Below are 57,671 nucleotides of genomic sequence, written 5' to 3' on the forward strand. Positions count from 1 at the left end.
ACCGCGACAAGGCTGACATCCTCGGGTCGCTCGTCGACCGTGACGGCAAGACGCTCGTCTTCGCCCGCACCCGTGCGTACGCCGAGATGCTGTCGGAGCAGTTCGACGACGCAGGCATCCCCGCCCTCGCGCTGCACGGCGACCTCAACCAGGCCAAGCGCACCCGCAACCTCGAGAAGCTCACCTCGGGTCGTGTCCGGGTGCTCGTCGCCACCGACGTGGCCGCTCGCGGCATCCATGTCGACGACATCGACCTGGTCGTGCAGGCTGACCCGCCGGACGAGTACAAGACCTACCTGCACCGCTCCGGCCGCACCGGCCGCGCCGGCCGTTCGGGCACCGTCGTGACGCTCATCACACGTCAGCGCCGCCGCCGGATGACCGAGATGCTGGACCGCGCCGAGATCGAGGCGCCTTTCGACGAGGTCCGTCCCGGCGACGACCTCATCGAAGAGCTCAGCGGACGCCAGGTCGACCCGACGGTCTGATCGTGAGGGTCTACTCGCGCGGGGCGCCGTCCGAGTAGACCCTCACGCGGGAGCCGTCGAGGACGAACTGCAGCGACGTCCCCACCCGGAATCGGTCGCGCAGTTCGCTCGGCGTCGATCCGGTCACCGTGAGCGCGCCCGCGGCGGGGAACTCCCCGGCGGCGCAGCCGCCGGTGGACACGGTCCCCTGCGATGACGACGGCGCCAGCACATAGAGGCACGGGGCCGACTCGGTCGAGCCCCAGCCCGGCACCGAGACGACGATGAGCCCGGCGAAGTCGTCGAAGCGCTGAGCCCCCGGCGGCTTCTCGCCGAACAGGTCGTCCGGCCAGTCGTCGTCCTCGTTCACGCTGAGAAGCGCGACCTGCGGGGCGCCCGTGCTCGTGATCGCCAGCGTCACGCCCGAGGCGACCAGTGCCGTCGCGATGAGCGACACCGCCCACAACAGACCCAGCCGCTTGGCGGTGAGGGAGCGCACCCCGCGGCGTCGCGCCGAGCTCGCCGCGCCGGCGTGATCCGCGGGCTGGGACTCGGGGTTGCGGTCTGCGTTCGCGCTGCGTGTCGGGTCGGCTTCGTCCGCCGTCCCCCCGGTCTCGGGATCGGTGTCGGGATGGCGGGGCCCGACAGCGGCGATCTCGGAAACCGCGTGAACGGGAGTCGAGGACCGGGCGTCGGGCGACGTGGCGGTGTGACCCTCGCCGAGAAGCGGCGCGAAGGCGGCGAGCGGATCCTCGGGCGTGGCGGTCGGCGACGTCGCCGCCGTCGCTCCTGCAGCAGGCGGTGCGTCGGTCACCCGCGGGCGGGCCATGAGGCGCGCTTCGTCCTCGAGTTCGTGGAGGCGGGCGAGGGCGGCCTCGTCGTCATGGATGTCGGCGTTCGGCCCGTAGGCGCGGGCACGCAGCATCCTCAGTTCATCGACGCCGGAGTCTGCCACTCCGCCATCCTGACATCTCAGAACAGCGCGATCGCCGATTCGGATGCCGTTGCGCGGCCTCGCGACGTCGTGATCACGGGACCCGGCGACGACGCCCGCGCGGGGCCGCGAGGGTTCTCGTCCTCTTCGCGTCCGTCGAGGCGGTGCACGCGCAGGAGGGGTCTCACCCGCTTCGCCAGCCACGCGCGGTACGGCTTCGGCGCGTTGGCCGAGGCTCCCGGGTAGAGCCCGCGGTAGGCGGGGACGAGGTCGGGACGGTGCTGCTGAAGCCACGTGAAGTACCACTGCTTCGCACCCGGGCGCAGGTGCAGCGCTCCGTAGATGACGCGGACCGCCCCCGCCTCGCGGATGCGACCCAGCGCATGGTCGATCGCGGCGACCGAATCGGTCAGGTGCGGAAGGATCGGCATGAGGAACACCGTGACGCGGAAGCCCGCCTCGGTCGCCGCCCGCACCGTCTCGAGCCGTGCGGACGCGCTCGGCGTCCCGGGTTCGACGAGCTTCTGCAGCTCGTCGTCGAACACCGCGATCGACATCGCCAGCGAGACGGGCACGGATGCCGCGGCGTCGCGGAGCAGCGGCAGATCCCTTCGCAGCAGCGTGCCCTTGGTGAGGATCGAGAACGGCGTCCCCGATTCGGTGAGCGCGCCCACGATGCCCGGCATGAGCCGGTACCGTCCTTCGGCCCGCTGGTACGGGTCGGTGTTGGTGCCGAGCGCGACGGACTCGTGCTGCCACGCGCCGCGGGCCAGTTCTCTGCGGAGCACCTCTTCGACGTTGATCTTCACGATCACCTGGGTGTCGAAGTCACGACCGGCGTTGAGCTCGAGGTACTCGTGCGTTCCCCGAGCGAAGCAGTAACTGCAGGCATGACTGCATCCCCGGTACGGGTTGACGGTCCAGTTGAAGGGCATCGCCGACGACGACGGCACGTGGTTGAGTGCGGACTTGCAGAGCACCTCGTGGAACGTGACGTCTGCGAAGTCGGGGGTGGTGACCGATCGCACCAGAGAGTTGAGCTTTTCGAGGCCCGGCAACGCCGCGGCATCCGTCTGCCCCAACTGCTGTCCCTGCCACCGCATGTCCTCAGTCGAACATATGAACGAATCGGAGTCAAGAACGGCGCCGACGTGATCGAAACCCGCGGGCCGGGCGCGGCATCCGTGTTGTCGTCCTCCGCTCGCGGCCTCCGCGGGAGGAGCCGTGGCCGTGGGGAGGACGGGAAAGGCGTGAATGCTCCTCCGGTGGGCCGATCGTCCTCCGCTCGTCGCGACTCGCGCGGGGCGGGCGGCCACCGTGACCGAGCGACGAGGTCCAGTGAAACTGCGTACCATGGGAAGTGGGATCTGATGCCAGCGGCCGGGGATCTGCGACGGCTCGACGACGAGAGGAACACGCGAATGGAACGCGACATCTACGACGAGGACCACGAGGCGTTCCGAGACGTCGTGAAGGAGTTCTGCAAGCGCTACGTCACGAACGAGAAGCGCGAGCAGTGGGATGCGGCCGGCGAGATCGACCGGCAGACGATGCGTGCCGCGGGGGACGCCGGCATCATCGGCCTCTCGGTCCCCGAGGAGTTCGGCGGTGCGGGGATGCTGCAGGACTACCGCTTCCGCACCGTTGTCATGGAAGAGGTCATCGCCGCCGGCGCCGGGTCGCTCGCCGGGGCGTTCGGCATCCAGGACGACCTCGCCGTGCCCTACATCGTGCACATGGGCACTCAGGAGCAGAAGCAGAAGTGGCTGCCCGGCATGGCCACCGGCGAGATCCTCGGAGCGTTGGCGATGACCGAGCCCGGTGCCGGCAGCGACCTGCGAGGCATCAAGACGACCGCGAAGAAGGTCGACGGCGGGTACATCGTCAACGGCGCGAAGACCTTTATCTCGTCGGGCAAGACCGCCGACATGGTCGTGACGTTCGTCAAGACCGGCGACGGGAACCGTCCCGACGCGTTCAGCCTGCTGATCCTCGAGAGCGGCATGGCGGGCTTCGACCACGGCAAGAAGCTGCACAAGATGGGCTTCCAGGGTCACGACACCGCCGAGCTGTCCTTCAGCGACGTGTTCGTGCCCGAGGCCAACCTGATCAGCGGAAAAGAGGGCATGGGCTTCGTCCAGCTCATGATGAACCTGCCGCTCGAGCGCCTCTCGATCGGTGTCGCCGGTGCCGCGGCCGCTCAGGCCGCCCTCGACTGGACGATCGCCTACACGAAGGACCGCGAGGCCTTCGGTCAGCGGATCATCGACTTCCAGAACACCCGGTTCCAGCTCGCGGACGTCGCCGCGACCGTCGACGCGCTGTGGGCGTACACCGACCGCGCGCTCCTGGCCTACAAGGACGGCAAGCTCTCGGCCGAGGAGGCCGCGAAGGTGAAGTTCTGGGCGACCGAGCGCGAGTGGGAGATCCTCGACACCTGCGTGCAGCTGCACGGCGGCTACGGCTACATCACCGAGTATCCGATCGCCCGCGCGTTCCTCGACGCACGTGTGCACCGCATCTACGGCGGCACCAACGAGATCATGCGCGAGATCGTCGGTCGTCAGCTCGCCGGGAAGAAGTAGCGGTCAGGCCGCTCCCCACGGGAAGAGCACCCAGAAGATCGCCCCGGATGCCGCGACGAAGGCCGCGGTGAACACCCCGTCCCGGATACGCCACGGCACGAGGTGCCTCTCGGTGCGGTCGGGGTGCGCTCCGAAGGCGCGCGCGTCCATCGCGAGGGCGACCCGCTCGGCGTGACGGATCGCACCGGCCAGCAGCGGTACGAGATATCCCGACCAGCGTGCGGCCGCGGCGAGGGTTCCGCGGCCGCCGTGGGCGCCCCGGACGCGGTGGGCGTGACGGATGACCTCGAGTTCGTGTCCGAAACGCGGGACGAAACGGAAGGCGGCGAGAGCGGTGTAGCCGATGCGGTAGGGCACACGCAGCTGCTGGACCGCCGCCCGGACGAGGTCGGGTCCGGTCGTGGACAGTCCGGCGATGAGTGCGAGGGCGATGATCGCGGCGATCCGCAGGCCGGTGGCGAAGCCGACCAGCAGCGCACCGCCGTAGAGCGTCCATGACCCGACGCGCCACACCACGAGGGACTGGTCGACGCCACTCGGGTCGATCCACAGCGAGAACCCGAATCCGATCGAGACCGCGGCGGCGGGGACCAGTGCCAGCAGCACGACCAGCAGTCGCGGGGTGATGCTCACCCCGACCAGGAGCACCGCGTACGTCAGCGCCAGGAACGCCGCCGGTGTGGCGAGATCGCGCACGAACGCCAGCAGCACCATCGCGGGGAGCGGGGCCAGCAGCTTCGCGAGCGGATTGAGCCCGTAAAGGAACCGCAGCGGTGACGCGCGGACGCGTTCGGCGTACGGGTCCATTCGCGAGCGCGCGCCCTGCGACGTCAGCACCGGTCCGGTGGCGGTCACCGCGGCACCGCCGCGGTCGGCCCGTCCGGCAGATCGGCGATCCGTGCCACTTCCGCCAGGGCGGGGTGCGATGACAGATCGCGCAGCGCGCGGCGCAGCGGAGGGGGAAGCAGTCCCGATCGCTCGATGAGGTCGTCGTCGGCGAACACCACGTCGGTGTCGCCCGCGCGCAGGATGCGGCCCCCGGCCAGGACGACGGTGCGGTCGGCATGGTCGGTGACCAGCTGCATGTCGTGGGTGACCACGAGCACCGTGGTGCCCTCGTCGTGCAGCTCGCGCAGGAGCGCCAGCAGTTCGTCGGCCCGCGAGCGGTCCTGGCCGAACGTCGGCTCGTCCAGTGCGAGCACCGGGGCTCCGGTGATGAGCGCGGTCCCCACCGACAGCCGTCGCTTCTGTCCTCCCGACAGCTGGAACGGATGGACGTCGCGGTAGTCGGCCAGCCCGAACCGGTCGAGCATCGCCAGAGTGCGCGAGCGGACGTCGTGCTCCGGCATCCGACGCACGCGAAGCCCGTGCGCGAGCTCGTCGAAGGCCGTGTGCGCGATGAACTGATGCTCGGGGTTCTGGAAGACGAAGCCGATGCGATCCGACAGTCGGCGCGCATCCGTGCGGGCGACATCGCGACCGGCGACGCGAACGGTGCCGCGCGGGGGCCGGATGACCCCGGCGATCGCCTGCAGCAGCGTCGTCTTGCCGGCGCCGTTGGCTCCGACGATCGCGGTGAACTCGCCGGCGCGGACCTCCAGGTCGACGTCGTGCAGCACGGTGGTGCGTCCGCGGCGCACCGTGAGGCCGCTCACGCTGACGATCGCGGCGGCGGCGGCGGGGGCGGGGGCGGCGGCGGCGGCGGTGGCGGGCGTCGCGGCGGCGGGGTCGGGGGCGGAGGCGGGCGTCGCGGCATTCCTCGTCGGCGGCCCGGCGGCGGGTGCCCGTGGGGCGGTGCGGGCTGGTTGACCGTCGAGCGCTGCGCGCAGCTCGGCCGGGCTCAGCGGCAGCGGCTCCATCGTGTAGCCCGCACGTCGCAGCCGAAGCGCCGCCAGCGTCGACACCGGCAGCCACACTCCGAGGGAGTCGAGCTCTTCGGCACGTCCGCGCAGCACATCGCCCACTGCGCCGTCGGCGATCATCCGGCCGGCGTGGTCGAGCACGACGACGCGATCGACCAGCTCGATGGCCTGGTCGAGGTTGTGCTCGACCAGCAGGATGCCGCGCCCGCCGTCCGCGACGAGGTCGGCGAGCGCGCGGTAGACGTCGGCGATACCGCGCGGGTCGAGGTTCGCCGTGGGCTCGTCGAGCACGAGCAGCGGTGAGCCCATCGCCAGCGCGCAGGCGATGGCCAGGCGCTGCCGACCGCCGCCCGACAGTCGGTCGGGGTTCTCGCGCCGGCGATCCCACAGCCCCACACGTCGAAGCGTTGACTCCGCCCGCTCGAGCACGTCGCCCACCGGCATCCGTAGATTCTCGGGCCCGAAGGCGACCTCGTCGAGCAGGGTTCCGGTGACCAGCTGCGCGTCCGGGTCCTGGAACACCATGCCGACGTGCGTGCTGAGCTCCGCGACGGTGGTCCGGGCGGTGTCGAGTCCTTCCACGCGGATGGTGCCGGTCACGCGGGCGGGCACCGCGTGCGGCACCAGGCCGTTCATCGCGAGCGTGAGGGTGGATTTGCCCGAACCGCTCGGGCCGAGCAGCAGGACCACCTCACCGCGGGCGATGTCGAAGGATGCCGCAGCCGGCGCCGGAGCACCCGCGCCGTCGTAGGTGATCGACACGTCTCGCACGCTCAGCAGCGCGGCGGTGTCGGTCACGCGCTCCACGCTAGCCCGTCGGCGGAACGCGGAGTCAGACGCGGCGGCGGGGCACTCCCGCGCGGCGCAGGGCTGCGCCGACGCCGAGGCCCACCGCCGTCCACGCGACGGGGCCGACGACGAAGAGCGCGACGTAGACGGCCTGGCCCCAGAAAGGGAAGCGCGCGACGTCGGCGGCGAACCAGATGGCGACGGCGATGACCGCCCCGACGATGGCGGCCGAGACGAAGAAGCGCCACGGCTCCCATCGTCGGTAGCGCGCGAGCGCCGCGATGCCCTCCTGCAGGGCGCCGATCAGCAGCGCCGTGCCGACGTAGCGACCGATCCACAGGGGGACGACGGCACTGGCGACGAGGGCCGCGACCAGGTGCGTCACGAGCGCGACCCACGGGGCCCGCAGCAGTTCCTGCGCGATGACTCCCGGCAGCACGTGAATGCCGAGAACGAGGCCGTAGACGATCGGCACCGCGGCTGAGATCGGACCGCTGATCGCGCCCGCCGCTGCCTGCAGAATCCCCGTCGCGACCCCGATGGCCGCGCACGTGAGCAGAATGCTCGTTGACAGTCGGGATGGGTGGCCCACCCGCTCAATGCTACCGGCGGCTCTCATACGATTCTCACAAATCGGCCGTTCACTGAATGGACCCTGTGAGTTACGTTTGCATTCGTTGCGCGCCGAAGACGCCGCGCAACATCTCTCAGAACACCACCCTTGGGGGGCCACAAATGGGTCGATCCTCCGTCAGGGCAGCTGCGGTCGTCACACTCGCCGCACTGTTCACCGGAACAGCCACAGCAAGCTTCGGCGCGAGTTCCGAGGAGGTGAACAGACCCATTCCGATCGATGCGCCCGACGGCCACTACATCGTGCTGCTGAAGGACGCGCCGCTGGCGACGTACGAAGGCGGCACGCCCGGCATCGCGCCCACCAAGCCCGCCAAGGGCACGCAGCTGGATGCCGCGACGCCCAACTCGCAGAAGTACGTCGCGCACCTCAAGAACGAGCAGCGCAAGCTCGCCGAGAGCGTGGGCGTCGAGGCCGCCGCCAGCTACCAGATCACCCTCAACGGCTTCACCGCCGACCTGACCGGCGACGAGGTCGCCGAGCTGCGCGGCAGCAAGGACGTCCTCGGCGTGTACGCCGACGAGATCCGGCACCCGCAGGCGATCCCCTCGACCGAGTTCCTCGGTCTCGGCTCGTTCCCCGACGGCAGCGGCGGGGTCTGGGACGAGGTCGGCGGAGTGGAGTCCTCGGGCGACGGCGTCGTGGTGGGTGTCGTCGACACCGGCATCGCGGCCGACAACCCCTCGTTCGCGGGCGAGAAGCTCCTCGGAAAGCCGGGCGCGAAGCCCTACATCGACGGCAACCACGTGCTGTTCCGCAAGTCCGACGGCAACATCTTCCGCTCCAAGCGGGTCGCCGGCGAGGGCTGGAGCAAGCAGGACTACAACACCAAGCTGATCGGTGCGCAGTACTTCTCGTCGGGTGCGGCCGCCGCCGGCTTCGACTTCGGCGCCGACTACCTCTCGCCGCTCGACGGCGACGGCCACGGCTCGCACACCGCGGGCACCGCGGCGGGCAACTTCGGCGTCGAGACCGAGGTCGCCGGTATCGACTTCGGTCAGATCTCGGGTGTCGCCCCGGCCGCGAAGGTCGCCTCGTACAAGGCGTGCTGGGTCGGTCCCGACGTCCTGAGCACCGCCGATGACATCTGCGCGCTGAGCGACCTGCTCGGCGCCATCGACCAGGCCGTCGCCGACGGCGTGGACGTCATCAACTACTCCATCGGCGGCGGCTCGGCCACGAGCGTGCTGCAGCCGGACGACATCTCGTTCTTCAACGCGGCAGCCGCAGGCGTGTTCGTCTCGGTCAGCGCCGGCAACTCCGGTCCCGACGCATCGACGGCCGACCACGCTTCGCCGTGGTACATGACGGTCGCCGCCTCGACGATCCCCACCTATGAGGGCACCGTCGAGCTGCCGAACGGCTTCCAGGCCGCCGGCGCCTCGGTCACCGTGCCGTTCGGCGAGTCGATCACCGACGACGTCGTGTACTCGGGTGATGTCGCGGCAGCCGGCGCGACCGCTGCCGACGCCGAGCTGTGCCTCCTCGGCACGCTGGACGCGGCCAAGGTAGACGGCAAGATCGTCGTCTGCGACCGCGGTGTCAACGCGCGCGTCGAGAAGTCGCAGGAGGTCGCCGAGAAGGGCGGCGTCGGCATGATCCTCGTGAACGTCACGCCGGGCTCGCTCGACAACGACTTCCACTCGGTGCCGACGGTCCACATCGACCACACCCACCGTGACGCTCTGCTGGACTACGTGCAGAACACCGAGAACCCGACGGCCACGCTGGTCGGCGAGAACACCACCGGTGTCGAGACCCCGACCCCCCAGGTCGCCGGCTTCTCGAGCCGTGGCCCGATGCTCGCCGACGGCAGCGACGTGATCAAGCCGGACGTGACCGCGCCCGGTGTGGCGATCCTCGCCGCCGAGCACAACGCCCCCGACGCCGAGCCCGCCTTCGGGTTCAAGTCGGGTACGTCGATGTCGTCGCCGCACGTGGCGGGCCTCGGGGCCCTCTACCTCGGCGAGAACCCGACGGCCACGCCCGCCGAGGTGAAGTCGGCGCTCATGACGACCGCGTACAACTCGGTCAACGCCGACGGTTCGGAGAACACCGACCCGTTCGCACAGGGAGCAGGACACGTCGACCCGACGAAGTACTTCGAGCCGGGTCTGCTGTACCTGAACGACGCGCGGGACTGGGCGTCGTACCTCCAGGGTCTCGAGCTGTTCGACTTCGGGGTGGAGCCCACTGACGCGAGCGACCTCAACCTCGCCTCCATGGGCATCGGCGCGCTCTCGGGCCCGCAGACGATCACCCGCTCGGTGACGTCGACCCAGGCCGGCACGTTCACCGCCTCGGTCGACCTTCCCGGTATCGACGCCGTGGTGGAGCCCAGCTCGCTGAGCTTCGACGAGGCGGGTCAGACGAAGGAGTTCACCGTGACGTTCACGAACGCCGGTGCCGACGTCGAGGCCTGGACGACCGGCTTCCTCACGTGGGCCTCGGGTGCCACAGAGGTGCGCTCGCCGATCGCGATCTTCCCCGTCACCGCCGACGCTCCGGCGTCGGTCGAGGGCAGCGGCGCCGAAGGCTCCGTCGAGGTCGAGATCACGCCCGGTGTGACCGGCGACCTGCCCCTGAACCTCGCGGGCCTCACGCCCGAGGAGCTTCTGGTGGCCGGCGACGAGACCACCGGCGCAGCGGACGACGGCTACAGCTACTACGTGGTCGAGGTCGAAGAGGGCGCCGAGCTGGCGAAGTTCGCGATCGACTCCTCGGACGACACCGGGTCCGACATGGACCTGTTCGTCTACCGCGTGGTCGGCCCCACCGACTGGCGCTACTACGAGTCGTGGACCTCGGCGACGGCTTCCGCCGACGAGGCCGTGACCCTCACGGCGCCCACGAAGGGCACCTACCTGGTCGAGGCGCACGTGTACTCGTACAGCGCTCCGTTCACGTGGGACCTCACCTCCGCCGTCGTCAGCGGCGAGGGTGTGGGCGATTTCACCGCCACGCCGAACCCGCTCCCGGCCGAGGAGGGCGTCCCCACGTCCTACGAGCTGTCGTGGTCGGGTCTGACCTCCGGTGACTACCTGGGCGTCGTGCGCTACGGCGACTCGCAGGTGCGCACCGTGGTCTCGGTCGACGTTCCGTAACCACCGCACGCAGAGAGGGCGCTCGGGCTTCGGCCCGGGCGCCCTCTTCGCGTGGCGGAGCGGCTGCTCAGAGCCTGCGGCGACGCCGCGTCAGCCGCACGTTCGGCAGCGGCGGTGCCGGGATCCGCTCGTCGCCGTGATCGACGACCTGCCCGAAGCGATCGGATGCCGCCTCCCACGCCTCGCGCGCGGTGACGATCTCTTCGTGGCTGCGCGCGACGAAGTTCCACCACATGACGATCTCCTCGTCGAAGGGCTCGCCGCCGAGGAGGAACAGCGTCGCACCGGCGGAGCTCGCCAGCACGACCTCGTCGCGTCTGGTGCCCAGATACAGCAGATGCGTGACGTCCAGTTCGACGTCGCCCCCCGTGGCGGCGTCGACCAGCCGGGCGTCGCCGGAGATCGGCAGGACCGCGTACTCCCAGGCGGCGGTGAGTGGAACCCGCACGCGGGCGCCGGGTTCGAGGTGGATCTCGGCCCCGACGATGGGCGTGTGCATCGTGGCCGGTGACGCGACGCCGGCGAAATCGCCGACGACGACGGTGGCGTGCCCGTCCGCTCCCTCGAGCGCGCCGAGCGCGACCACCGGCAGATCTTCGTGCCGTTCGAACTCGGGTCCGCCGTGACGGCGGCCCTCGGGCAGCGCCACCCACAGCTGCAGCGCGTCCAGCGGCACGGCGCCCTCGCCCACCGAGTACTCGGAGTGGGCGATGCCGGCGCCGCTGGTCATGAGGTTCAGCACGCCTCGTCGCACGAGGACGTCGCTTCCGACCGTGTCGCGGTGGCGCACCTCGCCCTCGAACGGCCAGGTGACCGTCTGCAAACCGATGTGCGGGTGCGGCTCCACGCGCATGCGCGTCACCTGAGGGCCGAACCGGTCGAGGAAGCACCACGCCCCGACGAGCGGGAGGTCGCGCTGGGGGAGGGCGCGGCGCACCGACATCGCTCGGACGCCGCCCAGGGGCACCTCGCGCGCCTCGAGCTGGACGACGCGGGGGCCGTCGCACTCGGCCGAGGACTCCGTGGCTACCGCGTCGTCCGCGTCGAGCCGGGTCATTCCGGGTGGGGCTGGTCGGGCCAGTCGACGTCGAGTCCGTCGACCGGGTTCTCACGCAGATAGCGCGACACGAACGGGCAGTGCGGCACCACGGTGTCGCCGCGCTGGGCCGCCTCGGCCATCGCCTGTGCGACGAGTTCGGTCGCGAGGCCGCGCCCCTTGAAGGCGGGATCCACCTCGGTGTGAGGGAACAGCACACGCCCTCGGGAGTCGGTGCGGAACGAGGTGAAGCCGGCGAGGACGTCGCCGACGTGGATCTCGTAACGGCGCTGAGTCTCGTCTCGGGTGACGGTGATCTGATCGGCGGAGTGTGGCATCGGCATCCCTTCGTCGTGGACTTCAACGTACGGGGGCGGTCCGCATTCCGCCACCGCCGCCGAGGCCCTGGTGCGGGGCTCGCAGCGGGTCTATTCTCAGCACAGATCGTGGCTCTGGGGGCCGCGCGCGATGGTTCGAAGGAGAATCATGAAGCGACGCATCATCACACTCGCCACGGCTGCGGCCCTGGCGCTGGCAGCGCTCTTGGGCGGGGCGCCCGCGGCGACGGCCGAGGGACATCTCGGGGAGACCTACGTCGCCCTCGGCGACTCCGAGGCCGCCGGCACCGGGAACCTGCCGTACCTCGATCTGGAGTGCCTGCGCTCGGCGCGGGCCTACCCCGAGATCCTCGGAGCGGGGTTCGGCGGCGCCGCGTCGAGCGCGTGCGCCGGGGCGACGACCGACCACGTCCTCTACGGGCAGCTCGGCGACCTGGGTCCGGCGACGCAGCTGGTCACCCTCACGGCCGGTATCAACAACGCCGACTGGCAGGCCGTGCTCGCCGCCTGCAGCAGCCTGGGCACACCGGTGTCATGCCAGACGGAGTACGGAGAGGCGGCTCTCGCCCTTGCTGATCTGCCGCAGCGCATCGCACAGCTCGTCGGAGCCATCCGCACGTACGCCCCGAACGCCTACATCTCCGTCACCGGATACCCGCTGCTGTTCGGCGACGTCACCGGGACCTGCAGCGTCGGAGCCTTCCAGCGCACGCCTGTCAAGGTCAGTGCGCAGCAGGCGATGCTCGCCAACACCGGTGTGACGAATGTCAACGCGGCCATCGAGGGCGGCGTCGACCTCTACCAGTTCCTGACCTCCGACCCCGGCGTGGGCTACGTCGACGTGACCGCGGCCTTCGACGGGCACGGACTGTGCGACACCGGCGACCGGTGGATCAGCGGACTCGTGTCGGGGCAGGCGACGTTCGATCGCAGCTTCCACCCCAACGCCGCCGGCCAGCAGGCCTACGCGGGGGTGATCGCGGCAGCGCTCCCCTGGTAGAGCAACGGGATGCGGCGACCGCCGGCGCACCGGATCGGTGACAGAGTGGAGGGGTGCCCTCGCCGCTGATCGTCCACGTCCCGCGCGGGGCCGATGACGACACCGCCTACCTCGGGTTCGTCGAATGGGCTGCCGAGCGAGGGCTGACGCTCTATCCGGCGCAGGACGAGGCGATCATCGAGATCGTCTCGGGCGCGAACGTGATCCTCTCGACGCCGACGGGCACGGGCAAGTCGCTCGTGGCCGTCGCCGCGCACGCGGCGAGCCTCGCCCGCGGCGGCCGCACCTATTACACCGCGCCGATCAAGGCGCTGGTGAGCGAGAAGTTCTTCGCTCTGGTCGACATCTTCGGCGCCGAGAACGTCGGCATGGTCACGGGCGACTCGTCGGTCAACCCCGACGCTCCGATCGTCTGCTGCACGGCCGAGATCCTCGCCAACCTCGCGCTCCGCCAGGGTGCGGATGCTCACGTGGATCAGGTCGTCATGGACGAGTTCCACTACTACGGCGACCCGGACCGCGGATGGGCGTGGCAGGTGCCGCTCCTGTTGCTGCCGCGCGCCCAGTTCATCCTCATGTCGGCCACCCTCGGCGACGTCACCGCGATCGCCGACGACCTCTCGCGGCGCACCGGCCGCGCCACCGCCCGGATCACGGGCGTCGACCGCCCCGTGCCGCTGCACTTCTCGTATGCGCGCACGGCCGTGCACGAGACGGTCGGCGAGCTGCTCGACACCAGACAGGCCCCCGTCTACATCGTCCACTTCTCGCAGGCTGCGGCGATGGAGCGGGCTCAGGCGCTTTCCAGCATCCGCATCGTCTCTCGCGAGCAGCGCGACGAGATCGCCGAGGCGATCGGGGGCTTCCGCTTCACCACCGCCTTCGGCAGAACCCTGTCGCGGTACGTGCGCGCCGGCATCGGCGTGCATCACGCCGGGATGCTGCCGCGGTACCGCCGCCTCGTCGAGACGCTCGCCCAGCGCGGACTGCTGCGCGTCATCTGCGGCACCGACACGCTCGGCGTCGGGATCAACGTGCCCATCCGAACGGTGCTCATCACCGCCCTGGCGAAATACGACGGGCAGCGGATGCGACAGCTCAGCGCGCGGGAGTTCCATCAGATCGCCGGTCGGGCGGGCCGTGCCGGCTACGACACCGCCGGCACCGTGGTCGTGATGGCGCCCGATCACGAGATCGAGAACTCCGCCGCCGTCGCCAAGGCCGGAGACGACCCGAAGAAGCTCAAGAAGGTCGTGCGCAAGAAGGCGCCGCAGGGCTTCGTCAACTGGGGCGAGGCCAGCTTCGAGCGGCTCGTCGCCGCTGAGCCCGAGCCGCTCGTGCCCCAGCTGCAGCTGACGGCGGCGATGCTCATCAACGTCATCGCCCGCGGCGGCGACGTGTTCTCGAACGTGCGCTCGCTCGTCTTCGACAACCACGAGCCGCGCCCCCGCCAGTACGAGCTCGCGCGGCGCGCCCTGGCGATCTACCGCACGCTGGTGACGGCCGGCGTCGTGACCCGCGACGGCGGCGACGTGCGCCTGACCGTCGACCTGCAGCCGAACTTCGCCCTCAACCAGCCGCTGTCGCCGTTCGCGCTCGCCGCGATCGAGCTGCTGTCGCCCGACGACGGCGAGACCGGCCCTTCGTCCGAGCTCGGGACCGGCACGGGTCACTACGCGCTCGATGTGGTGAGCGTCATCGAGGCCACCCTCGACGATCCGCGGCCGGTGCTGTCGCAGCAGCAGTTCCTCGCGCGGGGCGAGGCCGTCGCGGCCATGAAGCGCGAGGGCATCGAGTACGACGAGCGCATGGAGCTGCTCGAGGGCATCACCCACCCGAAACCCCTCGAAGACCTGCTGATGCAGTCGTACGAGGTGTTCGCCTCGAGCCAGCCGTGGGTGCGCGACTTCGAGCTGTCGCCGAAGTCGGTGGTGCGCGACATGTTCGAGCGGGCGTTCTCGTTCGCCGAGCTGATCAACCACTACCAGCTGGCCCGCAGCGAGGGTCTCGTGCTGCGCTACCTGAGCGACGCGTACCGGGCGATCCGCCAGACCGTGCCGACCGATGCGCAGACCCCCGAGCTCGTCGACCTCATCGAGTGGCTCGGCGAGCTCGTGCGGCAGGTGGACTCCAGCCTCGTCGACGAGTGGGCGTCGCTGGTGAACCCCGTCACCGACCCCGACGCCCCGGTCGTCCCGCCCGCACCGCCGTCGGTGCTCACCAACCGGCGCGCGTTCGTGGTGCTCGTGCGCAACGAGCTGTTCCGGCGCGTGCAGCTGGCCGCGCTGCAGCGCGACGAGGACCTCGAGGCCCTCGACCCCGATGTCGACTGGCCCGCGGCGCTCGACGCCTACTTCGAAGACCACGACGAGATCCTCACCGGGGGCCCGGCGCGGTCGCCGCGCCTGGTCGAGATCGACGAGACGGATGCCGCGTCCACGGGCCTGTGGCGCGTGGAGCAGATCCTCGACGACCCGGACGGCGACCACGACTGGCGCATCCGCGGCGTCGTCGACCTCGCGGCATCCGAAGAGGACGGCACCGCCGTCGTCCGCGTCACCGAGGTCATCCGGCTCTGACCGCGGAGGCACTCCGCCGTCGTCCGCGCGCGGCGTCCCTCCTTGCGCCGCGCCGAGGGGAGGACATGTCGCCGAGATGCGGCCGGATCCGGCTCTCCCGACCTCCGCTCGGCGACATCTCCTCCGCTCGCGGCCGGCGGGGGAGGAGCCCGCGCGACGAGCAGGGCAGCGGACCTGAGTCGGCGCGGCGAGGAGCCCGCCGGTCGGCGCGGTGAAGAGCCCGCGCGCGGCGGCCCGGGCTGTGGACGGCCCCGAGCGGTGTCGGCGGGGCGGGTTACCCTTGAGCCGATGAGCACGCCCCCCGCAGACCCGTACGCCGACCTCGCGTGGGCTGTGGACGACGCGCCCCCGCCCGACGCCTACGACGACGGCTGGGCGCCCCCGCCCGAGTCCGACGGGTGGATGCCGCCCCCCGAGGATCCCGGGATCGCGGTGCCCGTGGCGTCCCAACTGCCCGCCCGGCGGCACCTGGTCGGCGCCGACCCCCGCGCGGTGCTGCACGAGGTGTACGGCTACGACGCGTTCCGGGGCGATCAGGCCGACATCGTCGCGCACGTCGCCGGGGGTGGCGACGCCGTCGTGCTCATGCCGACCGGCGGTGGCAAGAGCGTCTGCTACCAGGTGCCCGCGCTGGTGCGGGAGGGCACGGGACTGGTCGTCAGTCCGCTGATCGCCCTCATGCACGACCAGGTCGACGCGCTCGTGGCCAACGGCGTGCGCGCCGCGTACCTGAACTCCACGCAGGCCCCGGCCGAGCGGCAGGCCGTCGAGCGCGCCTATGTCGCCGGCGAACTCGATCTGCTCTACGTCGCCCCCGAGCGACTGAACACCGAGTCGGCGATGCGGCTGCTCTCGCAGGGGCGCCTGAGCGTCATCGCCATCGACGAGGCGCACTGCGTGTCGCAGTGGGGTCACGACTTCCGGCCGGACTACCTCGGGCTCGGCGACCTCGCCGAGCGCTTCCCGGGCGTGCCGCGGCTCGCGCTCACCGCGACGGCGACCCCGCCCACCCACCGTGAGATCACCGACCGGCTGCGGATGCCCGAGGCGCGGCACTTCGTCGCCAGCTTCGACCGCCCGAACATCCAATACCGGATCGAGGCCAAGGTCGACCCGCGCCGCCAGCTGACGGCGTTCATCCGCGCGCAGCCCGAAGGCTCGGCCGGGATCGTGTACGCCCTCAGTCGCAAGTCGGTCGAGCAGACGGCCGAGCACCTGCGCGGCCAGGGCATCGACGCACTCCCGTATCACGCAGGACTCGACGCATCGGTGCGGGCGAAGAACCAGTCGCGGTTCCTGCGCGAGGACGGCGTCGTGATGGTCGCGACCATCGCGTTCGGCATGGGGATCGACAAGCCCGACGTGCGCTTCGTCGCGCACATCGACCTGCCGAAGTCGGTCGAGGGCTATTACCAGGAGACCGGGCGAGCCGGCCGCGACGGCGACCCCGCCGTGGCCTGGATGGCCTACGGCCTCGGCGACGTCGTGCAGCAGCGACGCATGATCGACCAGTCGCCCGGCGACCGCTCGTACAAGCTGCGTCTCGGCCAGCACCTCGACGCGATGCTCGCGCTGTGCGAGACGGTCGGATGCCGCCGCCAGAACCTGCTGGGCTATTTCGGCCAGCCGTCCGAGCCGTGCGGCAACTGCGACACGTGCCTCGAAGCGCCCGAGACCTGGGACGGGCTGATCGCCGCGCAGAAGCTGCTGTCGACGATCGTCCGGCTCCAGCGCGAGCGCAACCAGTCCTTCGGCGCGGGTCACCTGATCGACATCCTGCGTGGCGCGTCGACCGAGCGCGTCCGCCAGCAGGGCCATGACACCCTCTCGACCTACGGCCTCGGCGCCGACCTGAGCGATCAGGACTGGCGGAGCGTCATCCGCCAGCTTCTCGCCCGCGGCATCCTCGTCGCGCGCGGCGAGTACGGCACGCTCGCCCTCGGCGACCCCGCCGCCGGTGTGCTTCGGGGTGAGACGCCGGTGCCCCTGCGCCGCGACGTCCTCGGACGCACGGGCAGCGCTCCGCGGGTGCGGCGCGTGGCGGCATCCGATTCGCTCGCCGAAGGCGACCGCGGGCTCTTCGAGGCGCTGCGCGAGTGGCGCGCCGGGGTGGCGCGCGAGCTCGGGGTGCCGGCCTACATCGTGTTCGGCGACGCGACCCTGCGCGCACTCGCCGAGCACCGCCCGGCGACCCTCGCCGACCTCGACGGCATCACGGGCATCGGCGCCAAGAAGCGCGAGGCCTACGGAGAGTCCGTGCTGGAAGTGGTCGCCGCGGCCTGACAGGGGCCACTGTGGGGACCGCACAATCCGGCCGAGCGTCGCCGCCGCCCACCATTGTCGCTATCCTCCACTCGGTTTGAGCATGAGTTGTGGGAGTCCTACCGTCAAAGGGACTTTTCACGAGTTCACTGCCGAAAGGTGAGGCACATGACCGACGCCGCCGTCCGTTCCCGCAAGCCGTCCCTGAGCAAGCGCACCCCCGCCGGGGGAGCCCCGACTGCCGCCCACACCGCCGACGAGGCGGCCGAGCCGCGCATCGACGTCGACGCCGTCACCGACCTGCTGCTGGGGACGTGGGCCGCGACCCGCCGCGAGGCGCGAGAGATGATCAAGGATCCCGCGTTCTGGCGGGTCGAGGGCATGCCGATGCCCGAGCACCGCGAGCGCGTGCTCACCCAGCTTCATCTGCTGGTCGAGAACGGCGCCTCGGGTCGCGCGCTGCCGAAGGAGTACGGCGGGCTCGACGACAACGGCGCCAACCTCGCCGGCTTCCAGGAGCTCGTCCTCGCCGACCCCAGCCTGCAGATCAAGTCCGGTGTGCAGTGGGGCCTGTTCGGGTCGGCGATCCACCAGCTCGGCACCAAGAAGCACCACGATCGCTGGCTGACCGCCGTGACGAACATGGAGCTGCCGGGCGCGTTCGCCATGACCGAGACCGGGCACGGGTCGGACGTCGCGGCGATCGCCACCACGGCGACGTACGACCCCGCCACCGAGGAGTTCGTCATCCACACGCCGTTCCGCGGCGCGTGGAAGGACTACCTCGGCAACGCCGCCCTGCACGGCAAAGCGGCGACGGTCTTCGCGCAGCTGATCACCGGCGGCGTCAACTACGGCGTGCACTGCTTCTTCGTGCCGCTGCGCGACGACGACGGCGCCTTCCTGCCCGGCATCGGCGGCGAGGACGACGGGCCCAAGGGTGGCCTGAACGGCATCGACAACGGCCGCCTTCACTTCGACCACGTCCGCGTGCCCCGCGAGAACCTCCTCAACCGGTACGGCGATGTGGCCCCCGACGGCACGTACTCGAGCGAGATCCCCAGCCCCGGCCGCCGCTTCTTCACGATGCTCGGCGCGCTCGTGCAGGGCCGTGTGTCGCTCGACGGCGCGGCCACGACCGGCACTGCGCTCGCGCTGCACATCGCCCTGACCTACGCCAACCAGCGACGCCAGTTCGACTCCGGGGCGGGATCCGACGAGGTCGTGCTGCTGGACTACGGCAAGCACCAGCGGCGCCTGCTGCCGCTGTTGGCGCAGAACTACGCGCAGTTCTTCTCGCACGACGAGCTGCTGCGCAAGTTCGACGGCGTCTTCTCGGGCCGCACCGACACCTCCGAGGAGCGAGAAGACCTCGAGACCCTCGCCGCAGCGCTCAAGCCGCTGTCGACATGGAACGCCCTCGACACCATCCAGGAGTGCCGCGAGGCGTGCGGCGGCCAGGGCTTCCTCGCCGAGAACCGCATGGTCGGGCTGCACCAGGACCTCGACGTCTACGCCACCTTCGAGGGTGACAACAACGTCCTCCTCCAGCTGGTCGGCAAGCGACTGCTGAGCGACTACGCGACGCAGTTCAAGGGAGCGGATGCCGCCAAGCTGGCCCGCTACGCCGTCGAGCACACCGCGGGCAAGGTCTTCCACGGCGCCGGTCTTCGCCAGCTCGGTCAGGCGGTGGCCGACTTCGGCTCCACCGCGCGGTCGGTCGAGCTGGGACTGCGCGCCGAGCAGCAGCACGAGCTGCTCGCCGGGCGGGTCGAGCAGATGGTCGCCGACGTCGCTACGGCGCTGCGCCCGGCATCCAAGCTCGATCCGGCCGAAGCGGCCGCGCTCTTCAACGCCCATCAGGTCGAGCTCATCGAGGCGGCGCGGGCGCATGGCGAGCTGCTGCAGTGGGAGGCGTTCTCGGACGGCGTGAAGGCGATCGCCGACGACGGCACACGCCAGGTTCTGACGTGGCTCCGCGACCTGTTCGGCCTGCACCTGGTCGAGAAGCACCTCGCGTGGTACATGATCAACGGTCGGCTGTCGGCCCAGCGCGCGGCCTCGGTGACCCGGTACATCGACCGCCTGTGCGCGCGGCTCCGCCCGCACGCGCAGGATCTCGTCGACGCGTACGGATTCGCGCCCGAGCACGTGCGGGCGCCGATCGCGTCGGGGGCCGAGATCGCCCGACAGACCGAGGCGCGCGAGTACTACGCGGCGCTCGCGGCGGCCGGTCAGCTGCCGCCCTCGGAGAAGACGCTCAAGAAGAAGTAGTCGGCGCGCCCGGATCGTAAGTGGGGACTTGTGTCCGGATAGCATCTCGGCTACTTTCGACGGCGGGGGAAAACCGACGCGGGGCCCGACCATCGGGAGAAGCAGTCTCGCTTGGGGGGCCGTGCCACGGCGTATGGGGCGCCGCCGGTACTGGGGAGTGACCGGAGACGGAACAGGGCTCCGCGTCGAAACCCTCCGGCCGGGGGGACCCCGCACCTAGGCTCAGGATGATGACCGACGACGGACGGACGCGCGCCGAGCGCATCGAGGTGCAGCGCAGCCGCGACCTCATCCTCGCTGCGGCCGAGCGGCACTTCACCCGCCACGACGACGCGCCCACCATGGCGCAGCTGGCGCGCGCGGCAGGGGTGAGCAGCGCGACCATGTACCGACGCTTCCCCTCGGTCGCCGACGTGATCTCGGCGCTCTACGACGAGCACCTGCAGGCCCAGCAGCGGGTCATCGACGAGATGGAGGCGAGCGCCTCCGGCTGGGACGGCGTCGTCGCCCTCGTCGTCGGCATCGGCCAGCTCGCCGTTGCGCGCCCTGCGATCCTGCGCGTGATGCGGCGCAAGCTCGAGCTCGACCCCACCCTGCAGCACGGCGTCCAGTGGGACGCCTCGTTCCAGGATGTGGTGCGCCGCGCGAAGGAGGAGGGCGCGCTGCGGACGGACGTCTACGCCAACGACATCTCCATCGCCGCCTGGAGCCTCGGCGAATTCGGCACCCTCCCCGAGGGCGCCCGTGCGCAGGTGGTCGGGCGGCAGCTGGGGATCATGATCGACGGACTCCGTGCCGGAGGCGGCCCGACGCCCCTGCCGGGTCACAGTCTCGGCACCGAGGAGATCCACCGCTACCTCCGCGCCCGCCCGGCCTGACGCGGCCGCCGCGGGATACTGGCCACATGGACGTGCGGGTGGGCGAGGACGGGCGGGCGCGCTGCGCGTGGATCGGCGACGGCGGGCATCCGGCCGCCGAGGAGTACCGCCGCTATCACGACGAGGAGTGGGGCCGGCCTCTGCACGGCGACCGGCCGCTCTTCGAGAAGATGAGCCTCGAGGGCTTCCAGGCGGGGCTGTCGTGGATCACCATCCTGCGCAAGCGACCGCGCTTCCGCGAGGTGTTCGCCGGCTTCGACCCTGCCGCGGTGGCGCGCTTCGCCGAGGCGGATGTCGAGCGCCTGATGGCCGACGCCGGCATCATCCGCAATCGCGCCAAGATCCTCGCCACCATCTCGAACGCCCGGCTCGTGCTCGAGATGGCTCCCGGCGAGCTGGATGCGCTGCTGTGGTCGTTCGCGCCCGACCACCGTCCGCGTCCGCGGACGCTCGGGGACGTGCCGGCCACGACGCCGGATTCCGACGCCCTCAGCCGCGCCCTCCGGACGCGCGGCTTCCGGTTCGTCGGCTCGACCACGATGTACGCGCTCATGCAGTCCAGCGGCATGGTGGACGACCACGTCGAAGGATGCTGGCGCGCGGCCTGACGCGCGGCATGGTGCATTCTCCCCATCGTCACCGCGCTCGCGGGCCCCTAGGCTCGCCGTGCACGGGCCGGCCGGCACCGACCGACCCGTCGCAGGCACCGATCGACGCGGAGGACCGATGGACGACATCGCACTGGACATGACGGCCCTCCGCGCGGCGAAAGCGCGTGTCGCCCACGCTCTCGCGACCTTCCAGGACGCGGATCGCGTCGGCGACGATCTGGCCGAGCTCACCGGCGAGCCCCGTCTCGCACGCCGGGTCCGGGACTTCGCCGACAACTGGGACCACAACCGCGGCAAGCTCGAGGAGCAGCTCGTGGTCGTCCGCGACTGGCTCGAGGCCCTCGACGAGACCTTCACCGACCTCGACCGCACCATGGCCGACGCCGTCGAGACGGCGGACGCGCGATGACGTCGGGTCTCGCCCTCGAGTTCGAGGACGTCTTCGCCGGTCGCCCGGGAGAGCTCGAGCCTCGCGCGCGGGCGCTCGCCGCCACCGCGGCTGCCATCACGCAGGCCGCCGACGCCCTGCGCGACCTCGTCGACGCCCAGCGCAGTGCCGCCACCGACGAGATCGCCGATGCCGCCGCCGAAGCCTCGTCCGGGCTGCGGCGCGCCCACGGCCGCTACGCCGGCACCGCCTCGGCGCTGACGACGTTCGCGGTCGACCTCGAGCCCATCCAGCAGGACGCCCGCGCCGCGGTCGCGGACGCCGAGTACCACCAGGCGCGGGCGACCCGGCTCGAGGGCGAGCTCGACGACCTCCGGACCGACATCACGCGCGCCGAGGCCGACGGATCCTCCACCGACGGGCTCTACGCCGATCTGTGGACGACCACCGACGGGGTGGGCTTCTCGAACGGGCAAGTCGCCGAAGCCCGGCGCCGGCTGACCGAGGCGCGTCGTGAGATCTGGGACGCCGCCGACCGCGCCATCGACGCGATCGAGACGGCGATCGAGGACGGCGCCGACTCGTGGCGCGACAACTGGGACCAGTTCTGGGACGGCGTCGGCGACTTCCTGTCGATGGTGGGGGAGTGGGCCTCAGAAGTGCTGTCGGTGGTGGTCGACGCGCTGAAGGAGCTCCTCAGCGCGCTCGTGTCCGCCCTCGTCGTCGCGCTGATGGTCGTCGCCGCGGCCCTCCTCATCGGGATCGCCTTCCTGCTGCTCGGCCCCATCGGGATGCTGGTCCTCGCCGGCCTGCTCGCGGCATCGCTGCTGGCGCTGGCCATCGCCGAGGTGCTCCGCAACCCGCGGCGCGTGGCCGAGCGCAACGAGTCCACGGCCCCGACCGGAGACGCCGACGAGGACGCCCGCAACGACGCGCGCGAAGCCCGCGACTACCAGGACCTCATGGCCCAGCTCGCACGCCAGGACGCCGCCGGCGGTGAGGACGCGACCGAGATCCGTGTCGTCGCCGTCCGCGACGCGCAGGGGAACATCGTCTCGTGGCGGGTGCAGCTGCCGAGCACTCAGAACTGGAGCCTGACGAACACCGACGGCGCCCTCAACGATGCGCGCACCGACGCGATGCTCTCGCTCTTCCCCGGCGTCCCCACCCAGTACGAGGAGGCCGTCTGGGACGCCATGACGCAAGCCGGCGTCTTCGAGAGCGATGCCCCCATCATGTTCACCGGCTGGTCCCTCGGCGGCATGATGGCCGGTGAGCTGGCGACGAACCCCCGCGTCGAGGGTCGCGTGCAGTCGGTCTTCACAGCGGGGTCGGCGATCGACAAGCACTACAGCGACATGCCCGACGGCGTGCGCGTCACGCAGATCAACAACGGGCTCGATCCGGTGCACACCCTGGAGTTCCTCGGCCTCGACCCGATCGACCGCGTCCGCGTCGACGGGGATTGGCGGACCTACCGGCCGCTGACGTGGCCGGTGCACCACGCCGGAATGTATGGTGCAGAGGCCGAGCGCTACCTGCCCGAGCCCCGGCGCGGTGACGAGATCTTCTTCGCCGCCGAGGGTGCCGACGGCTACGAGGACGTCTACGTCGCCGACTACACGCGAGGATCGTGAACGACATGAAGCGGATGCCGGTGCGCACCGTCCTGGCCGCGACGCTGGCGATCGGGGCGCTCGCCCTCGGCGGGTGCGCGGCCGATCCGGACGTCGCCGGCCTCGAGGCCGGGCTGTCCGAAGCCGCGGGCGTCAACGGCGCGATGGTGTACACGACGCATTCGGGAGCGCCGTGGAACACCCAGGTGCAGGTGCTGCTGTTCGTCGACGACCCGTCCGACGAGGGCCTCGTCACCGCCGTCCGCGGCGCCGCCCCCGTGCTCGCCGAGGATCCGGTCGCATCGCGGCACGAGGTGACCATCCGGCTCATCGACGGCGAGCGATCCGACTACCCCGACCGCTTCGCGGCATCCGCGGACGAGGTCACCGTGCTGCCCACGGTGTTCGATGCCCTCGGAGTGCCCGACACCGGACCGTACTCGCTCACCCTTCAGCCCGACGAGGTCCGTGCGATCGCGGAGGGCGCGTGACGATCGAGGCACCCGCCCCGCCCCGGCTGAGCTTTCAGCTGCCGGGGCGCTGGCTGACGGTGGACCCGCGTGACGAGCCGGCCGCGACCGCGCAGGTCGAACTCGCCGTCGCCGAACTGGTGGGCGTCGCCGACGACGCCGCGCTCGCACGACGGCGCCTGCGCGCCCATCTCCAGCACGCGGTCGATGCCGCGCGGGATGCCGGCGCGCACGCCGTCTTCCTGTGCCTCGAGCTGTCTCCCGGGGTGGCCACTCCGGCGTCGCTGACGATCCATGCCCCGTCGGGCATGCGCATGAGCCCCGCGGTGGGCACCGACGCCGACGCCGTGCTGGAGGTGCTGCGCCGCAGCTTCGTCCAGCTGGGCTACCCCGGCGTCGAGACCGCCACGCGGCTGGACGGGCCCCGAGCGCGGATGCTTCGCATCGAGCGCCTGTACGAAGAGGAGGTCGCCGAGGACGACCGGATCGCGACGGCCACCCGCCTCGAGGTGCAGTACTGGTACGCCGTCCCCGGCTCCAAGCAGGTCGTCCTGGCGAGCTGCGCGACGCCCCTCGGCGAGCTCCGCCGCGCGATGACGGCGCTGTTCGACCAGATCGCACTCGCGGCCGCGTTCGGCCCGCAATAGCCTGGCCGTCATGGCCGCCGAATCCGTCATCCACATCGCCGACTCGCACGCGGTGATCCGCGTCGTCGGCGCGCGTGAGAACAACCTGCAGAACGTCGACGTCGAGATCCCCAAACGGCGACTCACCGTCTTCACCGGCGTGAGCGGATCAGGCAAGTCCTCGCTCGTGTTCGGCACGATCGCGACGGAGTCCCAGCGGCTCATCAACGAGACGTACCCGACGTTCGTGCAGCAGTTCATGACACAGCTGAGCCGGCCCGAGGTCGACGCGCTCGAGAACGTCAGCCCGGCGATCATCGTCGACCAGGAGCGCATGGGCGCCAACGCCCGCTCGACGGTGGGCACCGCCACCGACGCCCACGCGATGCTGCGCATCCTCTTCAGCCGCCTCGGGCAGCCGCACGTGGGGTCGCCGCAGGCGTTCTCGTTCAACATCCCGTCCGCCAAGGGCGGCGGGGCCATCACGGTCGATCGCGGGCCGGGGGCGCCCAAGAAGGAGCGCCGGTCGTTCGAGATCACCGGCGGCATGTGCCCGAACTGCGAAGGGCTCGGCGAGGTCAGCGAGGTCGACGTGCACGAGCTGGTCGACCACGACAAGTCGCTGGCGGACGGTGCCATCACGATCCCCGGGTACTCCGCGGACGGCTGGATGGTGAAGATCTACACCGAGTCCGGTTTCGTCGACCCGCACAAGCCCGTGCGGGAGTTCACCGAGCAGGAGCGCCACGACTTCTTCTACAAGGAGCAGGTGAAGGTCAAGGTCACCGGCATCAACATGACGTACGAGGGACTCGTCCCGAAGATCACCAAGTCGATGCTTCAGAAGGACCGCGACGCCCTGCAGCCGCACATCCGGGCCTTCGTCGACCGTGCGGTGAAGTTCACGGCGTGCCCGGAGTGCGGCGGCACCCGGCTCAACGCCGGCGCCCGCTCGTCGACCATCGGCGGGGTGAGCATCGCCGACGCCGCCGCGATGCAGATCACCGACCTCGCCGAGTGGCTCGCGACGATCACCGACCCCGCCGTCGCCCCGCTCCTTCGCGGGCTCCGTCAGACGATCGGCTCGTTCATCGACATCGGACTCGGGTACCTGTCGCTCGACCGCGCCTCGGGCACCCTCTCGGGCGGCGAGGCGCAGCGCACCAAGATGATCCGCCACCTCGGATCGTCGCTCACGGACGTGACCTACGTCTTCGATGAGCCGACCGCGGGGCTGCACCCCCACGACGTCGAGCGGATGATCGCGCTCCTCCAGCAGCTGCGCGACAAGGGCAACACGGTGCTCGTGGTCGAGCACAAGCCCGAGGTCATCGAGGTCGCCGACCACATCGTCGACCTCGGTCCCGGGGCGGGGCGCAACGGCGGCCGTGTGCAGTACACCGGCGACGTCGCGGGACTCCGCGCCTCGGACACGGTGACCGGACGCCACCTCGACGACCGAGCCCGCCTCAAGCCGGCGACGCGCGAGCCGAAGGGCGCCATCGAGATCCGCGACGCACGTCAGCACAATCTGGTGGGTGTCGACGTCGACGTGCCGCTCGGCATCCTCACCGTCGTCACGGGCGTCGCAGGTTCCGGCAAGTCCTCGCTCATCCACGGCAACGTGCCCCGCCACGACGGTGTGGTCGTGGTCGACCAGTCGCCCATCAAAGGCTCGCGACGCAGCAGCCCGGCCACGTACACCGGGCTCCTCGACGTCATCCGCACCGCGTTCGCGAAGGCCAACGGCGTCAAGCCTGCGCTGTTCAGCGCCAACTCCGAGGGTGCGTGCCCGGCCTGCAAGGGCCTGGGCGTCATCATCACCAGCCTCGGCTACACCCAGAGCGTCGAGACCCTGTGCGAGACGTGCGACGGGTCCGGCTTCAGCGACCACGTCCTCGAGTACACCCTCGAGGGCCGCAACATCGCCGAGGTGCTGGCGATGTCGGCATCCGAAACGGCCGAGGTCTTCACGAAGGGACCGGCCGCGCTCACCCTCGCGCGGCTCATCGACGTCGGACTCGGCTACCTCACCCTGGGGCAGGCGCTCAACACCCTCTCGGGCGGTGAACGCCAACGGCTGAAGCTCGCCATCTCGATGGCCACCCAGGGCGCGATCTACGTGCTGGACGAGCCCACCACCGGACTGCACCTGGCCGACGTCGAGAACATGCTCGGGATGCTGGACCGCCTGGTCGACGCCGGCAACAGCGTCATCGTGATCGAACACCACCAGGCCGTCATGGCGCACGCCGACTGGATCATCGACCTCGGCCCCGGCGCCGGGCACGACGGCGGCCGCGTGGTGTTCGAGGGCACGCCGGCCGACCTCGTCGCCTCCGGCGACTCCCTCACCGCGCAGCATCTGCGGGCCTACGTCGCCGGATGAGCCGGAGGTCGCGGGTGGGTGATTCTCCCCATCGCGGCACCCCCGGTATACCGGGTTAGGCTGAACCGTCCACACGTCCGCGAAGTGTGCGCCCGATCTCGCCGTCGGGACCCGACGCCACGCATGAAAACGACCACCTCGGAGGAGGCCGAGCTCAATGAGAGCTTTTGCGTGGCTCCGCGCACGCCCGCGCGCGATCGCCTCGGCCAGTGCCGTCACCGCCTCGGCCGTCGCGCTGACGACGATGGCGTTCCTGTACGACGGCTTCCCCACCACCGAGGTCGATCTGCACGACGGCGGAGTGTGGGTCACCAAGCAGTCGAGCCTGCTCGTCGGCCACTTCAACTACGAGTCGCGCGTCCTCGACGGCGGCCTGCGCACGGCCTCCGAGGAGTACGACATCCTCCAGTCCGGCGACGACATCGTCGTGGTGGACCAGGCGGCATCCTCGGTCACGGCGATCGACCCGGCCATGGTGACGATGACCGATTCCGCCGACGTCCCCGGCGGCGCGGCCGTCGCGCTCGGCGGCACCACTGTCGCGATCCTCGACCCCGAGAGCGGCGCCCTGTGGGCGCTTCCCGCCGACGGTGTGGGCGGTTTCGACATCGAGGGCACCGAGCCCGTCGACACCCTCGGCGCCGGTGCGGCGCTCGCCGTCGGGACCGACGGCACCGTCTACGCCGCCTCGTCCGAGCAGAAGGAGCTCGTCACCGTGCCGGCCGTGCCGGACGGCAGCTTCGGCGAGCCGCAGCGCACCGAACTGGGCGACATCGCCGACGGCGCCGAGCTCGCCGTCACCGCCGTGGGCGGCACCGCGGTCGTGCTCGATCGCACCGGCGGCACCCTCGTGAGCACGGGCGGCCTCCGCGCCGATATCGCCGACGCCGAAACCGCACGGCTGCAGCAGCCGTCGGGGGCATCGGACGCCGTGGCCGTGGCCACCGCGTCGACCCTCGTCCGGGCGCCGCTGGACGGCTCCGAACCGGTCGTCGTCGACGCCGGCGCCGAGGGGGCTCCGGCCGAGCCGGTGTCGCTGGCAGGCTGCACCTACGGCGTGTGGTCGGGTTCGGCATCCTTCATCCGCGACTGCATCGGCGAGGCCGACGACCTCGCCACGACCGTGGAGGGCGTCGACGACGACGCCGAACTGGTCTTCCGCGTGAACCGCGACGTCATCGTCCTCAACGACATCCGTGGCGGATCCGCGTGGATGGCCGCTGACGACCTGCAGCAGGTCGACAACTGGGACGACATCACCCCGCCCGAGGGCGAGGCCGAGGAGAACGACGAGGAGACCACGGACGAGACGGTCGAGACGACGCTCCCCGAGCGCACCGACAAGAACACCGTCCCCGAGGCCGTCGACGACGACTTCGGCGTGCGCCCCGGCCGCACCACCGTGCTGCCCGTGCTCGACAACGACACCGACGCCGACGGTGACATCCTCACCGTGACGCTGCCGGACGGCGGCCCGTCGCTCGGCGAGGTGCAGACGATCAACAACGGCGCGGGGCTGCAGATCGCCGTGCCCGAGTCGGCGAACGGGTCCGCCCGCTTCCCGTACCGCATCGACGACGGCCGCGGCGGCTCCGACACCGCCACGGTGACGCTGTCGGTTCGCCCCGACACCGTCAACGGCGCTCCGAGCCAGAAACGCACGACCTCGCTGCAGGTCGAGGCCGGCGGTGTGGTCACCCACAACGTGCTGCCCGACTGGATCGACCCCGACGGAGACGACATCTTCCTCAGCGGCGTCGAGGCCGAGCCCGGCGACGAAGTGGACTTCACCCCCGACGGGCGCATCACCTACCGCTCGATCAACGGGGTGCAGGGCCGCAAGGACATCGCCATCACGGTGTCCGACACGCAGAAGTCGACCGCCGGCATCCTGCGCCTGGATGTCCGCCCCGTCGGCTCCACCTCTCCGGTCACCAACGCCGACCACGTGGTCACGAGGGCGGGTGTGCCCGTCGAGGTCTCGCCGCTGCTGAACGACCTCTCGACCGGTCGCGAACCGCTGCGGCTCACGCGGGTCGACGAGGTGCCGGGCGCTGCGGTCGTGCCTGATTTCTCGGACTCCACTTTCACCTTCACCTCGAACGCCGTCGGCACCTATTACGTGCAGTACCTCGCTTCGGCCGGCGCCAAGAACGCCCTGGGTGTCGTGCGCGTCGACGTGCTCGAGGACGCCGACGAGGATGCCGCACCCGTCGCGGTGCGCGACGTCGCCCTGCTGCCGAGCGGCGGCGAGGTGCTCGTCGCGGCGCTCGCGAACGACATCGACCCGGCGGGCGGGATCCTCGTGATCCAGTCCGTCTCGATCGAGTCCGACAGCGGTGTCTCGGTCTCGGTCCTCGGGCACGAGACGCTGCGCGTCAGTGACCAGGGTGCACTGTCGACCCAGGTGACGGTGAAGTACACGATCTCCAACGGCATCCGCAGCGCCGAGGGCGAAGTGGTCGTCATCCCCGTTCCCGGGCCCGAGAAGCTGCGCCCGCCGGTCGCCGACGACGACAAGGCCGTCGTCCGCGCCGGAGACGTCGTGACCATCCCCGTGCTCGACAACGACTACCACCCCAACGGCGACACCATCCACGTCGCCCCCGATCTCGTCGAGCCGCTCCCGGCCGCCGACGCGGGCGACATCTTCGTCTCGCAGGACACCATCCGCTTCAAAGCGGGCCCCGAGGCGGGCACCGTCTACGCCACCTACGAAGTCGTCGATTCCACCGGGCAGAAGGATGCCGGCTACGTCACGATCCAGGTGCTCCCCGTCGACGAGGAGACCAACCAGACCCCGCGCCCCCGTGACGTGACCGCGCGGGTGCTCGCCGGTTCGCAGGTGCGCATCCCGATCCCTCTGGACGGCATCGACGCCGACGGCGACTCGGTCGACCTCGTGGGCCTGGCCTCGGCGCCCGAGAAGGGCCGCGTCGTCGAAACCGGCGCGACGTACCTGGAGTACCAGGCCGACGTCGAGGCATCCGGCACCGACACCTTCACCTACCGCGTGCGCGACCGCCTCGGCGCAGAGTCGACCGCGACGATCCGCGTCGGCATCGCCCCGCCCGAGGCACGCAACCAGGCGCCGTACGCCGTCAAGGACACCGTGGTGATGCGTCCCGGGCGCTCGGTCGCGGTGCCGGTGCTCACGAACGACTCCGACCCCGAGGGCGATGCGATCGGCCTGGTCGCCGGGGGGCTCATCCTCCCGGACGTCCCGGGGCTCGAGGCCGAGGTGCTCGGCGACCGCGTGATCGTCACCTCGCCGGACGAGGAGCTCGAGACCTCGCTGCAGTACACGATCCGCGACGCCCGCGGCGCCGAGGCCATCGCGGTGCTCCAGGTCACGGTCGACGAGGACGTCCCGCTGCTGCGTCCGATCGCACGCGACGACCGTGTCCTGCCCGAGGACGTGGACGGACCGACGGTCGACCTCGAGGTGCTCGCCAACGACGAGGACCCCGACGGCACGGTCGCCGCGCTCACCGTCGAGGTCGACGACCCGGTGGCCCAGGCGCGTCCGGACGGCACCGTCCGCATCACGCTCGACGACGAGGAGCACCTCGTCACCTACACGATCACCGACGAAGACGGCCAGATCGCGTCGGCGTTCATCCGCGTCCCCTCGCTCGACGACCTGCCGCCCACGCTCATCACCACCACCGGGATCGAGGTCGACAGCGGCGAGACCGTCGAGATCCCGCTGTCCGAGCACGTCCGCGCCGCCGGCGACCGAGATGTCGTGATCACCGAGGCGGCCAAGGTCAGCGCGGTGCACTCGAACGGCGCCGAGCTCGTGAAGGACCAGCGCACGCTCGTCTACACCTCGGCCGACGGCTACTACGGCCAGGACGCCATCACCTTCGAGGTGACCGACGGCACCGGGCCCGACGATCCCGAGGGCCGCAAGGCCACGCTGACGATGCCCGTCACCGTCCGACCGCCGGCCAACCAGCAGCCGACGTTCGTCGACGGCGAGATGAACGTCGCCCCCGGCGAGGACGCGACGGGGCTCGACCTGCGCTCGCTCACGACCGATCCCGACGAGGGCGACATCGACGGCATGAGCTACACCGTCGTCGGCGGTGCCCCCGCCGGTCTGACGGCGAGCATCGAGGACGGCTCGACGCTGCGTGTCGGCGCCGCCGCCGACACCCCGAAGGGCACGCAGGCCACCATCGGGCTGCGCATCACCGACGGCGAGACCGATCCGATCGAGGGCACGGTCGTCGTGACCGTCACCGCCTCCACCCGGCCTCTCGCCACCGCGAACGACGACGTGCTGCCGCGCGTCGACCAGGGGAGCACCGTCGAGGTACCGGTGCTCGACAACGACTTCAACCCGTTCCCCGAGACGCCGCTGACCCTCGTGTCGGCCGTCACGCAGACCGGCGACGGCCGCGCGGAGGTGAGCGGCGACCGCGTCGCGGTGAGTCCGTCCGCCAGCTTCGTCGGCACGATGGTGGTCCGCTACCGCGTGCAGGACGCCACCGGCGACCCCGACCGCGAGGTCGAGGGCCTCATCACGATCACGGTGCAGGGTCGCCCCGACGCCCCGGGAACGCCCACCGTCTCGAGCGTGCAGGACCGCACGGTCGTGCTGGCGTGGACCCCGCCCGTCGACAACGGCTCGCCCATCACCGGCTACACCGTCAGCTCGACCCGCGGCGACTACGTCAAGCAGTGCGCGTCGACGACGTGCACGCTGGACGGGCTGACCAACAACGTCGAGTACAACTTCACCGTCGTCGCCGCCAACGCCGTCGGCGAGTCCGACCCGTCGCCGCCGTCCGAGACGGCGCGCCCCGACGCCCGCCCCGACACCCCGCAGCCGCCGACGCTGACCTTCGGCGACCAGAGCCTCAACGTCGCCTGGCAGACGCCGACGACGCCGGGCTCGCCGGTCGAGACCTTCACCCTCGAGATCTCGCCGGCCCCGCCGTCGGGTGTCTCGCAGAAGACCAACGTCACCGGCAACACGCTGGTGTGGGAGGGCCTCGAGAACGGCGCGTCGTACCAGGTCCGCGTGCGCGCGCACAACCGCGCTCCCGAGCCCTCGAGCTGGAGCGGCTGGTCGGCGAGCGAAGTGCCCGCCCGTGCCCCCGAGCCCGTCGCTGCTCCGTCGACGCAGCGCCTGGAGCCGGTGGGCGAACAGGCCCAGATGCAGGTCTCGTGGTCGCCGCCCGCGAACAACGGCGCCGCCATCTCGGTCTACCAGCTGCAGGTGCTCCGCGGCGGCGCGGTGGTCAACACCATCGAGACCTCGGCGACGAGCCAGGCCGTCGTGATCGAGACCTCCACCACCGACTACACGTTCCGCGTCCGCGCGAACAACAAGGCCGGGTGGGGCGAGTACGGGCCGAACTCGGCGCCGCGGCGGGCGTTCGTCGCGCCCGACGCGCCCACGAACGTCTCGGCGCGCCCGGGCGATCGCAGCCTGCAGATGTCGTTCACCGAGCCCGACGGCAACGGCGCGACACAGTCCGAGATGCGCTACGAGTACTCGCTGAACGGCGGCAACTGGCAGGCGCTCGCCGGCAACCGGCTCATCACCGGACTCAACAACGGCACCGACTACCAGGTCCGCATCCGCGCCTACACGGCCCTCGACGGCGTGCGCTACAACGGCGCTCCGTCGGCGCCCTCGGCGGCCCAGCGGCCCTACGGGCCGGTGGGCACGCCCAGCGCGGACGCGAGCCGCAGCGGACGCGACATCACGTTCTCGTGGGGCGCGCCCGCCCCCAACGGCCGTGCCATCCAGCAGGTGCAGATCCGCATCGACGGCGGTGGGTGGCAGGACGTCGCCAAGAACGGTTCGCGCACCAACACCTACGCCTACAGCACGACGCACCGCATCGACGTGCGCGCCTTCGACACCGAGGGCCAGGTGAGCCCCATCGCGTCCGCGCAGGCCACCACGGTCGATGAGCCGAGGGCGGTCGCGCGCACCGGCAAGGGCTCGAGCGTGAGCAGGTCCGACTGCACCTCGGCGTCGTGCGCGTACTTGACGCTCACCGTCGAGAACTTCCCCGCCGGCAGTTACAACCTCTCGTGTGAGCGCGAGGGTCGCACCTTCGTCGCCGCCCGGTCGTACAACGTTCCCCGCAACGGCACCATCCAGCTCGGCTGCTACTTCGGCTACCCCGGCGAGCAGGTCTGGGTGAGGATCCACGGCTGGGGCGACGCCCAACGGATCACCTGGTAGAAGCACTCCCGACACCTCGGAAAGAAACGACTGACATGACGATGACCCCGGAACAGGCCGCCTGGTTCCAGTCCACCTTCACGCGCCTGGTCGACAACGTCGACCGCGCGCTCATGGGCAAGCGCGAGGTCGTCGGACTCGTGCTGTCGGCGATGCTCGCCGAGGGCCACGTGCTGCTCGAGGACGCGCCGGGCACCGGCAAGACGAGCCTCGCGAAGGCCCTCGCCGCCACCGTCCAGGGCTCGAGTGCGCGCATCCAGTTCACCCCCGACCTGCTGCCCTCCGACGTCACCGGCGTGACGATCTACGACCAGGCCCAGCACCGCTTCGAGTTCCACAAGGGACCCGTCTTCGCCTCGATCGTGCTGGCCGACGAGATCAACCGCGCCTCTCCCAAGACGCAGTCGGCGCTGCTGGAGGTCATGGAGGAGTCGCGCGTGACGGTGGACGGCACCGCGCACGAGGTGGGCCGGCCGTTCCTCGTCGTCGCCACGCAGAACCCCATCGAGCAGGCGGGCACCTACAAGCTGCCCGAGGCGCAGCTGGACCGCTTCCTGGTGAAGACGTCGATCGGCTACCCCGAGCTCGACGTCGCCGAGCGCATCCTCGCCGGCTCGGCCGACCGCAACCCGTCGGCGCACCTGCCCGCCATCATCACCACCGGCGCGGTCGCCGACATGGCCGACCTCGCCTCGACCGTCCACGTCGAGGGCGCCGTGCTGCGGTACGCCGCCGAGCTGGCCGCCGCGACGCGCGAGGACCCGGCGACCCGCCTGGGCGTCTCGGTGCGCGGCTCGATCGCGATGATCCGCATCGCGAAGGTCTACGCCGCCTCGAACGGCCGTCACTACGTCACCCCCGACGACATCAAGACCCTGGTCGGCCCGGTGTGGACCCACCGTCTGGTCATGGACCCCGAGGCCGAGTTCTCGGGCACCACCGCCGAGACGGTCATCGCGCGCGTCGTCGAGTCGATCGCCGCCCCGCAGGCGAGGTCCGCCGCCTGATGACCGCCGAGACGCTCGCCCCGGCCGCTGCGCCCGCGCAGCGGCGTTCGTGGACGGATGCCGTGACCCCGGTCGCCGCATCCGTGCAGCGGCGCGCGCGTCTGGTGCTGGGCGTCTTCCGACCCGCGGCCTGGGTGCTCGTGGGAGCGGCCGTCGTGCTCTGGGTCGCCGGGCAGGGGCTCGGGTGGTGGGAGCTGACGGTCTCCGCCGTCGTCATCGCCACCACGCTGGCGCTGTGCGCGCTGTTCCTCATCGGACGCACCGCCTACGACGTCGCCCTCGACCTCGGGCGCACGCGCGTCATCGTGGGGGAGCGGGCCGTCGGCACGCTGACACTGTCGAACACCGGCGACCGTGCGATCCTGCCGTCCCGGGTGGTGCTGCCCGTCGGCGCGGGCCGTGGCGAGTTCGCCGTGGGCCGGCTCGGTCCCGGTGCCTCGGTCGACGAGCTGTTCGCCATCCCGACCACCCGCCGCGCCGTCCTGGCCGTCGGCCCGGTCAGCGTCGTCCGCGGTGATCCGCTCGGCCTGTTCGAGCGCGTGCACAACCGCGACGAGCCGGTCGACCTGTTCGTCCACCCGCGCACCGTGCCCTTCGAGGGGCAGTCGCTCGGCTTCTTCCGCGACCTCGAAGGGCTCGCCGCGCGCGATCTGTCTCCCGACGACGTGTCCTTCCACGCCCTGCGCGAGTACCAGCCGGGCGACGACCTGCGTCACGTGCACTGGAAGTCCACCGCCCGCACCGGTTCGGTCATGGTGCGCCAGTACGAAGAGACCCGCCGCTCGCACTTCGTCCTCGCCCTCTCGTGCAACCCCGCCGAGTACGCCGGCGACGACGAGTTCGAGCTCGCCATCTCGGCCGCCGGCTCGCTCGGGCTCCGCGCCGTCCGCGACTCGCGCCAGGTCGACCTGCAGGTGCAGGGTCGGCGTCACAGCGCCGAGACCGGCAAGAAGCTCCTCGACGCCCTGTCCGCGCTGGAGCCCTCCAAGCCCCGTGGCGGCGGCATCCGCGACCTCGCCGTGAGCGTCGCGGCATCCCTTCCCGCCGCCAGCGTCGTCGTCCTCCTCACCGGTTCCCGGACGGACGCCGCCACCCTGCGCGCCGCGTGCGCGCGCCTGCCGTACGGCACCCGCGTGCTCGCCATCGTCGCCCACGCCGGCGCCGCCCCCGCCCTCCGCCGCATCGCGGACGCCGACGTCGTGACGGTGGGCGCGCTGGAGGAGCTCCCCTCGGCCCTGCGACGGGTGCTCGCATGAGGCCCGCCGCGCTCACCACGCGTCGCTGGATCCTCGACCTGACGGCGGCGGCGCTGCTGCTGGCCGTGCCGGTGGCCGGATTCTGGCCCACCTACTCCGGCCCCGGGTACCTCGTGGCGGCGATCGGCGGCCTCGTTCTCGGGCTGGCCGTGGCCGCGCTCGGCGCGTGGCGACGCTTCGGCGTGCTGACGCTCGCGGGCATCACGGTGCTGGTGTACTTCCTCTTCGGCGGAGCCCTCGCGCTGTCGCACACCACGATCCTGGGCGTCATCCCGACGCTGCAGACGTGGGGCATGCTGGCGCTCGGCGTCGTGACGTCGTGGAAAGAGCTGCTCACCACCGTGGCGCCCGTCCCGGCCGGCGAGGGCTTCCTCATCGTCCCGTTCCTGCTCACCCTCGTGGCGAGCGTGCTGACGGCGAGTATGGCGCTGCGCGCGCGCCGCGCCGCGTGGGCGCTCCTGCCGGCCGGGGGATTCCTGGCCGTGCAGATCGCGCTCGGCACCGCCCAGCCCGCCGTCCCCGTGGTCGAGGGCGTCGTGTTCGCCGTCGTCGCGACCGGGTGGCTCGCGATGCGCCAGTCGTGGACCCCGCAGCAGGCCGCGATCCCGCTCGGCGACGACGGCGACCCCACCGCCCAGGGATCCGTGCGGCGCCTGGCGCTCGGCGCCGGGGTCGTGGCCGTCGCCGTGGCAGTCGGCGTCGTCACCAGCGGACTTGCCGCGCCGGCATCCCCCCGATACGTCCTTCGCGACGTGGTGATCCCGCCGTTCGACATCCGCGAGTTCCCGAGCCCCCTGCAGTCCTTCCGCGCGTACGTTCGTGACGACGCCGAGACGCCGCTGTTCACCGCGACGGGCCTGCCCGAAGACGCCCGCGTGCGGATCGCCGCGATGGACGCGTATTCGGGCACGGTCTACAACGTCTCGGACGAGGGTGCGGGCGCTTCGAGCGCCTTCACGCCCGTCCGGTCCGAGATGTCGCCCGACGCCCAGGGCGAGTCCGCCCGCGTCCGCATCGAGATCGGCGACTACGACGCCGTGTGGATGCCGGGGGTCGGCGCTGTGGAATCCGTCGCCTTCGACGGCGAACGAGCCGAGGAGCTGCGCCGCACCGCCCACTACAACCCGTCGACGCAGACCGGCGTCGTCACCAGCGGGCTCCGCGAGGGCGACGCCTACGACCTCGAGGTCGTTGTGCCGTCGTTCCCGAGCGATGATGCCCTCGCGGACGTGGCCTTCGCCCCCGTGAAGATGCCGACGCAGCGCGCCGTGCCGCAGGAGTTCGCCGAGCTCGCCTCGGACGCGACCGCCGACGCCGAGACCCCGATCGAGCGGGTGCGGGCACTGCAGACGATGCTGTCCGAGGGGGGCTTCTTCAGCCACGGTCTCGAGGGGGAGCCGCTGTCGCGCGCGGGTCACGGCTCGGAGCGCATCTCGACCCTGCTCGGCTCGGAGCAGATGGTCGGCGATGACGAGCAGTACGCCGTCGCCATGGCGCTGCTCGCCCGGCAGATCGGCATCCCCGCCCGCGTGGTCATGGGCTTCCACCCCGACGAGGACGCGCCGTTGACGGGCGACACGTTCACCGCGACGGGCGAGAATCTGCACGCGTGGGTCGAGGTCGCGTTCGACGGCGTCGGCTGGGTGCCCTTCGACCCCACGCCGCCCGAGGATCAGGTCCCGAGCGATCAGACCACCAAGCCCCGCGCCGACCCCAAGCCGCAGGTGCTGCAGCCGCCGCCCCCGCAGCAGGCTCCGGTCGACATGCCGCCCACCATCCCCGACGAGCGCGAGGCCGACGAGGACGAGGAGGGGCCGGCGGGTCTCATCCTGCTGATCGCCGCGATCGTCGGCATCAGCCTGATGGTGCTCGCCCTGCTCGCGTCGCCCTTCCTCATCATCGGGGCGATCAAGGCGACGCGTCGCCGGCGGCGCCGCGAGGCGGAGCGGGCAGCCGATCGCATCAGCGGCGGGTGGGACGAACTCGTCGACCGCGCGGTGGACTACGGCACCCCCGTGCCCGCCGGTGCCACGCGCACCGAGGACGCGGCCGTGGTCCGCTCGGCGTTCGACGAGCCCGCGGTGGCGACCCTGGCGCACCGCGCCGACGCAGAGGTGTGGGGCCCCTCCGACCCCAGCGCCGAAGACATCGACGAGTTCTGGCGTCAGGTGGACGAGATCGTCGGCACCATGGGTGCCCGCTCGTCGCTGTGGCGCCGGATCCGCGCGCGGCTGAGCGTGCGCTCGCTCCTGGCCGGGACGAGATTCGCCCGCTCGGCGCGGAAGGGAGCCCCGGCCTCATGACCACGATCCTCGACGACTCCCTGTCGCGGACGGGGCTTCTGGCCTCGCTGACGTGGGACGACGGCACGTGCACGGCCGTCTACGGACGGACGGTGTTCGGGCGCAATCCGATCGACGAGTCGGGAGCGGTCTGCGTGGCGGTCCGCGACGAGACGCTGACGATCTCGAAGACCCACTTCGAGATCGGCGCCGACGACGCCGGACCCTGGATCGTGGACCGGCGCTCCTTCAACGGCACGGTCCTCGTTCGCGGCGGAGTGCGGCGCACGCTCGTGCCCGGGCTTCCGACGAGTCTGCGCCCCGGCGACCGGCTCGAGTTCGGCGACCGCAGCGTCGCGGTGGACGCCCCGTGAGCGTGTCGCGGCCGATCACGGTCCGAGCCGGCTCCGCGACCGACACGGGCCTGCGGCGAAAGGTGAACGAGGACTCCCACCTCGCCGCGGCCCCGCTGTTCCTCGTGGCCGACGGCATGGGCGGTCATCGCGCGGGCGAGATCGCCAGCGCCGCCGTCATCACCGCGTTCGCCGAGTTGGCCGGGCGCGAGAGCCTCACCATCCACGACGTGCGCTCGGCTTTCGACACGGCGAGGCGGCGGGTCGTCGAGCTGCCCCCGGGCGCCGGCGCGGGTGCCGGCACGACGCTCGCGGGTGTGGCCGTGGCCGACGTCGACGGCGAGGGCTACTGGCTCGCCATCAACCTGGGGGACTCCCGCACCTACCGCCTGCACGGCGAGACGTTCGAGCAGATCAGCGTCGACCACTCCGTCGTGCAAGAGCTCGTCGACAGCGGCGAGCTCGATCCCGCGGACGCGGCGCGCGACTCCCGTCGGCACGTGATCACCCGGGCGATCGGCGCCGGCACCGTCTCGGAACCGGACTACTGGCTCCTCCCCGCCGAGACCGGCGACCGCATCCTGGTCTGCTCGGACGGACTGACCGCCGAGGTCGCCGACGCGCGCATCCGCGAGCTGCTCCAGGGCGAAGCCGACCCCCAGCAGGCGGCGACCCGCCTCGTCCACGAGGCGCTGCTGCACGGCGGGCGCGACAACATCACCGCGATCGTCGTCGACGCCGTCGAGGTCGCGCACCGAGGCCGCCCGGAGCCGGGGTTCGACGACACCGCACCTGCGCTCCCGGCGACCGAGGATGTCGATGGCGATACACTGCCGCGAGTCATGTCCGGAGGGGGAATCTGATGGCGGTGCTCTACGCGCCCGGAGACATGCCCGTCGTGGTCACGGCTCAGGGCGTCGCCGCCCTGGGTGCCGGGGTCGAGGCGGACCTCGCCGTTGCGGTGTGGCGGAAGGTCGCCGACGGGCGCGGGCTGGGCGGCGTCCTCGAGGCCCTCACCGGCGCCTTCGGCGCGTCGCTCGACGCCATTCCGCCGTTCGTCGTCGCGCTCGCCGAGGGCGCGGGCGTGCGCGTGATCGTCCGCGGCGACCTCGAGGCGACGGTCCACGCCGCCGGCGGAAGCCAGACCGTGTCGGGCGCCGGAGTCACCACGTGGAACGAGCGCGCGGTGCCCGACGTGTCACGCATCGAGATCGGCGCATCGGATGCCGCGGCCTCACTGCCGGTCTCGGACGGGGTCGTGCTCGCCGCGGCCCTGGCCTGGGTTCGCAGCGACCTCGCCGCCGGTGCCGATGGCGACGCCGACGTGGTCGCTCCGGCGTCGGCGCCTGTGCCCGCGCCGACGGCTGCCCCCACGCCGAAGCCGGCGTCTGCGCCCGCTGCGGATCCGATCTCCGAGCCGAAGGCGGCCCCGCAGCCCGAGCCCGAAGCCGAGCTCGAGCCGGAGCCCGAGCCTGCACCGGAGCCGGAGCCTGCACCGGAGCCCGAGCCTGCACCGGAGCGCCCCGTACCGCCGCCGTTTCCCGCGCCCGTGGTGATCACACCCCCCGCCGCACCCGCGCGCCCGGCCGTACCCGCGCGCCCCACCGCTCCGACGGCGCTCATCGACTCCGCCGCGGTGAAATCCATGGCCGACACGCTGCTGCCCGTCGACTCGACGGTGTCGCCGCAGGCGGCGGCCGACGGCGAGGTGGATGAGACGGTCGTGGGCGTCCGCGCCTCCGCGCGGGCGGCCGAACGCGAGGCTCCCGCCGAGACGGTCGTCCGCGGCGACGTGTCGACGGCGCAGACCGGCCCGGACGTCGGCGATCACGACGGCGCCACCATCTCGGTCGCCGAGGCCCGGCGTCTGCGTGAGACCGGCGGCGCCCTCGACGACCCGGGCCCGCTCGCGCCCCCTCGGCTTCCCGCCCCCGGGCGGCTGCGGCTGTCGACCGGGCAGGTCCTGCGGCTGGACCGGACCGTCGTCATCGGCCGGCGACCCCGCGCCACCCGCGTGTCCGGCACCGACCTGCCGCACCTGGTCGCGGTCGACAGCCCGCAGCAGGACATCTCGCGCAGCCACCTCGAGCTGCGCGTCGAGGGCGACAGCATCGTGGCGACCGACCTGCGGACGACCAACGGCACGACACTGCTGCGCACGGGCTCGGACCCGGTGCGCCTGCACCCCGGTGAGGCGAGCGTCGTCGTTCCGGGTGACGTGCTCGACCTGGGCGACGGCATCACGGTGACCATCGAGGACCTGGCATGAGTGCACAGCGCGCCCCCATGCGCCCGCCGGCGCTGCCGGGCTTCACCTACCTCGACGTGCTCGGCTCCGGCGGATTCGCCGACGTGTACCTGTACGAGCAGCAGCTGCCCAAGCGCCGTGTCGCGGTCAAGGTGCTTCTCACCGAGCGCATGTCCAGCGGATCGGTGGCCGAGTTCACCGCCGAGGCGAACGTCATGGCCATGCTGTCGACGCACCCGGCCATCGTCACGATCTACCAGGCGGGGGTCGCCGACGACGGCCGGCCGTACCTGGTCATGGAGTACTGCCCCAAGCCGAACCTGCAGGCGCGCTACCGCCGTGAGCCGTTCTCGGTCGCCGAGTCGCTGCGAGTCGGCGTGCAGGTCGCCGCCGCAGTCGAGACCGCGCACCGGGCCGGCGTCCTCCACCGCGACATCAAACCGGCCAACATCCTGGTGACCGAGTACAACCGGCCCGCCCTGACCGACTTCGGGATCGCCTCGACGACGGCGGCCGCCGCCGACTCGCAGGGGTTGTCCATCCCGTGGTCGCCGCCGGAGTCCTTCGCCGACGTCCCCCGTTCCGACCCGCGGTCGGACGTGTGGGCGCTCGGAGCGACCGTCTACTCGCTGCTGGCCGGCAGATCCCCCTTCGAGACCCCGGGCGGTCGGAATACCGCGGCCGACCTGATCGACCGCATCGAGCGCGGGCCGCTGCCCCCGCTCGGCCGCGCCGATGTCCCGGCCGCCCTCGAGGCGACGCTCGAGCGGGCGATGGCGAAGTCCCCGGCCGACCGTTACGACACCGCGATCGCCTTCGCGCGCTCGCTGCAGAAGGTGCAGATCGAGCTGTCGCATTCGGTGACCGCCATCGACATCCTCGACGACGGCCTGCCCGAAGACGAGGTCGACGACGAGGACGACGGGCTCACGCGCGTGCGCGGCATCGTCAGCATCGACCCCGAGACCGCCCCGGCGGCCGGCCCGACCCGGCCCTCGTTCGTTGCGCCGGTCACCGACACCGGGGTCGACGCCACGGTCGTCCGCGACTCCCGCGACCGCACCGCCCGCAGGGAGATCCCCACGTTCGGGACCGCCGACTTCGAGACCGTCGTCCGGGCCGATGCCGTGTCGTCCGAGACGGATGCCGGGCACACGGTGCTGCGCGCCCCCGCACCGCGGGTCGCCCCGACTCCGCCGGTCGTCGCCGGAGCGGAACCGACCGACGCGGCGCCCGCTCCCGAGACCACAGGCGCCACCGGCCCGACCGACAGCCCCCGCACCCGCACTCCCCGGTGGCTGTGGTTCGCCGCGGCCGCGGCGGTCGTCGTGGTCGCCGTCGTCGTCGCGGTGTCGCTTCCCGGCATCCTCTCGCCCGACACCGGTGCGACTCCGGCGCCGACCACGGCGGCCCCGCAGGACCCGGTCGTCCTGTCGGTGCCCTCGCCCGAGGACCTCGCCGGCAGCGCCTCCGGCGACCGCGTCGTCTTCACCTGGAACAACCCGTCGCCGCAGGACGGCGACCGCTACCTGTGGGGCGTCGTCACGCGCGCCGATGAGGACCCCGACCTGCAGCCGGTGTCCGAGGCCTCGGTCACCGTGCCCGCCGACCCGTCCGGCTCCACCTGCATCGAGGTCCGCACCGTCCGCGAAGGCGGGCAGGCCTCCGATCCCGTGCGGGGGTGTGCGCCGTGACCGTCACCGAGGCCTCGCCCGCGCTCGCCGTCGAGTTCGCCGGCGAGACCTTCACGGTCGACCCCGACCAGGTCTTCACCGTGGGGCGGGACGGCGACCTGGCCATCGACGACAACCTCTTCCTGCACCGCCACTTCTTGACGATCGAGCACGTCGGGGGGCTGTGGCTGCTCTCGAACGTCGGCTCGCGCCTGTCGGCGACGGTCACGGACTCGGCCAGCCGCGTGCAGGCGTGGCTCGCTCCGGGCGCGCGGCTGCCGCTCGTCTTCGCCTCGACGTCGGTGATCTTCAGCGCGGGGCCGACCACCTACGAGCTGACGATCCACTCCACGGCTCCCGCGTTCCGGGAGATGTCGCAGCTCGACGCCGCGGAGGACGGGATGAGCACCATCGGCGAAGTGCCGCTCACCCTCAGCCAGCGCCTCATGATCCTCGCTCTCGCCGAGCCCGTGCTCAAGCGCGAGGGCACCGGCATGAGCGACCTGCCGACGTCGGCGCAGGCCGCCGAACGGCTCGGGTGGACCCTCACGCGCTTCAACCGCAAGCTCGACAACGTGTGCGACAAGCTCGACCGCATCGGCGTGCCGGGGCTGCGCGGCGGAGTCGGGTCGTATGCGACCAACCGCCGGGTGCGCCTGGTCGAGCACGCGATCGCCGCGCGCCTGGTGACGCGGGAGCATCTGCCGCTGCTCGACGCTCCGGACGAGGCGGGCGACGACGCCTGAGCCCCGTCCGGCTCAGCGTCCGGGGTCGGCCAGGTGCCGGCTGCCGTGACTGAGCACCTTCACCACGACGCCGCGGCGGTGCAGCTCGGCGACCGTGCGCGTCTCCTCGTCGATGTTGCGCCCCAGCGCGTGGACGTTCGCCACCACCAGCACGTCGCCGCCCGTCAGCGTCCCGAACAGCCGGACCAGACGTTCCTCCCACGACTCGAGCGTCTCGGGGGCCGGATGCCGGAACCCCTCGATCGGCACGCCGAACCGCGTCAGCTCGTTGCGCTGCTCGACCACTGAGGGCATGTCGTCCCTGGAGATGACCAGACCGACCAGTCGTGACCCGGACGGACGCGCACGCCACCAGTGCCGGTCCTGCTGCAGCTCGGTGAAGCAGCGCGGGCATTCCGCAGCGGGATGCGGCAGGTGCAGCGGCGCCGTGTCGACCCCCGTGGCGGGCGCATGCGTGTGGGCGTGCGTCGCGGCATCCGTCGAATGCGTCGTGTCGGTCATGGGGGCTCCCTCGCTTCGGACCATTGTCCCCCACGGCGCCGCTTCAGAGGATGCCGAGGGCGGCCACGGCCTCGCGTTCGGCGACGAGCTCTGCGACGGACGCGTCCAGTCGGGCGCGTGAGCGGTCGTCGAGCGAAAGACCCTCGACGACCCGGTAGCCGGTGCCGTCCGAGACGACGGGGAATGAGCACACGAGTCCCTCGGGAACGCCGTACTCCCCGCGCGAGACGACCGCCGCCGACGTGCGGTGACCCCGCGTGCCGAGTACGTCGTCCCGCACGTGGTCGATCGCCGCGCCGGCCGCCGAGGCGACCGACGATGATCCCCGCACCTCGATGATCTCGGCGCCGCGCCGCGCCACCCGTGGCACGAACACGTCGTCGAGCCACGCGCGGGCGGCGTCCGGGCCGCCCAGCCGGTCGGCGAGGACGTCGACCGCGGGCACGCCGTCGACCGTCGCATGCGCCACGTCGGGGAACTGCGTGGCGGAGTGGTTGCCCCAGATGATGACGCCTTCGATGACGCCGGGTCGCACGGCGAGGGTCTCGGCCAGCTGCCCGACCGCGCGGTTGTGGTCGAGCCGGGTGAGCGCGGTGAAGCGCTCGGGCGGAATGCCGCGCGCCGCCGACGCCGCGATGAGGGCGTTCGTGTTGGCGGGGTTCCCCACCGCGACGACGCGGACGTCGGCGGCGGCGCCCGCGGCGATGGCCGCGCCCTGCGGTCCGAAGATGCCGGCGTTCGCGGCCAGCAGGTCGGCGCGCTCCATGCCCGGGCCGCGCGGGCGCGCGCCCACGAGCATGGCCACGTTGCACCCGTCGAACGCGGTGCCCGGATCGTCGGTGACCTCGACGTCGACGAGCCGCGGGAAGGCGCAGTCCTGGAGTTCGAGCGCTGCGCCCTCGGCGGCGCGCATCCCCTGCGGGATCTCGAGCAGCCGCAGGCGGACGTCGCGGTCGCCCAGCATGTCTCCCGCGGCGATGCGGAACAGGAGCGCGTAGCCGATCTGGCCTCCCGCGCCGGTGATCGTGACGGTGACAGGTGGCGGGGTCATGGGGCGAGCCTATTGCCGACTGTCAAGCGGCGTCGGGAACCGGCGACGACGGAGTACGGTGTGGCCATGACGTTCAACGACAACGCCAACGTCTCGGGCAACCGGGCGCGTCGGCGCGGGCGCGGTGCAGCCATCGCGGGCGGTGGAGTCGGCATCGGCGCCATCGCGGTGCTGCTGATCAGCCTCTTCACCGGCACCGATCTGTCCGGTCTTCTCGGGGGCGGTGGAGGCGGCGGGGCGCCGGCGCCCGAGAGCGAGATCCAGGACTGCGAGACCGGGGCCGACGCGAACGAGGACGACGCGTGCCGCATCGCCGCCGGGTCGCTCGCCATCGACCAGTTCTGGGCCGAGACGGTCGAGGGCTACCGGGAGCCCGGCGTCATCGTCGTCGACGGCGAGACCTCCACGCAGTGCGGCACCGCGTCCAACGCCACCGGGCCTTTCTACTGCCCGCCCGAAGAGACGATCTACATCGACCCGACCTTCTACGCCCTGCTGCGCGAGCGCTTCGACGCCAGCGCCGGCCCGCTCGCCCAGCTCTACGTGCTCGCCCACGAGTACGGCCACCACGTGCAGTACATCACCGGCGTCATGGAGCAGAACCCCAACAACGGCACCGGCCCCGACAGCAACGGCGTGCGCATGGAGCTGCAGGCCGACTGCTTCGCGGGCGCGTGGGTGGGCCAGATGACGGAGCAGGAGGACGAGAGCGGCACGCCGTTCCTCGAGGCGCCCACGCAGCAGCAGGTCGCCGATGCGCTCAACGCCGCCGAGACCGTCGGCGACGACCACATCCAGGAGCAGTCCGGCGGGCAGGTCAACCCCGAGTCCTGGACGCACGGTTCCAGCGACCAGCGCGAGCGCTGGTTCCGCGAGGGCTACGAAGGCGGCGTCTCGGTGTGCGACACGTTCTCCATCGCGGGGGACCGTCTGTGAGCGGTCTCCTGGACGAGATCCTCTACCCGCCCATCGAGCCGTACGAGACCGGAGAGCTGCTGGTCGGCGACGGGCATCGCGTCTACTGGGAGCAGTCCGGAAACCCCGACGGCAAGCCCGTCGTGTTCCTGCACGGCGGCCCGGGGGCCGGCACGTCGCCCTGGCACCGGCGGTTCTTCGACCCGGATCGCTATCGCATCATCCTGTTCGATCAGCGGGGCTGCGGACGGTCCACGCCGCATGCGAGCGAGCCGGCGGCCGACCTGCGCTTCAACACGACGTGGCACCTGGTGGCCGACATCGAGCTGCTGCGCCGGAACTTCGGCATCGACCGCTGGCAGGTCTTCGGCGGATCGTGGGGGAGCGCGCTCGCCCTCGCATACGCGCAGTCCCACCCGACCGCGGTGAGCGAACTGGTGCTGCGGGGGGTCTTCACCCTTCGCCGTCACGAGCTGGAGTGGTTCTACGAGGGCGGCGCGGCGGCGCTCTTCCCCGACCTGTGGGAGGAGTTCATCGCCCCCATCCCGGTGCTCGAGCGCCACCGCATGATCGAGGCGTACCACCGGCGGCTGTCGGATCCGGATCCCGCGGTGCACGTGCCCGCCGCCGTCGCGTGGTCGCGGTGGGAGGCCGCCACGCTCACGCTCCTCCCCGACGAGGAGCTCATCTCCGGAATGACCGAGGATGCTGCGGCGACCGCCTTCGCGCGCATCGAGAACCATTTCTTCGTGCACGACGGCTGGTTCGAACCCGAGCAGCTGATCCGCGGCGCGCACGCCCTGCGCGGCATCCCGGGTGTCATCGTGCAGGGGAGATATGACGTCTGCACGCCGATGATGACCGCGTGGGACCTGCACCGGGCGTGGCCCGAAGCCGAGCTCGTCGTGGTGCCGGACGCCTCGCACGCCGCCTCGGAGCCCGGCATCGCCCGCGCTCTGCGTGCCGCCGCCGACGGCTTCGCCTCCCCCTGACGGCGGCCGCCCAGCGTCGCCCTGCTAGGGTGGGGGGATCTGGCAGCGCTCCGACGCGCTTCTTGCGTCGTAGAACGCTTCCCTCGCCGCGGTCCCCCGGGATTCTCGCAGGCTGACATCTTTCGTACGGCGACCCGCGGACGAGATCCGACGCGGCACCGACCCAGGGCACCATCGTGCCCGGAGAACACACATTCATGACTGACATCACTTTCGGCGCGCTCGGCGTGCCCCAGAACCTCGTCGACGCGCTCGCGGCGGACGGCAAGACCACCGCCTTCCCGATCCAGATCGACACCCTCCCCGACACCCTCGCCGGTCGCGACGTGCTCGGCCGCGGCAAGACCGGCTCGGGCAAGACCCTCGCCTTCGCGATCCCACTCGCCGCCCGACTGGATGCCGCGAACCAGCGTCGCCGCAAGCCCCGCGGCCTCGTGCTCGCACCCACCCGCGAGCTCGCCACCCAGATCAACGCCACGCTCGAGCCCCTCGCCCGTGCCGCCGGCCTGTCGACAACCGTCATCTTCGGCGGCGTGAGCCAGCAGCGCCAGGTCCAGGCGCTCAACGACGGCGTCGACATCATCGTCGCCTGCCCCGGTCGCCTCGAAGACCTCATGAAGCAGGGCTACGTCAAGCTCGACGCCGTGCAGATCACCGTCATCGATGAGGCCGACCACATGGCCGACCTCGGCTTCCTGCCGGGCGTCACCCGCATCCTCTCGGCCACGCCGGCCGGTGGCCAGCGACTGCTGTTCAGCGCCACCCTCGACAACGGCGTGGACAAGCTCGTGGCGCGGTTCCTCAAGAACGAGGTGCTGCACTCCGTCGACGAGGCCACCTCGCACGTCGCCGCGATGACCCACCACGTCTTCTCGGTCGCCGACCCGGACGCCAAGAAGGAGGTCGTGCGCGTGCTCGCCTCAGGCACCGGCCGCCGCATCCTGTTCCTGCGCACCAAGCACCAGGCCAAGAAGCTCGCGCAGCACCTCACCGCCCGCGGCATCCCGTCGGTCGACCTGCACGGCAACCTGTCGCAGAACGCCCGTGACCGCAACCTCGCGGCGTTCTCGTCCGGCGAGGCGAAGGTGCTCGTCGCCACCGACGTCGCCGCCCGCGGCGTCCACGTCGACGACGTCGAGCTCGTCGTGCACGTCGATCCGCCCACCGAGCACAAGGCGTACCTGCACCGCTCCGGCCGCACTGCGCGCGCCGGCGCCGAGGGCTCGGTCGTGACCCTCGTGCTGCCCGAGCAGCGTCGCGACGTGACCCAGCTGCTGCGCGCCGCCGCCATCTCGGCGACGCCCGTGGCGGTGCACCACGAGTCGGCCCAGGTGACCGAGCTCGTCGGCGAGGTCGCCGCCTTCGTCACCCCCGCCCCGAAGGCCGCGCCGGTCGCCGGCACGAGCCAGGGTGCGAACGCCCAGCGCAAGCGCGCCGCACGGTCGGAGCGCGAGGGCCAGGGCGGCCAGCGTCAGGGCCAGGCTCGCGGTCAGGGCCGCGGCCGCGGTCAGGGTCAGGCGACCCAGAGCGCGGACCAGCCCGCGCGCACCGGCCAGGCCGCCGGTGCCGGCCAGCGCCGCCGCAGCGGCGGCGGCCAGGGTCGCGGGGCTGCCGCTCCGAAGCTCATGGTCGGCTCGGTCGTGCGTCCCAACGGCGGCGGCGCCCGTCGCGGCGGGCGCTGACACTCAGCTCGTCACACTCGACGCCGGGGCTCAGGCCTCGGCGTCGAGTGCGTCTGCGACCGCCCGCAGCCCGCGAAGGGTCTCGGCGAAGCTCGTCGACAGCGGCGACAGGCCGATCCGAAGCCCCGCGGGGTCGCGGTAGTCGGGAATGACGTCCTCGCGCCACAGCCGCGCCGTCACCGCGCGCATCGCCGGGTGCGACAGCGTGACGTGTCCGCCACGGGCTCCCGGGTCGCGCGGCGAGGCCACCGTGACGCCCCGCGGGCCCAGCAGCCCGTCGGCGGCGTCGATCGCGAACGACGTCAGCGCCAGGGACTTGGCGCGGACGGCTTCGATTCCGACGCGGTCGAGGATCGACAGGGTGTCCTGCATCGCCAGCATCCCGACGATCGGGGGCGTGCCCGACAGGAAGCGGCGCATGCCGTCGGCGGGAACGTACTCCGGTCCCATCGCGAAGACGTCCGCGGCACCCATCCAGCCCTGGATCGGCTGCGCGAGCGACTGCTGGTGGCGCGCCGCGACATAGGCGAACGCGGGTGATCCCGGTCCGCCGTTGAGGTACTTGTAGGTGCAGCCCACCGCGAGGTCCACCCCCCACGCGTCGCACTCGACCGGCACCGAACCGGTGCTGTGGCAGAGATCCCACAGCACCAGCGCACCGGCATCGTGGGCGACCCGCGTGAGCGTCTCGGCATCGGCGAGATGCCCCGAGCGGTATGCGACGTGGCTGAGCAGCACGACGGCGGTCTCGGCCCCGACCGCGCCCGAGAGACCCTCGGCGGTCACGCCCGCGGAGCGGTCGACGTCGATCCACCGCACGCGCCCGCCGCGCTCGCGCGCGATGCCGTCGACGAGGTAGCGGTCGGTCGGGAAGTTGTCGGTGTCGCACACGATCTCGACACGCGCGGGGTCGGCGGCGTGCTGAGCGTCGAACGCCGCCCGCAGCAGCTTGTAGAGCAGCACGGTCGTCGAGTCGCCGACGACGGTCTGGCCGGCGGCCGCACCGATCGCGACGCGGCCGATCGTGTCGCCGATGTCGAACGGCAGCTTCATCCACGACTCGTCCCACCCGCGGATGAGCCGCCCGCCCCACTCGTCCACGACGAACGACGACAGACGGTCCACGGTGGCGCGGGGTGGGCGGCCGAGCGAGTTGCCGTCGAAGTACACCAGCGGCGTCTCGCTGCCGATGAACTCGTCGCGCAGGCTCGCGAGGGGATCGGCGGCATCCAGCTGCGCGGCGCGCTCGTCGAGGTCCGCGGATGCGGCCAGGGCGGCTGGCTCGGTGGCGGGGTCAGTGGTCGTCATGGACGAGTTCCTCGATCGGGGTGACGGTCGCGCCCGCGAGCCACGCGGGGATCCCGTCGTCGGACGACGGGGCAGGACCGGGGATGAAGGTGGCGACGCCGCGCGTCGCGACCCCGCCGGGCCAGGCCGCGGTGAGCGCGGCGATGAGCGACGGGCCTCGGACGCCGGCGGCGTGGAGCGCCTCGAGCTCGGCGACGTCGATGCCGGCGGGCCGTTCGCCGTTGCCGAGGTCGGTGCCGTAGAGAACGTGACCGCCGGCGCGGGCGAAGGTCTCGAGGTTGAGCATCGCGCGCTCGCGCTCGACGCCGTCATGGATGGCCAGCGTCGAGATCCATCGCTGTCCGAGCGCCACCGCTCGCGCGATCGAGGCCCCGTCGACCCACTCGCTGAACGGCGTGTGCGCGAGGGCGTCGACCCCCGCGTCGAGGGCCCGTCGCGTCATGCCCTCGCCCTCGACGTGCGCGACCACCGGCAGGCCGCGTTCGCGCGCGCTCGCGACGATCGCCTCGAGCGTGGGAAGGTCGAGCACGCCCGGAGCGCCCGCGTGGAGCGCGACCTTGATGACGGATGCCGCGCAGGACACCTGTTCGTCGACCGCCGTCGCGGCGCCGCCGGGCACCCCCGGGTGCCGCGAGGTCGACGACACCTCGCGCACCGTCGCCGCCGGCGCCCAGGACTTCCCGGAGGGGTAGCCGCCCGGCGCCGTCAGGAACGCCCCCGCGTATGCCGCGTGCGGCATGGTTTCGCGGGAGCGTCGAGCGAGAGCCGTGGGGTCCCCGCCGAGGTCGAGCACGGCCGCGATCCCTCCGGCGGGCAGAGCGTGCTCGTCGATCAGGTGCAGGTGCACGTGGTGGTCGACGAAGGCGGGCAGCGAGACGCCGTGCTCGCCGGTGAGAGCACGTCGCGCGAAACGGGCGTCGGGTCCGAGCATCTCGATCATCGCCCGATCTCCGTCCTCACCGCGTACAGCTCCGGAAAGAAGGTGAGCTCGAGTGCGCGCCGCAGGAACGGGGCCCCGCTGGATCCGCCGGTGCCCCTCTTGCCGCCGATGATGCGCTCGACGGTCTTCAGGTGGCGGAACCGCCACAGCTGGAAGTTGTCCTCGAGGTCGACCAGCTCCTCGCACGTCTCGTATGCCGCCCAATGCGCCTGCGGATCGTCGTAGATCGCGGCGAAGACCGGCACGAGCTCGGGCGTGAAGGTCCAGGCTTCGGTGACGTCCCGTTCGAGGACGCCGTCGGGGATGTCGTAGCCCGCACGCGCCAGCAGTCGCAGGAACTCGTCGTAGAGGCTGGGCGCCTCGAGGGCGTCCCGCAGGAGCGCGCCCGACGCGGCATCCGCGTCGAACACCCGCAGCATGGCGGCGTTCTTGTTGCCCAGCCGGAATTCCACGGCACGGTACTGGGCCGACTGGAAGCCGCTCGAATTGCCCAGGATGCCGCGGAACTGCGCGTACTCGGCGGGTGTCAGGGTCGCCAGCACCGACCACTGCTCGGTGAGCGTCTTCTGGATGTGCTTGACCCGCGCGATGCATTTGAGGGCCGGCGCGAGCCGGTCCTCGCGCAGCAGGTCCGCGGCGCCCGTCAGCTCGTGCAGCACCAGCTTCAGCCACAGCTCGGTGGTCTGGTGCTGGATGATGAACAGCAGCTCATCGTGGTGCTCGGGTTCGCTCAGCGGGCGCTGCGCGCTCAGCAGCGTCCCCAGGTCGAGATATCCGCCGTAGCTCATGCGGTCGGTGAAGTCGGTGACCACCGATCCTTCGATCCGGCGCGTATTGCGCTCGACGCCTTCGTTCACGTCCCGAGCCTATCCACCGCCGCTCGCGGGCGGCAGAGCCGGTGGGGTGCGGCGGATCAGATGAGCGAGAGCTCCTTGAGCTTCTCTTCGACGTCGGCGTTGGAGGGCTCGACGTGGTGGGTGGAGTCGGGGTACACCACCACCGGGATGTTCGTGCGACCCGAGATGTCGCGGGCGACGTCCGCTGCGGACGGGTCGGCGACGAGGTCGACGTACGTGTACTCGACGCCGAGCTGGTCGAGCTGCCTCTTGGTGCGGATGCAGTCGCGGCACCAGTCGGCGCCGAACATGGTGATCGAGGACGAAGCGTCAGAAGTCATGCGTTCCATTCTCACGGATGCTTCCTGAGCAGGGCCCGGATGCCGCTCCTCACGTCCCGCGACGACTCCACATCCCCACACCGTCACTCGAGCCGGCGGGCGCGAACTCCTCGGCGAACCGTCCCGGACTGCCCCCGGCGCGCGGCGCAGGCTCGGTGCCGAGCACGACGCCGTCCGCACGCTCGAGCTGCCGCCAGGTGTGCTGGTGCACGACGGGTTCGTCCTGCACGGCGTCGCCTGCGGCATCCGGTCCGACCAGGACGAGCCCGACCCCGAACGGATCGACGTCGAACGCGCAGCCACGGGCGATGTTGCGCTGCACGGTGTCGGCCTGGATCAGCTTCGTCGGATCGCCCCAGACGCACTCCCGCGTGGACGACCACGCCGTCACCTCGTCGATGCGCAGGCTCGTCGGTCGCACGGCCGTCAGGCCCGCGAGGCCCGCCACGAGGGCGACCGCGGCGATCCCGGCGACGAGTCCGCGCCGCACCCGTCGATGCGAGAGGGCGGCGACGGCGGCTCCCGTCGACAGCGCGAGCGGGGCGAGCACCCAGGTGGCGTAGTGGTTGTAGAAGACGCCGCTCGCGGCGATGAGCACGGCGTGGATCACGGCGAGGAGCCCCCACCACACGGCATCCGGCCAGACCGACGCGGGTGTCCTCGCGCGGAGCGCGCGTGCGAGGGGGAGCAGGGCGATCACGAGCAGCGCCACGAGCAGCGCCGCCCACACGGGCCACGGCACCAGGGCATCCAGCCACGGCACGTCGACGAACAGCGAGAACCGGTTGGCCCGTGCGGCCAGGCTCGTTCCCGCCGGCGGGCGCGACAGCTGGGTCGTGACGCTCTGCTGCCACATCTCCGCAGGGGCGCGGACGAAGAACGGCAGCGCCACGACGGCCGCCGCCCCCGCGGCGCCGGCGACGAAGCGGACGAGTCCGCGCGCGCCGAAGCGCACCGCCACGATGACCGCGACGACCGCGATGTCGACGACGGCCCAGTACTTGACGGTGAGGGCGATGCCGAGCGCGATGCCGGCGATCCACGTCATCGCTAGCGCTCGCCGCGACAGGGACCACAGCGCCACGAGCAGCAGCAGGTTCAGCACCGGTTCGAGCAGGTACACCTGCTCGGTCGCCACCGCCACCGGCCACACCGCGTACAGCAGCGCACCGGTCACCATGGCCGCCGTGCCGAACCGACGCAGCAGCACGCCGATGAGCACCGTGTTCGCCACCCCCGTCGCCACCGCCAGGACCCGGGCGACGGCGAAGGCCGTGGCCTCGTCGACGACGCCGGCCAGCAGCGCGGACGGCGCGAGCCACAGGAACGAGCCCGGCGGATGCAGGTAGACGAAGTCCTGATACGGCCACTGGCCCGACAGCATCGACAGCGCTGCGGCGAACATCACGCCGTCGTCGTATTCGCGCTGCGTGACCAGCACCCCGGGCAGGACATACGGAAGGAACCGCGTCGTGAGCGCGACCAGAGCGATGCCGGCCAGCAGCAGCACCCCACGCCGATCCCGCACCACGGTTCCCCCTCCGCCGGTCCTGCCGCCAGCATAGGGACCGGAGGCCGCTGTGCAGGCATGATCCGGGGCGAGAAATCCGCGCCCTCGCGGGCGAGGACGCGTGCGACGATAGACCCGGTGCAGCTCTCGATCATCGTCCCGACCTACAACGAGGCTCCGAACGTCTCGGAGCTGGTCCGTCGCGTCTCGGCGGCGGTGGACGGCCTCGATGCCGAGATCGTGTTCGTCGACGACAGCACGGACGACACCCCCGACGTCATCGAGGCCGTCGCCGCCACGGCGCCGCTGCCGGTGCGCGTCATCCACCGTGCCCACGCGGCCGGCGGACTGGGCGGGGCGGTGCTCGAGGGGTTCGCCGCGGCGGAGTCGGATGCGTGCCTGGTCATCGACGGCGATCTGCAGCATCCCCCCGAGACGATCCCGGTCCTGTGGGAGCGCTTCGAACGCGGCGACGTCGACCTGGTGCTGGCCTCGCGGTACGCCGGCGGAGGCACGTCGGGCGGCCTGGCCGACCGGACGCGGGTGATGGTGTCGAAGGCCTCGACGGCGATCACCCGCGCGATGTTCCCGGTGCGGCTGCGGAACGTCTCGGACCCGATGACCGGCTTCTTCCTCCTCGACCGGCGCAGCGTCGACCAGGCGCTGCTCCAGCCCCGCGGCTTCAAGATCCTCCTCGAGATCCTCGCGCGCCGCGCCCTGCGGGTGGCCGAGGTGCCGTTCGACTTCGCCGATCGCCATGCCGGCGACTCCAAGGCGTCCTTCCGTCAAGGTCTGCACTTCATCTCGCAGCTGGCCGCGCTGCGGTTCGGCAAGATGTCGCTCTTCGCCGTCATCGGCGGGCTCGGGGCGGTGGCGAACCTCGCGATCGTGTGGGCCCTCACGCAGCTGGGGGTCGACTACATCGTCGCCGCCGTCATCGGCGCCGAGGCGACCATCATCGGCAACTTCCTGCTCATGGAGCGGTTCGTCTTCCACGACATGCGCGATCAGGCCTCCACCGGCTGGGTGCGCTTCGCGAAGTCGTTCTCGTTCAACAACGCCGAGGCTCTCATCCGGATCCCGATCATGGCGTTCATGGTCGAGTCGTGGCACCTGTCGGCCGTGGTGGCCACGGCGATCACGCTCGTGGTCGCGTTCGTCGTGCGCTTCGTCTTCCACTCGCTCGTGGTCTACGCCCCGCGCAAGCCCGACGCCGAGCCGAGCGCCGCGCGCCGCTTCGTCGACGAGCTCGATCGCCAGGCCACGTCGCCCGGCGAGCTCTGACCCGGATCCTCAGCCGCGCCCGCTGCCGGGACCGAGGGGCGGCGTGCCCGGCTCGGCCGGAAAACGGGCACCCGCCAGCTGCGTTAGCACGTCCCACGCCCGTGCGGCGGCGACGGGGTCCGCGATGCTCCGGTACGGCTTCCTCGCTCGGGGGCTCCCGTGCAGCTCGAAGGCCCCCGAGGGCACCACGAGCTCGCCGGACGACACGTCGGGCGACGTCACCGCCAGCAGCGCCGGGAGCGCCGCCTCGCCCGCGCTCTGACTCAGGATGCCGCGCTCCATGAGCGCGCGCCCCAGCCGCGCGCCGGGGGAGCGGCGCCCGCGCAGCTCTGCGGGCGCGATGTTCGTGAGGGCGATGCCGGGGTGGCAGAGCGCGACCCGCACCCCCCAGTCCCCGGCCCCGCTGCGGCGTGCCAGCTCGACGGCGAACAGGCCGAGTGCGACCTTCGACGCCGTGTAGGCGCGAAGCGGGCGGTATCCGCGTTCGACCTGCAGGTCGTCGAACGCCAGCGTCCCGTGCTTCACCGCGAGGCTGCACTGCACGGCCACGCGAGAACCGCGCGCTCGCAGCAGAGGCAGGATGCCGGCGGTCAGCGCCACGTGCGAGAGGGCGTTGGTCTGAAGGTGCAGCTCGAACCCGTCGGTGCTGACGTGCCGCGCCGGATCGCCCAGGAGCACGATCCCGGCGTTCAGCACGAGCATGTCGATCGGCTCCTCCTCGGCCAGCAGCTGCCGGACGAGCCCGTCGACGGACCCGAGCGACGACAGATCGGCCAGCCGGACCGACAGCTGCGCGTCCGGAGTCTCGGCGAGGATGCGCTGGGCGACCACCGCGGCCTTCGCCCGCGAGCGCACCGGCATGACCACATGCGCGCCCGCCCCCGCGAGCGCCCGCGCGATCTCCGCTCCCACCCCGTCGCTGGCGCCGGTGACCAGAGCGCGGCGGCCCGAGAGGTCGGGAAGATCGACGTGCCAGCGCGCGAGCACGGGTCGTCCGGCATCCGTCATGCAGCCCCCCTCGGCGATGCGGCCTGAGGCAGATCATGCCCCAGCGGCCGCCGTCAGCACCAGAGGGCACGTCCGGACGGGTCGGACGCGCGGCCTGACGCGGCCCGGTCGCGAGCGCTACGCTGGCGCTCGTGACTACCCTCGTCCTCACCGTCGTCGGCGACGACCGCGCCGGTCTCGTCGCCACCGTCGCCGACATCGTCGAGGAGCACGGCGGCAACTGGGAGAACAGCCGCCTGGCAGAGCTCGCCGGCGCCTTCGCCGGCGTCATCGAGGTCTCGGTCCCCGAGGATCGCGCCGACGAGCTGCGCGCCGCGCTCACCGTGCTCGACGGACTGCTCACCGTGGCCGTCCACACCGGAGCCGCCGAGAAGGATGCCGCGCCCTCGCGCCACCTCACGCTGCAGGTGCTGGGCAACGACCGTCCCGGCATCGTCCGCGATGTCAGCGCCGTGCTCCGCGAGCACGACCTGAGCATCGAGCGGCTGAGTACCGAGACCCGCGACGCGGCCATGTACGGCGGGCGCCTCTTCGAGGCGACCGTCGTGGCGCGCGTTCCGGCATCCGTGGATCTGGGCGTGGTCACCGGCGAGCTCGAGCGTCTCGCGACCGAGATCCAGGTGGACGTCACCCTCGCCGAGTGACGAGCCGCGACTCAGCGCCTCCGCCCGCCGCGACGGGGGGGGGGGGGGGGGGGGGGAGGAGTCGTCGCCGAGCGGAGGATGCTCCGCCCGCGGGAGGTCCTCCCGTGGGCGACACGTCCTCCCGTGGCCGCGACGGGCGGAGGAGTACCCCGCCGCCCGGATGCCGCGACTCAGCTGCGGTGCGAGCGGTAGTACGCCAGCAGGGCCTGAGTCGACGCATCCTGAGCGGCCAGCGCCTCGTCGTCGCCCTCGATGGCGGGCGCGATCTGCAGCGCGAGCTGCTTGCCGAGCTCGACGCCCCACTGGTCGAAGGAGTTGATGCCCCAGATCACCCCCTGCGTGAAGGTGATGTGCTCGTACAGCGCGACCAGCTGGCCGAGCACGGCAGGAGTCAGCGACGGGGCGAAGATCGACGTCGTGGGCCGGTTGCCGGCGAACGTGCGGGCCGCGACGAGGGAGCCGGTCGTGCCCTCGGCCTCGACCTCTTCGGCGGTCTTCCCGAACGCGAGCGCCTTCGTCTGCGCGAGGAAGTTCGCCAGGAACAGCCCGTGCACATCACGGCCGTCGTCCGCGAGCGGGTACGCGGGGTTCACGAACGCGATGAAGTCGGCGGGGATCAGGCGCGTGCCCTGGTGGATGAGCTGGTAGAACGCGTGCTGGCCGTTCGTGCCCGGCTCGCCCCAGAAGACCTCGCCGGTGTCGGTGGTGACGGGGCTGCCGTCCCAGCGCACGGACTTGCCGTTGGACTCCATCGTGAGCTGCTGCAGGTAGGCCGCGAAGCGGTGCAGCTGCTGCGCGTAGGGCAGCACGGCATGCGACTGCGAGCCGAGGAAGTTCACGTACCAGACGTTCAGCAGGCCCATGAGGACCGGGACGTTCCGCGTGAGGGGCTGCGTGCGCACGTGTTCGTCGACGGCGTGGAATCCAGCGAGCAGCTCGGCGAACACGTCGGGTCCGAGGGTGATCGCCAGCGACGTGCCGATCGCCGAGTCCACCGAGTACCGGCCGCCGACCCAATCCCAGAAGCCGAACGCGTTGTCGGTGTCGATGCCGAACGCGGCGACCTTGTCGAGCGCCGTCGAGACGGCGATGAAGTGGTGGGCGACGGCATCCGTCCTGGCGGTCTCGTCGTCGGCGATGGCGCCGGTCTCGGCGAGCCTCGACCACAGCCAGTCCCGCGCCAGGCGGGCGTTGGTGAGGGTCTCGAGCGTGGTGAAGGTCTTCGACGCGACGATGAACAGCGTCGTCTCGGGGTCGAGGTCGGCGGTCTTCTGCGCCAGATCGGTCGGGTCGATGTTCGAGACGAAGCGGGCCTCGATGCCGGCATCCGCGTAGGGCTTGAGCGCTTCGTAGATCATGACGGGACCGAGGTCCGAGCCGCCGATGCCGATGTTGACGACGTGCGTGACCTTCTTGCCCGTGACGCCCTTCCAGTCGCCGGAGCGCACGCGCTCGGCGAACGCGGCGACCCGGTCGAGCACCTCGTGCACGTCGTCGTCGATCTGCTGCCCGTCGACGACGAGTGCGGGGGTCGCGCCCTTCGGCCGGCGCAGGGCCGTGTGCAGCACCGCCCGGTCCTCGGTGGTGTTGATGTGCTCGCCGGCGAGCATGGCCGCGTACCGCTCGGCGACGCCGGTCTGCTCGGCGAGGCGGACGAGCGAGGCGAGGATGTCGTCGGTGACGAGGTTCTTCGACAGGTCGACGTGCAGGTCGGCGAGAGTGAAGGTCAGGCGCTCGACCCGGCCGGGGTCGGCGGCGAACCAGCCGCGCAGGTCGGGCGTGAAGGCGTCCCGGTGGGCAGAGAGCTCGGCCCAGGCGGAAGTGGCGGTGGCATCGATCGGAGCGGTCACGCGCCTAACCTATCGAGCCCGCGCCGCGCGCGCCCGGGGCCGCGTCACATGCCTTCACGCATCCGCGCCCGTCAGGTGGGTGACGGTGCGCGTCGCGGCATCCCATCGCCGGAGCGCCGTCACCGTGCCGTCGAGCTCGCCGCCGACGAGCGGCAGGGCGGTCGCCAGATCGGCCAGCCGCAACCGCCGCG

The 57,671-nt window shown here is 71.7% G+C and carries 45 protein-coding genes (2 of these 45 running past the window's edge); 28 read left to right on the plus strand and 17 right to left on the minus strand.

Features of this window, described 5'->3' with window-relative positions; translation table 11 throughout:
• Positions 1–488, plus strand: partial view of a DEAD/DEAH box helicase gene (locus tag Q9S36_RS21140; protein WP_311286822.1) — the 3' portion only. 1,492 nt of this gene lie to the left of the window's left edge; the window shows 488 of its 1,980 coding nt (coding positions 1,493–1,980); its start codon lies off the left edge, out of view; the stop codon is at positions 486–488.
• A 10-nt stretch (positions 489–498) separates the two neighbouring features.
• Here the strand turns inward: Q9S36_RS21140 and Q9S36_RS21145 are convergent, their stop codons facing one another.
• Both Q9S36_RS21145 and Q9S36_RS21150 read right to left on the minus strand, forming a co-directional pair.
• Positions 499–1,422, minus strand: coding sequence for a hypothetical protein (locus tag Q9S36_RS21145; RefSeq protein WP_311286823.1), 924 nt, complete (start codon positions 1,420–1,422; stop codon positions 499–501).
• Positions 1,423–1,439: 17 nt separating this feature from the next.
• On the minus strand, positions 1,440–2,504 hold the full coding sequence (locus tag Q9S36_RS21150; protein ID WP_311286824.1) for an Rv2578c family radical SAM protein: 1,065 nt from the start codon (positions 2,502–2,504) through the stop codon (positions 1,440–1,442).
• A gap of 318 nt (positions 2,505–2,822) precedes the next feature.
• On the opposite strand from Q9S36_RS21150, the gene Q9S36_RS21155 reads away from it, so the two are divergent.
• Entirely contained in the window at positions 2,823–3,986 is a 1,164-nt protein-coding gene (locus tag Q9S36_RS21155; RefSeq protein WP_311286825.1) for an acyl-CoA dehydrogenase family protein, read from the plus strand.
• A gap of 3 nt (positions 3,987–3,989) precedes the next feature.
• Here Q9S36_RS21155 and Q9S36_RS21160 read toward each other — a convergent pair whose 3' ends face one another.
• From Q9S36_RS21160 to Q9S36_RS21170, 3 genes are read right to left on the minus strand one after another with little or no spacing between them, the layout of a single operon-like run.
• Positions 3,990–4,793, minus strand: coding sequence for an energy-coupling factor transporter transmembrane component T (locus Q9S36_RS21160; RefSeq protein ID WP_311286873.1), 804 nt, complete (start codon positions 4,791–4,793; stop codon positions 3,990–3,992).
• Positions 4,794–4,837: 44 nt separating this feature from the next.
• Positions 4,838–6,646, minus strand: a complete 1,809-nt coding sequence (locus Q9S36_RS21165; protein ID WP_311286826.1) for an energy-coupling factor transporter ATPase — start codon at positions 6,644–6,646, stop codon at positions 4,838–4,840.
• 34 nt (positions 6,647–6,680) lie between these two features.
• Positions 6,681–7,229, minus strand: coding sequence for an ECF transporter S component (locus Q9S36_RS21170; RefSeq protein WP_311286827.1), 549 nt, complete (start codon positions 7,227–7,229; stop codon positions 6,681–6,683).
• Positions 7,230–7,468: 239 nt separating this feature from the next.
• On the opposite strand from Q9S36_RS21170, the gene Q9S36_RS21175 reads away from it, so the two are divergent.
• The gene (locus Q9S36_RS21175; RefSeq protein ID WP_311286828.1) at positions 7,469–10,375 is read left to right on the plus strand and encodes a S8 family serine peptidase; all 2,907 of its coding nucleotides are present in this window, start codon (positions 7,469–7,471) and stop codon (positions 10,373–10,375) included.
• A gap of 67 nt (positions 10,376–10,442) precedes the next feature.
• Here the strand turns inward: Q9S36_RS21175 and Q9S36_RS21180 are convergent, their stop codons facing one another.
• Both Q9S36_RS21180 and Q9S36_RS21185 read right to left on the minus strand, forming a co-directional pair.
• On the minus strand, positions 10,443–11,432 hold the full coding sequence (locus Q9S36_RS21180; RefSeq protein ID WP_311286829.1) for a pirin family protein: 990 nt from the start codon (positions 11,430–11,432) through the stop codon (positions 10,443–10,445).
• Entirely contained in the window at positions 11,429–11,749 is a 321-nt protein-coding gene (locus Q9S36_RS21185) for a GNAT family N-acetyltransferase (protein ID WP_311286830.1), read from the minus strand. The genes Q9S36_RS21180 and Q9S36_RS21185 overlap by 4 nt, the downstream gene beginning before the upstream one ends.
• A gap of 148 nt (positions 11,750–11,897) precedes the next feature.
• Between Q9S36_RS21185 and Q9S36_RS21190 the strand changes: the two genes are divergently transcribed.
• The 20 genes from Q9S36_RS21190 (at position 11,898) to Q9S36_RS21285 (ending at position 42,618) form a co-directional block, all read left to right on the plus strand.
• A complete protein-coding gene (locus tag Q9S36_RS21190; RefSeq protein WP_311286831.1) occupies positions 11,898–12,749 on the plus strand; it encodes an SGNH/GDSL hydrolase family protein in 852 nt (283 codons plus the stop codon).
• A 53-nt stretch (positions 12,750–12,802) separates the two neighbouring features.
• Entirely contained in the window at positions 12,803–15,328 is a 2,526-nt protein-coding gene (locus Q9S36_RS21195; RefSeq protein WP_311286832.1) for a DUF3516 domain-containing protein, read from the plus strand.
• A gap of 288 nt (positions 15,329–15,616) precedes the next feature.
• On the plus strand, positions 15,617–17,611 hold the full coding sequence (gene recQ / locus Q9S36_RS21200; protein WP_311286833.1) for a DNA helicase RecQ: 1,995 nt from the start codon (positions 15,617–15,619) through the stop codon (positions 17,609–17,611).
• A 147-nt stretch (positions 17,612–17,758) separates the two neighbouring features.
• A complete protein-coding gene (locus Q9S36_RS21205; RefSeq protein ID WP_311286834.1) occupies positions 17,759–19,864 on the plus strand; it encodes an acyl-CoA dehydrogenase in 2,106 nt (701 codons plus the stop codon).
• A 230-nt stretch (positions 19,865–20,094) separates the two neighbouring features.
• Positions 20,095–20,742, plus strand: a complete 648-nt coding sequence (locus Q9S36_RS21210; protein WP_311286836.1) for a TetR/AcrR family transcriptional regulator — start codon at positions 20,095–20,097, stop codon at positions 20,740–20,742.
• A gap of 26 nt (positions 20,743–20,768) precedes the next feature.
• The gene (locus tag Q9S36_RS21215) at positions 20,769–21,350 is read left to right on the plus strand and encodes a DNA-3-methyladenine glycosylase I (RefSeq protein ID WP_311286837.1); all 582 of its coding nucleotides are present in this window, start codon (positions 20,769–20,771) and stop codon (positions 21,348–21,350) included.
• A gap of 118 nt (positions 21,351–21,468) precedes the next feature.
• A complete protein-coding gene (locus Q9S36_RS21220) occupies positions 21,469–21,762 on the plus strand; it encodes a hypothetical protein (RefSeq protein ID WP_311286838.1) in 294 nt (97 codons plus the stop codon).
• Positions 21,759–23,378: a hypothetical protein gene (locus Q9S36_RS21225; protein ID WP_311286839.1), complete on the plus strand. Its 1,620-nt coding sequence runs from the start codon at positions 21,759–21,761 to the stop codon at positions 23,376–23,378. The genes Q9S36_RS21220 and Q9S36_RS21225 overlap by 4 nt, the downstream gene beginning before the upstream one ends.
• A gap of 5 nt (positions 23,379–23,383) precedes the next feature.
• The gene (locus tag Q9S36_RS21230) at positions 23,384–23,848 is read left to right on the plus strand and encodes a hypothetical protein (RefSeq protein WP_311286874.1); all 465 of its coding nucleotides are present in this window, start codon (positions 23,384–23,386) and stop codon (positions 23,846–23,848) included.
• The gene (locus tag Q9S36_RS21235) at positions 23,845–24,474 is read left to right on the plus strand and encodes a hypothetical protein (protein WP_311286840.1); all 630 of its coding nucleotides are present in this window, start codon (positions 23,845–23,847) and stop codon (positions 24,472–24,474) included. The genes Q9S36_RS21230 and Q9S36_RS21235 overlap by 4 nt, the downstream gene beginning before the upstream one ends.
• 10 nt (positions 24,475–24,484) lie before the next feature.
• A complete protein-coding gene (locus Q9S36_RS21240) occupies positions 24,485–26,842 on the plus strand; it encodes an excinuclease ABC subunit UvrA (RefSeq protein WP_311286841.1) in 2,358 nt (785 codons plus the stop codon).
• Between the two features lie 157 nt (positions 26,843–26,999).
• The gene (locus Q9S36_RS21245; RefSeq protein ID WP_311286842.1) at positions 27,000–33,053 is read left to right on the plus strand and encodes an Ig-like domain-containing protein; all 6,054 of its coding nucleotides are present in this window, start codon (positions 27,000–27,002) and stop codon (positions 33,051–33,053) included.
• A gap of 35 nt (positions 33,054–33,088) precedes the next feature.
• A complete protein-coding gene (locus Q9S36_RS21250) occupies positions 33,089–34,060 on the plus strand; it encodes a MoxR family ATPase (protein ID WP_311286843.1) in 972 nt (323 codons plus the stop codon).
• Positions 34,060–35,316 (plus strand): DUF58 domain-containing protein, encoded by a 1,257-nt coding sequence (locus Q9S36_RS21255; protein ID WP_311286844.1) that lies wholly within the window; start codon positions 34,060–34,062, stop codon positions 35,314–35,316. Before Q9S36_RS21250 ends, Q9S36_RS21255 begins: the two co-directional genes overlap by 1 nt.
• Positions 35,313–37,619: a transglutaminase-like domain-containing protein gene (locus Q9S36_RS21260; RefSeq protein WP_311286845.1), complete on the plus strand. Its 2,307-nt coding sequence runs from the start codon at positions 35,313–35,315 to the stop codon at positions 37,617–37,619. The genes Q9S36_RS21255 and Q9S36_RS21260 overlap by 4 nt, the downstream gene beginning before the upstream one ends.
• Positions 37,616–37,972 carry an FHA domain-containing protein gene (locus tag Q9S36_RS21265; protein ID WP_311286846.1) on the plus strand — a complete coding sequence of 119 codons (357 nt, stop codon included), beginning with the start codon at positions 37,616–37,618 and terminating at the stop codon, positions 37,970–37,972. The genes Q9S36_RS21260 and Q9S36_RS21265 overlap by 4 nt, the downstream gene beginning before the upstream one ends.
• Before the next feature lie 2 nt (positions 37,973–37,974).
• A complete protein-coding gene (locus Q9S36_RS21270) occupies positions 37,975–38,814 on the plus strand; it encodes a PP2C family protein-serine/threonine phosphatase (RefSeq protein ID WP_396653810.1) in 840 nt (279 codons plus the stop codon).
• The gene (locus tag Q9S36_RS21275) at positions 38,814–40,220 is read left to right on the plus strand and encodes an FHA domain-containing protein (RefSeq protein WP_311286848.1); all 1,407 of its coding nucleotides are present in this window, start codon (positions 38,814–38,816) and stop codon (positions 40,218–40,220) included. The genes Q9S36_RS21270 and Q9S36_RS21275 overlap by 1 nt, the downstream gene beginning before the upstream one ends.
• Positions 40,217–41,893 (plus strand): serine/threonine-protein kinase, encoded by a 1,677-nt coding sequence (locus tag Q9S36_RS21280; protein ID WP_311286849.1) that lies wholly within the window; start codon positions 40,217–40,219, stop codon positions 41,891–41,893. Before Q9S36_RS21275 ends, Q9S36_RS21280 begins: the two co-directional genes overlap by 4 nt.
• Entirely contained in the window at positions 41,881–42,618 is a 738-nt protein-coding gene (locus Q9S36_RS21285; RefSeq protein ID WP_396653807.1) for a hypothetical protein, read from the plus strand. The genes Q9S36_RS21280 and Q9S36_RS21285 overlap by 13 nt, the downstream gene beginning before the upstream one ends.
• 12 nt (positions 42,619–42,630) lie before the next feature.
• Here the strand turns inward: Q9S36_RS21285 and Q9S36_RS21290 are convergent, their stop codons facing one another.
• Entirely contained in the window at positions 42,631–43,119 is a 489-nt protein-coding gene (locus Q9S36_RS21290; RefSeq protein ID WP_311286851.1) for a recombinase family protein, read from the minus strand.
• A 43-nt stretch (positions 43,120–43,162) separates the two neighbouring features.
• Positions 43,163–44,170: a malate dehydrogenase gene (locus Q9S36_RS21295; protein WP_311286852.1), complete on the minus strand. Its 1,008-nt coding sequence runs from the start codon at positions 44,168–44,170 to the stop codon at positions 43,163–43,165.
• A 66-nt stretch (positions 44,171–44,236) separates the two neighbouring features.
• Here Q9S36_RS21295 and Q9S36_RS21300 point away from each other — a divergent pair, with 66 nt between their 5' ends.
• The 3 genes from Q9S36_RS21300 to Q9S36_RS21310 all read left to right on the plus strand — a co-directional run bounded on the left by Q9S36_RS21300 (position 44,237) and on the right by Q9S36_RS21310 (position 47,759).
• The gene (locus Q9S36_RS21300) at positions 44,237–45,106 is read left to right on the plus strand and encodes a neutral zinc metallopeptidase (RefSeq protein ID WP_311286853.1); all 870 of its coding nucleotides are present in this window, start codon (positions 44,237–44,239) and stop codon (positions 45,104–45,106) included.
• Positions 45,103–46,077 carry a prolyl aminopeptidase gene (gene pip / locus Q9S36_RS21305; protein WP_311286854.1) on the plus strand — a complete coding sequence of 325 codons (975 nt, stop codon included), beginning with the start codon at positions 45,103–45,105 and terminating at the stop codon, positions 46,075–46,077. Before Q9S36_RS21300 ends, pip begins: the two co-directional genes overlap by 4 nt.
• 197 nt (positions 46,078–46,274) lie before the next feature.
• Positions 46,275–47,759, plus strand: a complete 1,485-nt coding sequence (locus tag Q9S36_RS21310; RefSeq protein ID WP_311286855.1) for a DEAD/DEAH box helicase — start codon at positions 46,275–46,277, stop codon at positions 47,757–47,759.
• 30 nt (positions 47,760–47,789) lie between these two features.
• Here Q9S36_RS21310 and Q9S36_RS21315 read toward each other — a convergent pair whose 3' ends face one another.
• Genes Q9S36_RS21315 through Q9S36_RS21335 form a run of 5 tightly spaced genes read right to left on the minus strand, consistent with a single transcriptional unit; the run spans position 47,790 to position 52,715 of the window.
• The gene (locus Q9S36_RS21315) at positions 47,790–49,067 is read right to left on the minus strand and encodes an aminotransferase class V-fold PLP-dependent enzyme (RefSeq protein ID WP_311286856.1); all 1,278 of its coding nucleotides are present in this window, start codon (positions 49,065–49,067) and stop codon (positions 47,790–47,792) included.
• The gene (locus Q9S36_RS21320; protein WP_311286857.1) at positions 49,054–50,007 is read right to left on the minus strand and encodes a hypothetical protein; all 954 of its coding nucleotides are present in this window, start codon (positions 50,005–50,007) and stop codon (positions 49,054–49,056) included. Before Q9S36_RS21320 ends, Q9S36_RS21315 begins: the two co-directional genes overlap by 14 nt.
• Positions 50,004–50,864: a tryptophan 2,3-dioxygenase gene (gene kynA / locus Q9S36_RS21325; protein WP_311286858.1), complete on the minus strand. Its 861-nt coding sequence runs from the start codon at positions 50,862–50,864 to the stop codon at positions 50,004–50,006. The genes Q9S36_RS21320 and kynA overlap by 4 nt, the downstream gene beginning before the upstream one ends.
• 56 nt (positions 50,865–50,920) lie before the next feature.
• Positions 50,921–51,184: a glutaredoxin domain-containing protein gene (locus Q9S36_RS21330; RefSeq protein WP_311286859.1), complete on the minus strand. Its 264-nt coding sequence runs from the start codon at positions 51,182–51,184 to the stop codon at positions 50,921–50,923.
• A gap of 49 nt (positions 51,185–51,233) precedes the next feature.
• Positions 51,234–52,715 carry a hypothetical protein gene (locus tag Q9S36_RS21335; protein WP_311286860.1) on the minus strand — a complete coding sequence of 494 codons (1,482 nt, stop codon included), beginning with the start codon at positions 52,713–52,715 and terminating at the stop codon, positions 51,234–51,236.
• A gap of 117 nt (positions 52,716–52,832) precedes the next feature.
• On the opposite strand from Q9S36_RS21335, the gene Q9S36_RS21340 reads away from it, so the two are divergent.
• Positions 52,833–53,978: a glycosyltransferase gene (locus Q9S36_RS21340; RefSeq protein WP_251454473.1), complete on the plus strand. Its 1,146-nt coding sequence runs from the start codon at positions 52,833–52,835 to the stop codon at positions 53,976–53,978.
• 9 nt (positions 53,979–53,987) lie between these two features.
• On the opposite strand, the gene Q9S36_RS21345 is transcribed toward Q9S36_RS21340, so the two are convergent.
• Positions 53,988–54,986 (minus strand): SDR family oxidoreductase, encoded by a 999-nt coding sequence (locus Q9S36_RS21345; RefSeq protein WP_311286861.1) that lies wholly within the window; start codon positions 54,984–54,986, stop codon positions 53,988–53,990.
• A 131-nt stretch (positions 54,987–55,117) separates the two neighbouring features.
• On the opposite strand from Q9S36_RS21345, the gene Q9S36_RS21350 reads away from it, so the two are divergent.
• Complete coding sequence (locus Q9S36_RS21350) at positions 55,118–55,630, plus strand: ACT domain-containing protein (protein WP_311286862.1); 513 nt, start codon at positions 55,118–55,120, stop codon at positions 55,628–55,630.
• Positions 55,631–55,800: 170 nt separating this feature from the next.
• On the opposite strand, the gene pgi is transcribed toward Q9S36_RS21350, so the two are convergent.
• A complete protein-coding gene (gene pgi, locus Q9S36_RS21355) occupies positions 55,801–57,480 on the minus strand; it encodes a glucose-6-phosphate isomerase (RefSeq protein ID WP_311286863.1) in 1,680 nt (559 codons plus the stop codon).
• Between the two features lie 54 nt (positions 57,481–57,534).
• Positions 57,535–57,671: the 3' portion of a 2'-5' RNA ligase family protein gene (locus tag Q9S36_RS21360; protein WP_311286864.1), read on the minus strand. Its footprint extends 385 nt past the window's final position; 137 of the gene's 522 nt are visible here — the last part of the coding sequence; the start codon falls outside the window, past its right edge; the stop codon is at positions 57,535–57,537.

Source organism: Microbacterium sp. ARD31 (genome assembly GCF_031844425.1).

What these genes read in the sequence shown, in the direction of transcription:
- Q9S36_RS21290 (WP_311286851.1), bottom strand. Translation starts at nt 43,119, where the DNA reads ATGACCGACACGACGCATTCGACGGATGCCGCGACGCACGCCCACACG.
- Q9S36_RS21220 (WP_311286838.1), top strand. Translation starts at nt 21,469, where the DNA reads ATGGACGACATCGCACTGGACATGACGGCCCTCCGCGCGGCGAAAGCG.
- Q9S36_RS21345 (WP_311286861.1), bottom strand. Translation starts at nt 54,986, where the DNA reads ATGACGGATGCCGGACGACCCGTGCTCGCGCGCTGGCACGTCGATCTT.
- Q9S36_RS21230 (WP_311286874.1), top strand. Translation starts at nt 23,384, where the DNA reads ATGAAGCGGATGCCGGTGCGCACCGTCCTGGCCGCGACGCTGGCGATC.
- Q9S36_RS21330 (WP_311286859.1), bottom strand. Translation starts at nt 51,184, where the DNA reads ATGACTTCTGACGCTTCGTCCTCGATCACCATGTTCGGCGCCGACTGG.
- Q9S36_RS21150 (WP_311286824.1), bottom strand. Translation starts at nt 2,504, where the DNA reads ATGCGGTGGCAGGGACAGCAGTTGGGGCAGACGGATGCCGCGGCGTTG.
- recQ (WP_311286833.1), top strand. Translation starts at nt 15,617, where the DNA reads ATGAGCACGCCCCCCGCAGACCCGTACGCCGACCTCGCGTGGGCTGTG.
- Q9S36_RS21315 (WP_311286856.1), bottom strand. Translation starts at nt 49,067, where the DNA reads ATGACGACCACTGACCCCGCCACCGAGCCAGCCGCCCTGGCCGCATCC.
- Q9S36_RS21260 (WP_311286845.1), top strand. Translation starts at nt 35,313, where the DNA reads ATGAGGCCCGCCGCGCTCACCACGCGTCGCTGGATCCTCGACCTGACG.
- Q9S36_RS21210 (WP_311286836.1), top strand. Translation starts at nt 20,095, where the DNA reads ATGACCGACGACGGACGGACGCGCGCCGAGCGCATCGAGGTGCAGCGC.
- Q9S36_RS21250 (WP_311286843.1), top strand. Translation starts at nt 33,089, where the DNA reads ATGACGATGACCCCGGAACAGGCCGCCTGGTTCCAGTCCACCTTCACG.
- Q9S36_RS21160 (WP_311286873.1), bottom strand. Translation starts at nt 4,793, where the DNA reads ATGGACCCGTACGCCGAACGCGTCCGCGCGTCACCGCTGCGGTTCCTT.
- Q9S36_RS21185 (WP_311286830.1), bottom strand. Translation starts at nt 11,749, where the DNA reads ATGCCACACTCCGCCGATCAGATCACCGTCACCCGAGACGAGACTCAG.
- Q9S36_RS21300 (WP_311286853.1), top strand. Translation starts at nt 44,237, where the DNA reads ATGACGTTCAACGACAACGCCAACGTCTCGGGCAACCGGGCGCGTCGG.
- Q9S36_RS21310 (WP_311286855.1), top strand. Translation starts at nt 46,275, where the DNA reads ATGACTGACATCACTTTCGGCGCGCTCGGCGTGCCCCAGAACCTCGTC.
- Q9S36_RS21180 (WP_311286829.1), bottom strand. Translation starts at nt 11,432, where the DNA reads ATGACCCGGCTCGACGCGGACGACGCGGTAGCCACGGAGTCCTCGGCC.
- Q9S36_RS21255 (WP_311286844.1), top strand. Translation starts at nt 34,060, where the DNA reads ATGACCGCCGAGACGCTCGCCCCGGCCGCTGCGCCCGCGCAGCGGCGT.
- Q9S36_RS21225 (WP_311286839.1), top strand. Translation starts at nt 21,759, where the DNA reads ATGACGTCGGGTCTCGCCCTCGAGTTCGAGGACGTCTTCGCCGGTCGC.
- Q9S36_RS21295 (WP_311286852.1), bottom strand. Translation starts at nt 44,170, where the DNA reads ATGACCCCGCCACCTGTCACCGTCACGATCACCGGCGCGGGAGGCCAG.
- Q9S36_RS21320 (WP_311286857.1), bottom strand. Translation starts at nt 50,007, where the DNA reads ATGATCGAGATGCTCGGACCCGACGCCCGTTTCGCGCGACGTGCTCTC.
- Q9S36_RS21240 (WP_311286841.1), top strand. Translation starts at nt 24,485, where the DNA reads ATGGCCGCCGAATCCGTCATCCACATCGCCGACTCGCACGCGGTGATC.
- Q9S36_RS21265 (WP_311286846.1), top strand. Translation starts at nt 37,616, where the DNA reads ATGACCACGATCCTCGACGACTCCCTGTCGCGGACGGGGCTTCTGGCC.
- Q9S36_RS21215 (WP_311286837.1), top strand. Translation starts at nt 20,769, where the DNA reads ATGGACGTGCGGGTGGGCGAGGACGGGCGGGCGCGCTGCGCGTGGATC.
- Q9S36_RS21245 (WP_311286842.1), top strand. Translation starts at nt 27,000, where the DNA reads ATGAGAGCTTTTGCGTGGCTCCGCGCACGCCCGCGCGCGATCGCCTCG.
- Q9S36_RS21205 (WP_311286834.1), top strand. Translation starts at nt 17,759, where the DNA reads ATGACCGACGCCGCCGTCCGTTCCCGCAAGCCGTCCCTGAGCAAGCGC.
- Q9S36_RS21190 (WP_311286831.1), top strand. Translation starts at nt 11,898, where the DNA reads ATGAAGCGACGCATCATCACACTCGCCACGGCTGCGGCCCTGGCGCTG.
- Q9S36_RS21280 (WP_311286849.1), top strand. Translation starts at nt 40,217, where the DNA reads ATGAGTGCACAGCGCGCCCCCATGCGCCCGCCGGCGCTGCCGGGCTTC.
- Q9S36_RS21155 (WP_311286825.1), top strand. Translation starts at nt 2,823, where the DNA reads ATGGAACGCGACATCTACGACGAGGACCACGAGGCGTTCCGAGACGTC.
- Q9S36_RS21275 (WP_311286848.1), top strand. Translation starts at nt 38,814, where the DNA reads ATGGCGGTGCTCTACGCGCCCGGAGACATGCCCGTCGTGGTCACGGCT.